The organism is uncultured Helicobacter sp. (assembly GCF_947367035.1).
In the GTDB taxonomy this organism is placed as follows: domain Bacteria; phylum Campylobacterota; class Campylobacteria; order Campylobacterales; family Helicobacteraceae; genus Helicobacter_D.
Map to the genome: position 1 here is coordinate 1 of NZ_CANBCA010000008.1, position 55,794 is coordinate 55,794.

The following is a 55,794-nucleotide window of genomic DNA, read 5'->3' on the forward strand; positions in this document are numbered from 1 at the left end:
AATCAAAGAATCAAAGAATCAAAGAATCAAAGAATCAAAGAATCAAAGAATCAAAGAATCAAACTAAAATCATAGCATAAACTTGTTAAGTTTAATGCTGTAATCGTTAAAAACTTTACAATGGAATCTAAAAGGCAATTTATGAGTCTTGCAAGCTATAATCTTGCGTTTTAAAAAATAAAACATATAAAATTGTGGAATCTTATTTTGTGTAGAATTTTGCTACAATAAAGCCAAATCTTTAAAAGGAGAGACTATGCAGTATATTGATGATTCTTTGAAAGGAAAACGCATTTTAATCACTGGTGGCGCGGGATTTATCGGCTCAAACCTTGCACTTTATTTTCAAAAGCACCATAAAGACGCAGAAGTTGTTGTGTTTGATAGCTTTAGGAGTGAGACAAAGTTTAGTAATGGCAACTTCAAATCTCTAGGACATTTTAAGAATCTGCTAGATTTCAAAGGCGAAGTGATAGTAGGAGATATTACAAGTAAAGAGGACTTGGCAAGATTGGAGGAACGCAAGTTTGACTATATCTTTCATCAAGCCGCAATTTCTGATACCACAGCAAGAAATCAAGAGGCGGTTTTGCGTGCAAATGTGAATGCCTATAAGGATTTGCTGGATTTGTGTGTGCGTAGTAACGCAAGTATGATTTATGCTTCAAGTGCGGGTGTCTATGGCAATAGCGCAGCACCCAATAGTATTGGTAGCGGAGAGATTCCAGAGAATGTTTATGGGTTTTCTAAATTGATGATGGATAATCTTACCTTGAAATATTTAAAGAACTTCCCACTTTTAAATATTGTAGGCTTGAGGTATTTTAATGTCTATGGTGAAAATGAGGCTTATAAGGGCAAAACTGCTTCAATGATTTTGCAATTAGGCTTGCAGGCTTTGAAGTTTAAAAAAGTGCGTTTGTTTAAAATGGGAGAACAAAAACGCGATTTTGTGTATATTCAAGATGTGATTGCTGCAAACGTTAAAGCAATTAATGCCAAAAAAAGTGGAATCTATAATGTTGGAAGTGGTAAGGCTAGGAGCTATAATGAGATTGTAGATTGTCTTAAAATGAATCTCGGGGAATTTGAAGTAGAGTATATAGACAATCCTTATGAGTTTTTTCAAACACACACAGAGGCTAATATCGTTTTAACTAAAAAATTTTTAGATTATGAGCCGAGATTCTCGCTAGAAGTGGGAATAAAAAACTATCTAAACCAGATTAAAAAGATTCATAGCAAAAACTTATGGGACGAAATTTTAGGAAATAATGCGTGAAACCAAATATTCTAGTCGTGGGTGATTTGATTTTAGACCATTATATTTGGGGAAATTGTGAACGTATTTCTCCTGAAGCACCCGTGCAAGTGATTGAGGTAAAAAAGGAATCCTTAAATCTAGGGGGTGCTTGTAATGTTGCTAATAATCTTATAAGCTTAGAATCTAATGTATGGGTTTGTGGAATGGTAGGCTGTGATGAAGCAGGAAAGACTTTGCGTAAGGAATTAGAAAGCAGAGGCATTCAAACAGAGGGGATTTTTACAAATCTTTCGCGCCCTACGACACAAAAATCGCGTCTCATTGCAGCACACCAACAAGTCGTGCGGATTGATAGAGAGGATAAAAGCCCTATTTCTCGAGAGGGTGAGGAGTTTATTTTAAATTTCGCTCAACATTTGATTGTAGAATCCAAGCTTCAATGTCTTGTGCTAAGTGATTATCAAAAGGGCGTATTAAGTGAGAGTTTAACACAAAGCTTGATTGCATTAGCGAAGTCGCACTATTTGAAGATTCTAATAGACCCAAAGGGAAAAAATTACTCCAAATACAAAGGTGCAACTTTGCTTACACCTAATAAAAAAGAAGCAATGCAAGCCACAGGGATTTACATTAATAATGAGGATTCTTTGCGGGATTGTATCGTGGCTTTGCAAAAGATGTGTGAGTTAGAAATTTCGCTGATAACTTTAAGTGAAGATGGAATCGCATTTATTAAAAAAGATTCTATACGAGAGAGAAACACACAAATAGAGCAAGTGCCAACGATTGCGCGAGAAGTCTTTGATGTAACAGGGGCTGGGGACACGGTGATTGCCTCTTTAGCCTATATGTTAGCCTTAGGTAGGTCAATCTCGCAAAGTGTGTATTTCGCTAATGCAGCGGCTGCTGTGGTTGTGAGTAAAGTGGGTTCTGCAACGGCAAGTAAGCAAGAGATTCTTACCTATCTTAAACGTAACAATCTTTTGGATTCTGCTTTAGCAAATACAGAGTTTTTGAAAATTTTTGATGAGACAATACCTCACTTAAATCATTTAAACAAACAAATCAATAAGATTCTTAAGCAACAAAAACCCAATTCATATTGGGATAAATGGATAAAGGGAGAGGATTTTAACGTATTTTTGGATTCTATTTATCAATTAAAAAGGGAAAATTTTAAAGTCGTTTTTACTAATGGTTGTTTTGATATTTTGCATTTAGGGCATATTGATTATTTGCACAAGGCACGGAATCTCGGGGATTTATTAATTGTTGGTTTAAATAGTGATGATTCTATTAGGAGATTGAAAGGCGCTTCACGCCCGATTAATAACCAAAAAGATAGAATTGCAATGCTTTGTGCTTTGGAATGTGTAGATTTTGTTGTAATTTTTAACGAGGATACACCACGCGAATTGATTGCCAAGATTCGTCCAAATCTATTAGTCAAAGGTGCAGATTATAAAGATAAGGAAGTGGTAGGACGAGAGTTTAGCGAAGAAGTGCAGTTAATAGAGTTTCTAGAGGGCAAAAGCACAAGCCAATTAATCCAAAGAATAAAGGAATCTTAAATGAAACAAATAATTTTAAACGAAATTGCTGCGCATTTAGAAAGTGCGCAAAAAATGGAATCCCTAGCGCAAGTGTTACAAGAAGCGGCACAAATGGCAATAGAAACATTAAAAAGCGGTGGAAAGATTCTGCTATGTGGTAATGGTGGAAGCGCCGCAGATAGCCAACATATTGCCGCAGAATTAACCGGGAGATACAAAAAGGAGCGTAGAGGATTCTCTGCAATCGCACTGACAACCGATACAAGTGCTTTAAGTGCAATTGGCAATGATTATGGCTATGATTTTGTATTTTCTAGGCAAGTAGAGGCTTTAGCGAGAAAGGGTGATTTACTACTTGGAATCTCTACAAGTGGAAATAGCAAAAATGTCTTAAATGCGTTGAAAGTTGCGCATCAGTTAGGCTGCAAGACATTAGGGTTTAGTGGAGGGAGTGGAGGAGAAATGCGCACACTCTGTGATGTGTTGCTTCTCTCTCCAAGCGAGGATACTCCACGCATTCAAGAAATGCACATTTTAATGGGACATATTCTTTGTGATTTGATTGAAAGAGGAGTGGAGTAATTGCAAGAGTTTTTTGAAAAAACAATTGTTGCTTGTGCAGGTGGGGATTCTAGTTTAGATTCTGAGCTTTTTGAGCAGCTTCAAAACGAGGGGATTCTAGCAAATTTTGCAGATTTAACTGCTAATGAGCGAGGGATTTATTTCCGTTTTTCTAACAATAAAATTTGCAAAATAATGCTCTATCAAGCCAAGATTCAAGAGACAACTTTCAGAAGTAAAGGCGACCCTTCTGTGCATTTATGTGGGTGTGAGGAGGCTTTAAAGAATCTAAAGAATCCCGATTTCATCGCTACGATTTCACTTGATTTACGCTTTTTTCTAGGGATTTATTCGCACAAGGTGCAGACAAAATTTTTTAATGATAAGCCTTTAAGGCTTTGCCCCTATTGCGCAAAAGTTTTGGCAAAAAGTTTTAAAAATGATTTACGTACATTTCTTTTATCAGGATAAAAGAGTTCAATCAAAGCCAACACTTTAGATTTCAAGATTTACTTTATTCCCTCCTCATCAATTAGATGATAACCGAGTGATTCTAGGCTTAATACATTATCCTCTATGATTTTTGGTTCAATGATGAATAAAATCTCTTCGGTATTTTGCACTTCTTGCGAGTAAGAAAAAAGCAGGTTTAACAAAGGTATATCCCCAAGTAATGGCACTTTGTTTTGTTGGTTAATTGTGTTTTGGGATATTAATCCTCCTAAAATGATTTTTTGATTATTTTTGACTTTGACAATAGAGCTTAATTGATTGGTTGTAAGGTTGGGCGGAGTGTCAAAGGCATTGCTTGGAATCTCGCTTTTATTGTCTTTTGTTTTGGTGATGGAGGGGTTGATTTTCAGCATAATCTCTTCACCAAATACAAGCGGGGTAATATCTAAAAGCACCCCAGCAAAAATACTAGGATATTCATTATCTGTATTGGTTAGGGTTGTTTGAGCATTGGTATTTTGATAAATATTGCTCTTTTTGTAACGCAAAATATCTCCTACGCTAATCATTGCAGGTTGATTGTTAAGCGTCAAAACTTTGGGATTAGAGATAGATTGCACTTCTCCATAAGTTTTTAAAAACTCTACAATGCGTGTAAGGCTTACGCCTTGTGAGAAAATGTTCAAGCCATATTGTAGCTTCCGCCCACCTTCCCCACCAATGAGGTTGATTCCACTTGTATTTCCAATTTCGCCATTGCCACCCAAACTCGCATTTTCTCCAAAAGATGGAATCACAAGATTTTGCAAATCATAAAGGCTTTCCCAATTAATTCCCAAAGTTTCTGTGTTTTTGTGCGTAACGCTTAGAATATGCACATCAATTAAGACTTGTTGTTGCAACCGCTCGTGTAAATTTTGGATATAAGATTCTACCTTTTGAAGTGATTTTCTATCGCCTTGCACACTGATTAATCCTGCGCCACGATTGATAATGACTCTCCCCTCTTCCGCTTTGGCATTAATGATGGTCAAAATTTCCGTTTCAATGGTTTCCCAGAAGTTGAATCCATCTTCGCTTTTAATATTAATGCCAGACTTGCTTAAATTTTCTTCTTGATTTTGCGTGTTGTAGTTGTTTTGTCGCTCTTCGTTGTTGATAGAAACAGAAGTATTGCTGATGCCTTGCCGATTTGTGCTTAAGTAGTTGATTTTAAAAGTTTTGGTTTCATTGATTTTCAGCCTTAGAATATCTTTTTCAAAAGAGTAATGAAGATTTGCTGCGTTAAAAAGGAGTTCAAAAATAAAGTCTAAATCCTTATTTTTAAAATTAATCATAGAGAGGCTTTGGTTGAGTCGGGATTCTATTTCAGCTTCATTCCAAACCACACTAAAATGACATTCACTAGAAAATTCGTTTAAAACCTCACTGATTTTGATAGGGTAGTTTTGCAAAGAGAGATTAAAAAGGCGATTTTGACACGCAAAAATCGGGAGAGAAAAGAGCAGAAGAATCAGATGGAATTGACAAAAAATTCGCATTTAGTTCCTTAATAAGTTGGATTTTAATAGGCAAATTTTATGGGGTGTTTGTGTAGAATCTTGTAAAAACACGCAATGATTTTGGATTTTAAGAATCGTCCAACTTGTGTTTTGCGCTTCAAAAATTGTCTGAACTTTATACCACTTGCCATTAAAATTTGCGCGGTCTTGCATTAAACCATAGAGATTCAGGCTTTCATTTGGCATAGAGTTTTCGCCATAATAAAATGGGTCCGCATAAGCCACAAGCCAAAAGAAGTTAAAAAGCAAATATTTCATTCAAATTCCTTCGTCTTTTGATGTAGTAAAACTTCTAAATAAAATTCTAAATTCTGCTTAGTAGGATTGGGATAGAGAGAAAGAGAATGGATTTGTAAATGCGCTTGCGATTCCAAGTTTTCTAAAAAGCCAAAGAAATTTTCATATCGTCCTTTTGCACTTAAGTTGATTTGCTTGTTTTCTTGCGAGATAGTCAAGTCTTGTAGGCTTTTAGAATCAGCGATTTGTGTTAGCATATAAATGCTAGATTGCTTTTGTAAAAGATTTTTTTGTTTCTCTTGTAATGCGATTTTTTGCTTTAAGTCTTGAATGGAATCTTGTAGAGATTCCATATCATTAAGATTTTTAACGACTTTGGAGGTGCTTTGCAAGTCTAAAAGCTCTTGTCTTAAACGAATTTTTCTTTGGTTTTTTTCTTCTAAAGATAGCTTTGTGTGCTCAAAACTTAGGCTAAAAATAGATATAAATCCTAACAAAAAGCAAAAAATAAACAGCAAAATTAATTCACGATTAGAACGCGCGTTCAAATAAGATTCTATTCTTTTTAGCACTTGGTTAAGGGAATCTTTCATCGTGGAATCCTCATTGCTATTTGTATCCAATAAAAATCTTGATATTTTTCTAAACTCTGCACATTTCCCCAATGTGATTTTTCTAATTCCTCTAAAACTTGTAAAGTATTTTTGCCTCTAAAGAGCAAGGAGAGCAAGTTGTTTTCCATTCCAAAATAAGCAATTTTGACATTTTGTTCTTGTAAAATCGGGTCAATCGCGTTAAAAAATGGCACAAGATAAGTTGCATTTGGCATCGCATTTTTAAGAAATTGAGAATTTTTTTCATATAACATTTGGAGGGAATCTCGCTGCTCTTGCAAAAGTAATGCTTGCTTTTGGGATTCTGTGAAACTTTGGTTTTGGTCATTGATTTTAATGTGTTGCTCGTGGATTTGAGATTGCAAGTTTGCAATTTCTCGGCTAGATAGTAGGTTTAAAATCAAAAATACAAGCCAAATCCCAATGCCCATTAAAACACCCAGCACACTAAACTTTAAAGCTTTGCCAATCTTTTGCTGCATTAGGGGAAGTGTTTTTTCTAAGGGGTTAAAATTTAAAGAATCCAAAAGTTCTATTTCGTTGATTTTATAAGAAAGTCTTTGTGCGTTAAATTGAGACTGCAAGTGTTGGATTTCTTGAGTTGCACTGCTTTCATCTAATACCCAAAAAGTCAATAGAAAGTTTTTGTCTTTTTGTCTGAAGTCTTTAATTTTTTCTTGTGCTACTTGGAAGTCTTTTATGGGTTGTAAGAAAGCTATTTCTCCTCTCTCATAATAAATAAGTGTCCATTGCGCGTAGGAATCTAGCACCAAAAATGCTTGCGATTCCCTGTCATCTCGTAAAAATTGCGCACACAAAAAGCAAGGGTGGCTAAGGTAAAGATTCGCATCGCTCACATACTTTTTCAGCGAATCTTTATTGAGTAGCAAGCAATGATAAGTGGTAGAATCTTGAGTATGAGAAAAGCGTAAAAAATATTCACAAGTATGCGGAAGATTTAGCAAAGAGCAAATTTTGTCTTCTAAAAAATCTTCCAAAATCTCTGGGGATTCTTGAAGTTTTTGGTTTTCTTTTTCATTCAAAATCAATGTATAAAATATAATTTCTTTGTTTTTAAAGCTCTCCAAACCCCAAACCTTTAAAATTATGTGTCAAACTTCGGATAATAGCTTAAAAAAGTTTAAAGTATTCGGTTTTTAAAGTAGAAGTTTCTACAAAATAGAGTAGAAAGATTAAATGTTACAATTTGTATCTGTTTGAGAGGGAATCTCTTGTTTGGCTTACATTAGAGTTTTGTTTGCTTAACCCTTATTTAACTCTAATTTGCTTTTGATTATAATGTAGCATTTACAACAGGAGCTATAATGGCAATTTCATTTAATTTTTATGCAACTTTGCTTAGTATGATTTTTGTCTTACTATTGGGTCGCTTTGTTATCAGTAAGATTAAGTTTTTACAAGATTATAATATCCCTGAACCTGTGGTAGGTGGAATCATTGCTGCCCTATTGATTTTTTGTTTTTATCGTTATGGAGGGGTAGAATTAAAGTTTGATAGTTCTCTAAAAGACCCTTTGATGTTGGCATTTTATGCAAGTATTGGATTGAGTGCGGATTTTGCCTCTTTTAAGAAGGGAGGAAAGATTCTTTTTATTTTTTTAATCTTTGTTTCTGCCTTGCTGTTTTTGCAAAATATCGCAGGATTAATTGCAGCACAAACAATGGGCGTAAATCCTGTGATTGGTTTGCTAGGCGGTTCTATCACAATGAGCGGAGGACACGGCACAGGTGCGGCGTGGGCAGATATTTTTAAGGCGTCTCCTTATAACTTTGAAGCTGCTTTAGAGGTTGCAATGGCTTGTGCGACTTTTGGATTAATTGCGGGGGGGGTTATCGGAGGTCCTGTTGCGCACTATCTCGTGAAAAGATACAATTTACAGCTTCCAAGCAAAAACCACGAAGAGGTTTTACCCAAAGGATTTGAAAAGCCGGAAAAAGAACGTTTGATTACCGCGGGTTCTTTTGTAGAGTCCTTAGCATTGATTGCAGTTTCTTTACTTGTTGGAACGCTTGTTTCAACTTATTTTAAAGGTTCATCTTTCACGCTTCCTACTTTTGTATGGTGTCTGTTTGTAGGAGCAGTTTTGCGCAATGTCCTCTCATTGACAAAGGTGCATCAAGTATTTGATAGGGAAGTTTCTGTGTTAGGAAATGTTAGTCTCTCACTTTTCTTGGCTTACGCGTTAATGACAATTAACCTTTATCAGTTGGTTTCTTTGGCGCTTCCTATGTTGGTAATTCTTACAATTCAAGTTGTATTAATGGTATTTTTTGCTGTTTTTGTGACCTTTAGATTCTGCGGACGTGATTATGATGCAGCAGTTTTAGCTGCAGGGCATTGCGGATTTGGACTTGGTGCTACTCCTACGGCTATGGCAAATATGCAAACGGTTACTCAACATTATGGACCAAGTCATATGGCGTTTATTGTCGTGCCTTTAGTGGGAGCATTTTTCATTGACCTTGTGAATGCGTTTGTGATTAGCGGAGTGTTAAAGCTACCATTTTTCTAATGAAGTGTGAGTAGAGGCATTGCTTGGCACTTCTGAAAGATTATCATAGTTATGAAGATTTGCGCCTTTTTGCAAAGTTAAAAACAATCAAGAGAAAAATATTAACATTCTCGTTTTCTTTTGGTTGAGGAGTTGCAAGGTGCTTTTGGAGAAAAGGTTGATTCTACAATGCTAGACGAAGAGAGTATTTTGAATCTTTTTCACGATTTGATTTAACAAGATGAAAACCTATGGAATTCCTATCGTATTCACAATGACAGGGCGGTTGTGCAAAGATTCTAAAGTTTTGTATAATTGTGTGAAAATTTATTAAAGGATAGCGAATGTCCAAGAAGCAAATAATGCAAAAATCCTTAACACATTTAGGCAATGCAACAAAATATGTTTTTATCTACGATAAGAATCTTTTGGAGACTTTTTTAAACCAACACCAAGAGAATGATTATTTTGTCAAGTTGAATTGCCCAGAATTTACAAGTCTTTGTCCTATTACAGGACAGCCAGATTTTGCGACCATTTATATTTCTTATATACCGGATAAAAAAATGGTAGAATCTAAATCACTCAAGCTTTATCTTTTTAGCTTTCGCAATCACGGCGGATTCCACGAGGATTGCGTTAATATCATTTTAAAGGATTTGGTGCAGTTAATGCAGCCACGTTACCTTGAAGTATGGGGTAAATTTCTACCTCGTGGCGGGATTAGCATTGATCCTTATGCAAACTATGGAATCCCAAATACAAAATATCAAGAAATGGCGGAATATCGCCTCAAAAACCACGATTTGATTGTAGAAAAGATAGATAATCGTTAAAGACAAGGATAAAAGTGTAATTAAGATTCCATTTTCTTTACAAGATTATTATATAATACTGCTTATTTTAAAACAAGGAGTATTAATGCAAAAATTAATTTTCAGTATTACTATTATCGCTAGTTGTGCGAGTTTCTCCCTAGCGGGATTTGATGAAAATTTCAAAAAGAGTGTGAGAGAATTTGCAGAGGTTGAGGTAGAGATTCAGTTTAAAAAACCGCTAAAAAGTTTCACAAATCAATATTTTGTGATTGGACGCACGCAAGGGGGAGATATTTTTCCTGCGATGGTTAGCCAAGATGGAAATTACTTTGTTGCATTAAGCAAAATGATGAATTTAAATAAAGAAGACTCTAGTATGATTATGGAGGAACTTTATAAGGCAGGAGAGGAGAAAGAAAAAAAAGATTCAAAAGCCCTTAATGCGCTTTTTGCAAGCTTTTCTCCTAACGATTTTATTTATCTCAAAGGAGAGGGTGAGGGTTTGCCAACAAAAATCGTTGTAACAGACCCAGATTGTCCTTATTGCCGCAAGCAATTAGAGACCATAGAGGAGGAATTAAAACAAGCGAATTTGAAGTTGATTTTTGCCCCTGTGCATCAAAAAGAAGCTTTTATTAAAGCACAATTAGCGATGAATCAAACGGCAAAGTTAAAGGTAGAGGATACGAAAGGTAAAATTAAAATTTTACGTTCTTTTTACCAAGAGGTAAAGTTAAGCAAGAATGAAATGGCAACGAATATTACCCAAGTGCGCAAAAATACGGATAAGATTTTTAGCAGTAATCTTATAAAAGGCGTTCCCTTTATCTTTGAACAAAAATAATCTTATTCAAATGGTAATTGATGCAAGCAAGCTTAGAAATTAGTTACGATTCTACAAGTGCGGTTGTTTTGCTCGGTGGGGTTTGGGATAAAGACCTCTCTAGGCACATACTTAGGCGCTTAGAGAGCGTTTGGGATTCCATTGCTAAAGCAAGGAGAGAATCACAAAGTGTCGCTGTTTGCATTCGGCTAAAGGATTCTTTTGATTTGGACTTTTGTGGCGGAGAGATTTTGCTTAGGTGGCTAGAGGATTTGAAACATCAAACAAAAATCAAGCTTGAGGATTCGCAAAATGCACTATTGATTTCACAGAAATCTAAACGAATTTTGACGATTCTGCAAGACAAAAAAGCACCCGATAAAACAGCTATTACACGAGAGTTCATTCAATGGCATTTGGATACTTTTAAGATTTTAAAAAATTGGAGCAATAATGCACTAATGACTTTTGGATTCTTGGGTGAGATGATTTATAATTTCTTAATTGGGCTAATCAACCCCACAAATATCCGCCTAAAGGCTTTGTTGTTTCAAGTGCAAGAAGCTTTAATTAAAGCGATTCCAATTGTTTCTTTAGCCTGTTTTCTCATTGGAATCGTGGTTGCTTATCAAGGAAGTCTCCAGCTAGAACAATTTGGGGCAAGCATATTAATCGTTGAAATGAGTTCCATGCTAACTTTGCGCGAAATGGCACCGATTATTACGGCAATCATTATCGCAGGACGAAGCGCGTCCGCATTTAGTGCAGAGATTGGAATGATGCGCGCAACTCAAGAAATTGACGCAATGAATGTAATGGGATTTAATCCTATTAATTTTCTAGTTCTACCGCGAGTAATTGCACTTTGTGCCGTGCTACCTCTTGTAGTTTTCATCGCTGATATTTTTGGACTTATTGGCGCAATGTTTGTTTCGCAAATGCAATTAGGAATCAGTAGTGAGCAGTTTATTGAAAGATTTTTACAAATGGTAGAAATGCGACATTTTTGGATAGGTTTTCTTAAAGCACCCTTTTTTGGATTAATTATCGCATTAATTGGTTGCTATCACGGGTTTATTGTCGCAAAAGATACGCGAAGCATTGGAATCCATACGACAAAAAGTGTGGTGGAATCTATCTTTTGCGTGATTGCATTTGACGCATTGTGCTCTGTCCTCTTTACGCAAATAGGTTGGTAAATGGAATCCCAAAACATTATAGAAGTGCGCAATTTGACAACAACTTATGGCAAACGAATCATTCACGATAAAATCTCTTTTAATATAGGTAAAAAAGAAATTTTTGCTTTGCTTGGCGGGAGTGGAAGTGGGAAAAGCACTTTGCTAAACACGATGATTTTTTTAAAGCAACCTACTAGTGGAGAAGTGCGAATACTAGGGCAAGACATTTGGAAATTAAACACAAAAGATGCCTTGAAAATGAAGTTAAATATGGGAGTGTTGTTTCAGTTTGGCGCACTCTTTAGTTCGTTAAGTGTGCTAGAAAATCTCACGATTCCTTTGAGAGAATGGACAAATTTTAGCTCTTATGATATAGAATCCCTTGCATATATTTGGCTTACGCGTGTGGGGCTAAAGGCAGAGGTGGCGAAGCTTTATCCCAATGAGCTAAGTGGTGGAATGGTTAAGCGCGTAGGTTTAGCGCGTGCTTTAGCCCTTAGCCCAAAAATCTTGTTTTTAGACGAACCTACAAGTGGTTTAGATCCTAAAAGCGCAAGGCATTTTGATGCTTTGATTGTGGAATTAAGAGATTTGCTAGAAATTAGTGTTGTAATGGTAACGCACGATATGGAGTCTGTTAAGGGTGCAGTAGATAGAATGGTAATTTTAAAAAATCAAGAGATATTATTTGAGGGTAGTGTGCAGACTTTAGCACAACAGACGGAATCGCTAGATTTGTTTTTGTATCAGATTTAAGGAGTTATATGGAAGCGCGATTAAATTATGTCTTGCTTGGCTTATTTTTTGTTGTTTCGTTGATAAGTCTAGCAGGATTTGTCTTTTGGCTAGGTAAATACGATAGAAATTTAGAGGATTATCGGGAATATTATCTTTATAATAAGAATTTACCCAAAGGAGTGCGGATTGAAACTCCCGTCAGATATTTGGGACTTCCTGTGGGTTTTGTAAAGGGCTATAAGCTAAATATGGGTGCAGAAGATGTAGAAATTACTCTTTGGATTAAAAAAGATATTATTTTAAGAGAGGGCGCAAAGATTTTCGTAGATTCGCAAGGGCTAACAGGAGGCGTTTTTCTCTCTCTTGTGCAAGGCAAGGGCGAATTTTATACTAAAGGAGTCAGAGCGACTTTAAGCTTGGAGGAGAATTGGTTAGAGAAAGTTGGAAATAAAGCAGAAAATGTTTTTGACCGCTTGGAGATGAGTTTAAATCGTTTAAATCATCTTTTAAGCGATAAAAATTTAGATAATATGGAGCGGACTTTAGAGGGTTTAGCAAATCTACCTCCTAGAATAGAGAGTGTGCTAACCTCTGCTCAAAAAGAGATTGAGGGAATTGGAGAAAGTAGAGAGGCGATTCATCGTGATATTCTGAAAGGAGATTATAACTTACGCACCCTTTTAACGCCACTTTTGTTTGATTTAGAACGAAATTCTAAAACATTGGAACAGATTTTACAAAAAACAGGAGATTCTGTGGAGGATTTTTCTAATGCGCCAAGCGAGTTTTTGTTTGGTAAAAGACAGCGGACTTTAGGACCGCGTGAATGAGATAAAAGGAAAGAAATGCAAATAAGAATTTTTAAAGTTTTTTTTATTTCTATATTGTTATTGGTGTTTAGCGGTTGTTTGAGTAAAGAGTTACCAAGGATTCAACATTATGAGTTGAGTTTGGATATAGAAGTTTGGAAACAAGAGAATAAGAGGATTCCCAAATCACCTCTCATTTATCAAGGCACAGAAGCGAGCCTCAAAATTGCTAATAGAAAAATCGCCTACAAAACGAATGCAAACACATTTGACTATTTTGTCAAAAATGAGTGGATAGAACCTCTGCCTCTAATGATAGATTCTTTAGTCTTAAAAGTAGCAGAATATGCGGATATTTCATTACTAAAATCTGCGAATGCAAGAACTTCAAACTTCAAACTTCAAATCCTAGATTTTTATTATGATACAAAGCGTGAAGTCGTGGTGCTAAACCTCCTCCTTGCGCAACAAGATTCTAATCATTTGCTTACAAAGGAAACAAAAGTGCAAAAAGGAGGCTTTGATGAAATTATAAAAGCGATGAATCAGACAATAAATTCTGCACTTTTAGATTCGTTTGCATTGTTAAATTAGGGATATGAATGTTAAGTTTAGAAAAGCGAGATTCTACTTTAAAGTCCAAGATACCTTATATTCTTTGCTTAGAAGATTTTGCTTTGGAAGTCATTATAGGGATTTTGCCAAATGAGCGTAAAGATAAGCAAAAAATCCTAGTGAATGCAGAGTTTCTTTGTATGGGGAATCTCAAATTTGCCTTAACACAAACTAACGCATTAAAAAATATAGAATCGCAAGATTTTTTGGATTATCGGATTTTAAAAGAATTTATCAAAGATGCTTTTGAATGCGAGTTTGGATTATTAGAAGAGGCGCAAAGTTATTTTTATCAGCAGATTCCTTTGCGCTTTCCGCAAATCAAGGAATTTTGGATTAAAATTACGAAATTAGAAATCTTTAATGATTGTAAAGTTTCAATAAAAATTAATTATCAAAATTAAATAAAGGATTATGAAATGGAATTAAAAATTAACGATAATGCCCCGCTTTTTAGTCTGCCTAATCAAGACAATGCAGAGATTGCTTTACAGGATTTTCAAGGGAGTTGGGTTGTGGTATATTTCTATCCCAAAGATAAAACACCCGGCTGCACAATGGAGGCGTGTGATTTTCGCGACAGGTTAGAATCTTTTAATGCTTCCAATGCTATCGTGCTTGGAATCAGCCCAGATAGTGTAAAAACACATCAAAGTTTTATTGCAAAAGAATCTTTAAATTTTACCTTGCTTAGTGATGTTCAAAAATCTGTGCTTAAGAGTTATGGAGCTTGGGGGTTAAAAAAACTCTATGGTAAAGAATATGAGGGAGTGATTCGCTCCACTTTTTTGATTGATCCGTGGGGCAAAATCGCTTATATATGGAAAAATGTCAAAGTTAAAGGGCATATTGCCGAAGTTTTGGCTAAACTAGAAGAGTTGCAAGATTGAAAGAGATTAAAAATATTTTCACTATATCTTAATTGATTTTTTGTTGCAATAACTTTTAGAATCTTTAAACTGCAAAAGCTGCAAAAGATTCGTGATTGGAGGCAAGGATAGCACACAAGCCACTATTATGGCAATTTAATATGTAAAAAAGTCAATTAGCACTCGTGAGACATAATAGTGATATGGGTAAGCACGGCGATACTGGCAGGAGTGAGTTTGATGTGCTAGATTCTATTAAGTGTAGAGATTTAGACGCGGAAGTATTGGGTCTAGCACTTGGATTCGTATTTTGCGTGAGGGAAGTTATCTAGAGTTAGAGAATTTTTACACCACTGCGGACTATTGTCATTGTAATTTTAGTGTGCTTCCAAGTTTAGATTCTAACACTTATGAGGTATTTTCTCAAATGTTGTTATCCCAAAATAATAAGCTAGACAATCCTATTATTGCTAAAATGATGCAGATGGAGGGACTTAATCGTTGGATTAGAGTAGGAGAAAGAATTAAGTGGTTGAAGTGCTTTATGCTACATAAAAGAGCAAAATTTGTTAGCAATCTATATCTTAGATTCTAATGCAACATTATGGATTGCTTCGGTTTTAAAGAATCTTTTAGGCAAAAATTTAAGACATTGTTTCTCTTATGGAATCTTAAAGCCCAAAATCATAAAATACGCTTTTAATTTTTAAGGATAAACCAATGTCTAAAGCTGTGATGATTGTATCTGCAGTTATTTTTACTGCGCTTATTGTCGCTTCAAACTATCTTGTGCAATTTCCACTTAATGACTTTTTTACCTTTGGCGCATTGACTTATCCTTTTACTTTCTTGCTTGCAGATATTTTAGCTGAAAAATATAGCAAGAAAGAAGTGTTAAAAGTCGTTCGTATTGGCATTATTTGTGCCTTTATTCCTTCTTTGTTTCTAAGTGAATTTAGAATCGCACTTGCAAGCATTAGCGCGTTTTTTGTTTCTCAACAACTAGATGTTTATGCGTTTTATTGGATTAAATCCAAGTTTCCTAAAGTTTGGTGGCTTAGAAGTGCAGGTAGCACAGCATTTTCTCAAGCCTTAGATACGATGATATTTTTTCACATTGCGTTTTTATTTATCCTGCCTTGGAATGCGATTTTAATGTTGATATTAGGGGATTATTTGATGAAATTTATTTTTGCTTTTGCCAATACACCTTTATTTTATCTTTTTGGGATTAAAATGCAGAGATTTTTAGGAGTTTTCGCGCGATGAAAAAGCAGAAAGTCGTGTTTTTTGATAGGGACGGCGTAGTCAATCTTGAGGATTCGCCTTATGGTTACAAAATAGAGGAATTTTATTTTGCCCCGCATTTTATGGAGCTATTTTTAGGGCTTAAAAGACAAGATGCACTTTGTTTTGTGGTTACAAATCAATCGGGGATTGGTCGTGGAATCTTCACGCAAAAAGACTTTGAAAATTTAAGTGCATTTATGCAAAACTGCATTCACTCCTGCCTTACGATTCCTTTGCGAGTAGATGGTTTTATGCCCAAAAACATTGGTTTTGATGGCGTTTATTTTTGTCCGCATACTAAAGAGGAGCAATGTGATTGTCGCAAACCGAAATCTACTATGTTAGAATCTGCTATTAAAGAATTTGGTTTGAATTTGCAAGAATGCGATTCTTATATTTTGGGAGATAAGGAAACTGATATGCAAGCGGGGTTGAAAGTGGGCGTGCAAACACGTATTTTAATAGGTGTAGAGGACGCTCCAAGCGCGACGCATAGGGTTGAAAATTTAAAAGAAGCAGGGAAAATTTTGCTCTAATATATTTTGCTTAGCGTTCTTGTAGGATTTTACTTGTGGAATCGTGGCAATCTCCAATTCCTTTTTTGGCAAGTTGAAATCTTTTTTGCAAGTTTAGGATTCTAAGAGGCAGGGTAAGCAATCTCCCTTTGCCCTTGTTGTAGGCTTTGATTGCCTCTTTGCCTATTTCTATGGCAAGGTTGTAGTCGCCTTGCGGAATCTCTCGTGAAGATTGATTGCTATCCAATCTTTTTATCGTCCAATAGCTTAAAATAGGAATTAAGAAATAAAGCCCAAGACGCGCAAATTTTAATAAAAGGAATCCCAAAGCTGCTTGAAAAGTCTTTGCTTGACTGGCGGATTTCTTAAGTTGCATAAGTTCGTCTGTGAAAATAAGGTGTCTTTTGCGCAATATCCCACCAAGTTTTGCCTAGAAATTTACCCTTAGTATCCACATAGATTTTATCGTCTTTCCAAGGTTTGTGGTCTAAGTAGTAATGCACGATTTTGGGATTCTTTAAGGCATTGTTTAGTTGGTTGCGTGTGTAGGAGATATTGAATCTCCCTCCCTCCTCTTTGGTTTTTGCATTGACAAAATAATAGACTAAAACATTCCAACATAAAGGCAGAATCTTGACTTTGTCCTTTAAAATATAATTTAAAATGCTTTGGTCGTGTTCCTTGAAATGATAGGAATCCATAGAGTGCAAGATTTGCGATTCTATCTCTTGCGCGCGCCATTTTTGCACATCTATGAGGAGCAAGCCAGAGTTAAAGTATCCTCGGGAGAGATTCAAAGGTGGGTGGGGATTCGCCTTTGGCATTAAAAGACGATTTGCTTTGTAATCTAGCACTACACCACAGACTTTATCCTCTAAATCAATAGCAAAAATCTCGCGCAAATCCCCTAGAACAATTATATCCACATCTAAATAAAGCACTTTTTGCGCGCTAAAATCTAAAAACCTTGCAAAGAGAAGCCGATAAAAGCAAAGATAATTTTCATTGAGTTTTGGGAGATTGTTTTCTCTGAACTCCGCGTCATCACACAAATGAATCGTGATTTCTAAAGGGTAGATTATAGAGAGTTTGGATTGAAGTTTGAGGAGTTTTTCTTGTGTGGATTTTGAGAAAAAATCACTTAAAATATGGAAGTGGTAAGGCTTGTTTTGCCCCCCCCCCCATTAATTGATTCGTATTTTGGATAATGCTTGTAATAAGAACAGCGGTAAAAGGCACATAGTCTTCTGTGGCGGTTAAAAGGATTGGATAATTTTGCATTATTTAAACTCCCAATTTTGCGCTTTTTGCAAAATTTTTTCTGCCCCTTGTCGTAAGAACTCTTGCGCCATTTGCATACCTACACGCTCACAATCTCCAAGAGTTTTTACCTGCACTTTTAGGCATTCACGCAAAATCTTTGTGCCATCAGGCAAGCCCAAAATGGAGCGCACTTTTAAGATTCCATTTTCTAAGGCTGCATTCACTCCAATAGGCACTTGACAGCCCCCATTCAATGTGCGCACAAATGCGCGCTCGCAGGTTGTTTCAAAGGCGGCTTTGGAATCGTTTAAAAATTGCAAGAGCGATTCTGCTTCGCTTCCCTTTTTACATTCTACACCCAATGCGGCTTGTCCCATAGCCGGAATCATAAAATCTAGCGGGAGAATGTATGGCACTTCTTTGTGGATTCCAAGCCGATTTACTCCCGCTTGCGCAAGGATAATTGCGTCAAAATCTCCCTCTTGAAGCTTTTTCAGTCTTGTTTGCACATTTCCGCGCAAACTTTGAGTTTCTAAATCCGCCCTTAAGGCACTAAGTTGCATTACACGCCGAAGCGAAGTTGTCCCTACACGCGCGCCAAATGGGAGTGCATCAATGCTAGGATATTTGAAGCTTAGAAAGCTATCCCGCACATCTTCTCGCTTCGTGATTGCTGCTAGACCCAAGCCTTCTACAAAATCTACCGGCACATCTTTTAAGCTATGCACCGCCAAATCAATTTCGCCTTTTAGGAGAAATTCTTCTAATTCTTTGGTAAAAAGCCCTTTGCCACCGATTTTAGCTAAAGGTACATCTAGGATTTTATCTCCTTTGGTTTTGACGATTTTTATTTCTACTTTTATCTCTTTGTATTGTGCTTCTAGGCGGTCTTTGATATGATTTGCTTGCCAAAGTGCTAACACACTTCCACGTGTCCCAATAATGAGTTGTCGCATTATTTCTCCTTACTTTTCTATGACTTCTACATCAATGATTTCACTATTTTGAGGCTTGTTGCTTGTATCAAAGGGTGTAGGATTAGAAGAGGATTTTTTTATAAAGGGTTTGATGGCTAGGAATCCAAGCGCACTAAACTGCATTAAGATTCCTAAAATATCGGTGAATCCAAAGGGCAAAATTAATAGAATTGCTCCAAGGATTCTAAAGATATTAGAACCTACAAAGGCTTCATAGCTAATCTCTCGCTCTCTAAGACGCTCAAGCGCATCGCCTAGAAAAAAGCGGTAATTTACTAGAATAAAAAATCCTAAAAGTGCGCTTATAATAATCTCTAGCACAAAACCTAAAACACCAATGAAATCAATTATTTTATAAGTAATAAAAACTTCCAAAAACAAATAAATCAAGCCTAAAATTAATCGCATTGGAAAGCCTCAAGAAGTTTGGAAATGAGTGCGTCAAAGTCTTGAATATTTAAGCAAACTTTTTCTAAATTCTCGCGTTTTATGAGTTCTATCTCACCTTTTTCTAATCCTTTGCCTACTACGATTCCAAAGGGCAATCCTATCAATTCAAAATCGGCTATTTTTGCTCCATATCGCTCGGCTCTGTCATCTAATAGGCATTCAATGCCTACATTTTGCAAGGTTTCATAGAGTTTGAAACTCATTTGCATTTGGGATTCCTCTTTGATATTAGAAACGATGATATGAACGCAAAAAGGCGCACTAGCTCGTGTCCAAATCATTCCACGCTCATCGTGATGTTGCTCTATGATTGCACTTAAAAGCCGTGAGATTCCGATTCCATAACAACCCATAATAAAGGGCTTTGCCTTGCCCTCCTCATCTAAAAATGTCGCTTCCATTGCACTGGAATATTTCGTGCCAAGTTGGAAAATATGTCCCGCTTCAATCCCTTTTGTAAAGTAGAGTTTGCCTTTTCTGCAAACAGGGCAGAAATCCCCCTCTTTGACTTCTACCAAATCCTTAAACTCCAATCCCTCAAAAGTGCTTAAATCTACGCCGACAAAGTGATAATTCGTTTCATTTGCTCCACAGATGAGATTGTTGGCGTTTTCTAGTTCTTTATCAAAATAGATATAAGGGCTAGAAGTGAGATTACGTAAGGCAAAAGGTCCGATGAATCCTTGCGCAAGCCCTGCGCTTTTTAAGTCTTTTTCGCTTGCTTCTACAAGTTCGTTTGCACCTGCAATGGCGTTTAGGGCTTTGGTTTCGTTTAAATTATCACTTCCACGCAAGAAAAAATACACCAATGCACTTTTTCCGCCATCAAAGAGTGCTTTTTTTACCACTGTCTTGAGCATCCAAAAAGGTTCTACCTTGAAAAACTTGCTTAAAGATTCTATGGTTTGCACCTTTGGAGTGTGGAATTTGGCAAACGAAGCGACAGGAGCTTCTGTGTTTGGAAGTTTTTTAACGCGCGTGGCTGCTTCTATGTTTGCCCCATATTGACAACTATCACACACACAAATCGTGTCCTCTCCGCTCTTTGCAAGCACCATAAATTCTTTACTTCCACTCCCACCAATCGCTCCGCTGTCCGCAAGGACGGCGCGGAAGTCCAAGCCTAAACGCGTAAAGATTCTACTATAAGTGGTTTCCATAAGGTCAAATTCGTGTTTTAAATCCTCATAGCTTGAATGGAAGCTATAACCATCTTTCATAATAAATTCTCGTGCGCGCATAAGCCCAAAGCGCGGACGAATCTCATCGCGGAATTTGAGGTTGATTTGGTAGAGGTGAATTGGAAGTTGTTTGTAGCTTTTAATATTTGCCTTGACTAGCTCTGTAACCACCTCTTCGTGTGTTGGTCCTAACACAAAGTCATTGTCTTTTCTATCTTTGAAGCGCAACAGCTCTTTCCCATATCTTTCCAATCGTCCGCTTTTTTGCCATAGAGTTGAAGGAGTAACAAAGCCAAGTGAGACTTCATTTGCTCCTGCATTGTCCATTTCTTCTTTGACAATTTGGCGCACTTTGTCCAAAACGCGTTTGCCAAGTGGTAAAAAGTTATAGATTCCACTACCAATTTGTTGGATAAATCCACCACGCATCAAATATTCGTGGCTTTTTAAAACAATATCTTTAGGAGTTTCTTTAAAAGTAGGGAGAAATAATTTTGAAAATTGCATAATTTTCCTTTGATTAAGGTAGAGTTTTATCTTGTGCGTATTCGCATTTGTAGGATTCTAGCATTTTATCTTGTGTTTCTTGTTCAAATAAGAATCGCAGGGATTCCACTACGCTATCGCCCTTGGGTGTGTTAGCAATGGTTTTTAGATTAATCGTTAAATCGTGTAAAAAGGCATTAAAGGCGTTGTGTAAAGTCTTTTCAATGTTTTTTTCATAATCCTTTGGTAAATAACCTTTTGTGATTCCTTTGCTTAATTCTTTTAGTGCAACGTCTTTAGCAAGGGCGCGGATTGTTTTGATAAGTGGTTCTACATTCAGGCTTTGTTGCCAGCTAAAAAACTCTTGTGTAGAGCGTCCCACGATTCCATAGGCTATTTTTGCTTGTTCTTCACGCAAGGCTAAATTTTTGCGCACAATATCTTCTAAGTCATCTACGGCGTAAATTTGGATTTCATTAAATTTTTCCATAATTTCACATTCAATATCTCTTGGCACAGCCAAATCAAACCAATAGCGATTCCAATCTCTCGCTTCTATCATATCGCAAGTGATAATCGTATGGGGTGCGCCTGTGGCACTAAAGATGAGGGGAATTCCATTGATATGGAGGCTAAGGTCTTTGAAGCTCTCTGCACGAATCTTAGCGCTTGGGTGCGAAGAGAGAATCTCATCACAAATTTTTTGGGCATTTTGGATTTCACGATTAATGATTAAAACTTCGCAATTTGCATTAATTAAATGCTTTGCACAAAGGCTACTCATCTCTCCTGCTCCGATGACAAGTGCAAAGCAGTCTTTTAAATCCCCTAGAATTTCTTTTGCTTTAGCCACAGCAGTGCTTGCTACGGAAACAGAATTTTGTGAAATACTTGTAGAGTTACGCACACTTGCTGCACAACGAAAGGCAAAATGAATTGCACGGGAAAGATATAAGCCGCAACAGCCTAATTCATAAGAAAACTTAAAGGCACTCTTTAATTGACCTGAAATCTGTGTTTCTCCTACGACTAAACTATCTAGTGAGCTTGCCACACTAAAGAGATGATGAATCGCACTTAAGTTTTCATAGCTATCCGCACGAGTTTGTAGCTCATTGATTGGGACTTTGGAGTAGTTGCTTAGTTTATCTAGTAAAAATTCTTCCGCCTTTTCTGAATTTTGGACATTTAGTATAAATTCAATGCGGTTACAAGTAGAAAGAATGACCGCTTCGTCTATGAATTTGTTGCCAACTAAATCTTGCAAAAACTCTTTGGTTGCAGGATTCTTTATATCCAAGCTTAAGGATTCGCGCATAGTAATATCAGTATTTTTATGCGAATAGCTTAAAATGTAGTAATCCATTGGTTTCCTTAAAAGTCGCGTTCAATCATTTCGCGCATAATTTGTATAAGTTTATCACAAGATTGATTAGCAATCGCTTCAATACCTTTGTTGCCCAAGTGTTTTGCCAAAGTAATGCTTTTAGTAATTGCGCCTTTTGCTTGCAATTTTTCTAAAATCCAATCTTGTTCTTGTGTTTGCAAGTCTTGCTTAAACGCATTTTTTAAACGCATTTTGTCGCTATCGTTTAATTCATTATATAAATAAATATAGGGTAGGGTAGTTTTGCCCTCTTCAAAGTCGCTTAAAGTAGGCTTTCCCAAAGTTTTGGAATCAGAAATAATGTCTAGCACATCATCAATGATTTGAAATGCCATTCCAAGATTGCGACCATAGAGTCGGAATCCTTGCGCTTCCTCTATGCTTTTTCCTGCCAGAAATGCCGCAGAGTATGCTGTGGCTTCAATTAAAATAGCTGTTTTGTGTTCTATCATTTTGAGATATTTAGTCTCATCAGGATTAAAGCTTTTTGCTAATTCTACATCTTCTATTTCACCGATTGCAAGGGTTGTTACTGCATTGGCTACAATGCGTGGAATCATCGGATATTTTTCTTGCAAAGTGGTAAGCTCACAAAAGGCTTTGGAATAAAAAATGTCGCCTAGCATAATAGAGTTTTTATCACCAAAAAGCGCATTAATAGAGGGTTTAGAGCGCCTTGTAAGTGCATTGTCAATTACATCATCGTGTAAGAGCGAAGCCGTTTGAATCATCTCAATAATGGCACAAAGCAAAATACACTCTTCGCTTTCACCTGCAATGTGAAGTGCAAGTTTAGAGCGGAGCATTTTACCTTGTTGCAAATGCGCACTCAAGCTTAACACAAGCGGGGATTCTAACTCTTTTAAAAAATCTTGGATTCTTGTTTCAATGTGCGCTAAAGCCTCCATTTGGCACTTTCCTTTCATTAATGATATTAAAATCTCTATTTCCTTGAAACAGATAATATTTCAAAGTTGCAATTTTTTTGGTGCGGTGATAATCCTTGAAGCATAACATAAAAAAGGGTTCTTCGCTATAGTATTTTTGCTCTGGTTTGAGCAGAGGGATTTTATAGCATCTGCGTTGATAGTCTTGGTAAAGAATAAATTGATGAGGGAACGAATCGTAATTTAGATGCATTACCAAGCCCTCATTCTTTAACAATGTCCAACGAAAAAACAATGTTTTAACCGATTCTCTTGCTTGTAGGGTTAAAAGATAAAATTCATCTTTGTTTAGTTCAAGGAACTTTTCTGCTTTCCATACTGGTGGGGCAAATAAGTTTGAGATACCTAGAATTGCGCTTAAGAATGCAGATAAACTAAAGCATAAAAACATTTTCATTTAAGATTCCATTTGGGCATTTAGTGTAATACCGCATTATGTCTATTCATTTTGCGTTAAGATATTTCCCATAGATTCAATAGCAATGTTTTGTGTCCGATGATGAATCTCTTCTGTTGATTCCTCGCTACGGGTTAAATAAGCCAATTCTTCTTCCCACATTTCGCCCAAACGCTTTTCAAGTAGAATCTCCATTGCTGCTTGTCGTTCTAGTAAGCGCGTAAGCTCTTGTGCGCTTAAACCTTGTGAGGCATTAAAGATAATTTCAATCCATTTTTCTTGTGGCAAACCTTCTAAAATATGTTCCATAGGTATTCCTTTATGATTTTAGTCTTGCAAGCACAGCATTTTGATGTGCATCTAGTCCCTCTATATGTGCTATGATTCCACACTCTTGTCCCATTTGCATAATTCCTTTTTTGGAAAAAGCAATAATGGAGCTTTTTTTCATAAAATGCTCTGTGGAGAGGGGTGAGAAAAACTTTGCACTTCCACCTGTTGGCAGGGTGTGATTAGGTCCTGCGATATAATCTCCAATGGGTTCAGGAGTGTTTTCACCAATAAAAATTGCTCCAGCGTGTTTAATTTCTGATAGAATCTCTAAAGGATTTTGAACGAGCAATTCTAAATGTTCGGGTGCAATTTGATTCATCAAGGCAATGCCTTCTTGAATGTTTTGCACCACGATGATTGCTCCGCGCTTATTGATAGATTTTGTCGTGATTTCTTTGCGTGGCAAAGTAGCTAAAAATTCTTCAATCTTTTGTGCGACTCGCTTTGCTAAACTTTCACTTGTGGTAATAAGAATGGAACTTGCCATTTCATCGTGTTCTGCTTGAGAGAGCAAATCCCAAGCAAGATAATCCGCCCTTGTTGCTTCGCCATCATTTAAGATTCCAATCTCACTAGGTCCTGCAATCATATCAATATTTACTTCTCCAAACACAAGTTTTTTAGCGGTGGCGACATAAATATTTCCCGGTCCTGTAATCACATCTACCTTTTTAATATGATTTTCCACACCAAAGGCAAGTGCGCCAATGGCACTTGCACCACCGATTTTATAGGCTTCTTTAATGCCACAAAGGTGCATAGCTGCAAGTAATAAAGGATTGGGTTCATTGTGTGGAGTGGGTGTGCAAACCACGATTTCTTGCACTCCTGCAACAAGTGCCGGAATCGCATTCATTAAAAGTGAGCTAGGATAAGCTGCTTTGCCACCGGGAATATACAATCCCGCCCTATCCATAGGCGTAACTTTTTGTCCTAAAATATTGCCATTTTCTTCAAAGTCTAACCAAGTTTTGGGCTTTTGTTTGGAATGAAACGCATAAATGCGTTCAAAAGCTAGTTGTAAGGAATCTTTTAAAGAAGTTTCTAGGGTTTCATAGGCATTTTGCATTTGTTCTTGTGTGATTTGTAAATCCGAAAAGCGAGTCGGATTCCAACTATCAAATTGTGCCACTTGCGCTATAATCGCATTTTGTCCTTGATTTTTAATTGCGTTTAATAGTTCTTTAACGCATTCTACAACGCTTTGTATATCCATAGCACCGCGTTTTAGTATTTTTTCAAATTGAATATTAAAATCCAAATCCTTGCTGTTAAACAAAGCAATCATTTTTGAAAACTCCTTGCAATTTTTAAGAGTTTGGCATTTTAGCTTTTATATATTTAATTTTATTTTAATTGCGTCTTATGCTTGCTTAAAGGTTCTTTTTTGCTTGTTTTTTCTTTAGATTGATGTAAAGAAGTCGCTTTAGGCTAAATTTGTATAAAAGTTTGTTAAAATTAGTAATCAATTTTTAAAGGCATAGAATGCAAGATTCCAAATTGCGAACGATTTTAAAAGAATCCAAAGTTATTGCAGTGCTTGGGCTTTCTCCAGAGCAAACTAAACCAAGTCATAAAGTCGCACGATTTCTACAAGAAAAAGGCTATAAGATTCTACCTATTTATCCTAAAGGAGGTGAGATTTTAGGTGAGTGTGCTTATACTAGCATTAAAGAAGTCTTTGAAGCACAAAATAAAGTAGGGTTGCAAATAGATATTTTGAATGTTTTTCGCAAAAGTGAAGCTTTGCTAGAGGTTGCGCGTGAAGTGTTGGAGTTGGCAAATCCTCCTAAGTGTGTTTGGGTACAATTAGGATTGCAAAATGCGCAGGCGCGTAAAATGCTAGAGAATACAAAGATAATGTATGTTGAAAATTTATGTATCAAACTTGAATATGAAAGGTTATTTGTATGATTCCACTTGCTAAAATTATGGACGCTAAGGCACGATTAGAGGGAATTGTGCAACATACGAAGTTAGCCTTTGCTCCTAAGCTTAGCCAAATTTGTGGAGCAAAAGTGTATGTCAAGCAAGAAAACTTACAAAATACAGGCTCTTTTAAGTTGCGCGGTGCTTTTAATAAAATTTCTTCGTTAAGCAAGGAAGAGCGTGCCTGTGGTGTGATTGCTTCAAGTGCAGGGAATCACGCACAAGGGGTTGCGTATAGCGCAAAACATTATGGAATCAAGGGCGTGATTGTAATGCCAGAGGCGACGCCTTTGCTCAAAGTAATGGGAGTAAAAGAGCTTGGCGCAGAGGCGATTTTAAAAGGTAACAATTATGATGAGGCTTATGCTTATGCGTTGGAATACGCAAAAAAACATCATTTGCAATTTATTCACCCTTTTGCTGACGAAGAAGTGATTGCAGGACAAGGCACGGTGGCATTAGAAATGATTGAGGCACAAAGTCATCTCACAAGTATTGTCGTGCCCATTGGAGGTGGAGGGTTAATTGCTGGAATTGCAGCGGCTTATAAGCAAATGTTACCAAGTGTGCGCATTGTTGGAGTTGTCGCAGAGGGTGCGCCCGGAATGTATTATTCTTATCACAAAAAAGAAATCCAAAGCACGGATTCTGTGCGCACAATTGCTGATGGAATCGCCGTGCGTGATGTGAATACTAAGAATTTTGAATATATTTTGGAATCCGTAGATGAAGTTGTAATGGTAGATGATGAAGAAATTGCAAATGCGGTGCTTTATTTACTAGAAAACCAAAAGTTGGTTGTAGAAGGCGCAGGGGCTAGTGTAGTTGCAGCCGTATTACATCATAAGTTTGCTCTGCAAAAGGACGAATCTCTGGGGCTTGTGTTAAGCGGAGGGAATATTGATGTAACAATGCTTGGAAACATCATTGAGCGTGGGCTTGTGCGCTCACATCGCAAAATGCAAATTTCTGTAACCTTGATAGACAAGCCCGGAAGTTTGCAAAAATTAAGTGATTTACTTTCAACTCTTGGTGCAAACATTGTCAAGATTGACTTTGATAGGACTTCTACTTCTCTTGCTTTTGGTGATGCAAACATTGTCATTATGCTTGAAACAAAAGGCAAAGAACACCAAGAATCCATAAGGGCGCAATTAAAAAGTCAAGACTATGTTTTTGTAGAAATTTAAGGAATCTTGCAATCAAAATGGAACAAACGCGCAACTATTTTTGGCTTTTTGCTTTGTTTTGCTTAAGCTGTTGCGCACTTTTGTGGCTATCTAGCACGCTTAGTATCAGCTATGATGAGGCACAGGATTTTTTTAATCCACACGATTTTGGGGGATTTGTTAGCTACTTTAGTGTGCGTCTTTTTGGGCAGAATGATTGGGGTTTGCGCCTACCTTTTTTGTTATTGCATCTTTGGAATGCTTTATTAATGTTTTATTTTGCAAAAGGTTTTTTAAAGCGTCCTAGTGATGCGTTATTTTGTGCATTATTATTTCTCTTGCTTCCGGGGACAAACGCAGCTGCACTTTTGGTTTCTAATAGCGGAATCATTATTTTTTTGACGCTTGTTTTGTGTGTTTGGGTGCAAAAGAACGGAACGATTCCTTATGTGCTACTTTTTGTAATGGCATTTGTGGATAAAAGTTTTGCGTTGGTATTTGTTGCATTAATTTTTTATGGAATTGAACGTAAAGAAACTCCTTTGATTTTCTCTTCTCTTGGTTTATTTGCATTAAATATGTATTTTTTTGGATTAGGGATTGGCGGACACCCAAGCGGATATTTTTTGGATAGTAACGGGCATTTGCTCCTTATTTTTTCTCCTCTTTTGTTTTTGTATTTTTTATATACAATTTATCGTTACTTTAATCAAAATAAAAGACCCTTAGTTTGGTATATTGCTAGCACTGCTTTGGGGTTTATTTGGCTACTTTCTTTACGCCAACGCGTGCAGACAGAATCTTTTGCCCCCTTGCTCATTGTCGCAATCCCTTTAATGGCAAACCTTTATTTTTCTGGATTGCGTGTGCGTTTGCCACAATTTCGTGTGCGCTATACGATTCCATTTTTAGTAGCTTTTTTGGTTTTGCTTGTTTTGAATGGAATGTTATTTTTATCTAAACCGCTTTTTGTGTTTTTTCCTAATGCAAAGGAACATTTCGCTTCTCGGCATTTTGTCGCAAAAGAACTTGCACAAGAGCTGAAATCTCAAGGAATCAAAAGTGTGAAAACAGAAAATAAAATGCAGAAACGTTTGGAGTTTTATGGAATTGCCAAAGGTGGATTAATGCTTTCAGAAAATCCTAAGCAAAATGCTTTAAGAATCCCTATTCGTTACTATGATAAAGTCATCACAACTTTTTATGTCTATTAAATGCCTTAAAAAAGCCTTTAGCATATTAGAGGTTTTGCTTGTGATTGGAATATTGGGTGCATTGTTGGCGTTGGGTTATGCTTGGTTTCCAGATTCTAAATTATCTCTAGCACAAAATCAAATTATTGCACATCTCAATTACACGCGATTTTTAAGTTTAAGTAGTGTGAAACAAATCACACAAAGTGCATTTTGTCAAAGCGATAATTGTGTAGCAGAAAGGGAGCGATGGACAGAATCTTTTTGGAGATTGCAATTCTCTAAACTTCAAGATATTGGTTATGCGTATTATATTTATAGTGATTCTGCACGTTCTGCTAGCACAAAGCATTTTGATGACCGCCCTAGAGATGCGCAAGAAATTGCACGCGACCCTTTAGATGGTAAATATCTAAATAGCTATAATTATGATAATTCTAAGTTTGCTAACGCTTTAAGAGCAGGGGATTTGGCAATTACTAAACGTTATGGAATCGTATCTGTTTCTATGAGTGGGGGTTGTGGAGAGAGTGAGGGCGGAAGAATCTTATTTAATGAGTTAGGATTCTTACGTTGCAAAAGACCTTATGAGCAAGTGATTGTTCCTAATGGAATGGTGCGTTTAGAACTGCAAGGTAGCAGTGGGAAAAGTGTTGGAATTTGTGTTTTAGAAAGTGGAATCGTTAAAAAATGCTGAAAATTTTTTCAAATTGTGTTACAATTTAAATTATTTTTTAAGGCACATAGCTTGAAAGCCATTGATAAGCAAAATCTAGCAAAAAAGCATTTTGGACAAAACTTTTTACAAGACGAGAGTGTGCTAGAGGCGATTATCCAATCCATTCCCAAGATGAACCAAGAAATAGAACGAATAGAAATTGGGGCTGGCTTAGGTGATCTAACAAATAAGCTATTAAGCTTAGGTCATATCACTGCTTATGAGGTTGATGAGGATTTGATTCCTCATTTAAAAAAACGTTTTCAAGTGGCACTAGATTGTGGGCAATTGTGCCTTGAGGCAAGCGATGTGCTAGAAAGTTGGAGGGGAATTAGTTTGCGAGAAAAATCTTATTTTCTCATTTCTAATTTGCCTTACTATATCGCGACTTTACTAGTGCTAAAAGCTATCAAGGACCCGCTATCTAAAGGTTGTGTCGTGATGACACAAAAAGAAGTTGCGCAGAAATTTTGCGCACAATGTGGAGAAAGTGATTTTAGCGCATTAAGCATACTAACACAAAGTGTGGGAGAGGCAACGTTGCTTTTTGATGTGCCACCTAGCGCCTTTGTGCCACCACCTAAAGTTACTTCTTCGGTGTTTTTGCTTCAAAAGGTAGCAAATCCGCCAAGTTTTAAGGATTTAGAACATTTAGAATCTCTCTTAAAAGTCGCCTTTAGTGCGCCTAGAAAAACGATTCTAAATAATCTAAGCAAAAACTATCCAAAACAAGTGATTATAGATGCTTTAGAATCCTTAGCAATCGCCCCTAGTAAACGACCTCACGAGATTGATACGCCAAATTATCACCGACTTTTGAAAATTTTATAAAAGGCGGAAGTTATGGAAGACAATAAAACAAATGAAAATCCAAATCGGATAGAAAATACAAAAAGAAATCAAGAAAATCATCAAACAAACAGGAGAGAAAAAGGAGAAGCTAGAGAGAATCGTGAGCCAAATAAACACCGATTTAGAGCTAGAAAAACAGAGGAGACAGGTGAGATAGAAAAGCCAAGAAACTCAAGAGTGCAGAATCGCAATCGCTATAATCCACGTTTTAAGAAGCAAGAGAATGGACAAAATAATTCAAATGGTGAAGCAAGAGAAAATCACACAAGACATAATAAAAACTATGGTAACAAAGAAATCAATGAGTCTAATTTGGAGTTACGCAAAGCAGTAGAACTCAATGCAAAAATCCACGAAAGCGCCCTTACATTACACTCTCAAGTTGAGGTGAATCCAAATGGCAAAGTGCGTATTACTCCTTTGGGTGGTTTAGGAGAGATTGGTGGCAATATGACTGTGATTGAAACGCAAAATTCTGCAATCCTCATTGATGCAGGAATGAGCTTTCCAGACGATAGTCTGCACGGAGTGGATATTTTAGTGCCGGATTTTAGCTATCTTGAGGTGATTAAAGACAAGATTGTAGGGATTATCATTACCCACGCGCACGAAGACCATATCGGCGCAATGCCCTATCTTTTTAAAAAATACCAATTCCCAATTTATGGCACATCTTTGCCTTTAGGGTTAATTGGCTCTAAGTTTGATGAACACGGATTAAAAAGATTTCGCTCTTTATTTCGCGCAGTAGAGAAACGCAAGCCCATTCAAATAGGGGAATTTGAGATTGAATGGATACATATCACACATTCTATCGTAGATTCTAGCGCATTGGCAATTAAAACAGAAGCGGGATTGATTTTTCACACAGGGGATTTTAAGATTGATCATACGCCTATTGATGGTTTTCCAACAGACTTAAACAGAATCGCATATTATGGTGAGCAAGGAGTGCTGCTACTGCTTAGTGATTCTACTAATTCACATAAAAATGGTTATACTCCAAGTGAGGCGAGTGTGGGACCTGCGTTTGATTTGCTTTTCTCTCGCGCAAAAGGACGCGTGATTATGAGTACCTTTAGCTCTAATATCCATCGTGTTTATCAAGCAATTAATCACGGGCTTAAATATGGCAGAAAAGTTGCTGTTATTGGGCGTTCAATGGAAAAAAATTTGGAGATTGCAAGGACTTTGGGTTATATTGATTTACCACAGAATATTTTCATAGAAGCACACGAAGTAGCAAAGTATGCCGATGAAGAAGTGTTGATTGTAACCACAGGTTCGCAAGGTGAGACAATGAGTGCTTTGTATAGAATGGCAACTGATGAACATCGCCACGTTAAAATCAAACCAAGTGATACAATTATCTTGTCTGCTAAAGCAATTCCGGGCAATGAAGGTTCAGTGTCTAATATCTTAAATTTCTTAAATAAAGCAGGCGCTAAAGTCTATTATCAAGACTTTAGTGAGATTCACACAAGCGGACACGCAGCACAAGAGGAGCAAAAGCTTATGTTGCGTCTTGTGAAGCCGAAATTCTTTTTGCCTGTGCATGGGGAATATAATCACATCTTAAAGCACAAAGAAACGGCTATTAGTTGCGGGGTAGATGAACGCAACATTTACTTAATGGAAGATGGAGACCAAATAGAGGTTGCACATAATTATTTGCGTAAAGTGCGAAGTGTTAAAACAGGAAAAACTTATATTGACAATCAAATCAATTCTACGATTGCCAATGATGTGATTTTGGATAGGCAAAATTTAGCAGAAAATGGAATTCTTATCGTGTATTTAGAGCTAAATAAAGCCAAAAATTCACTTATTTCCAAACCGCGCATTCAAAGTATGGGGATTATTGCAAATAAGGATACAATGGCATTCAATAAAGAGATTGAAGAGTTTTGCAATCTTTTTGTAAAAAATTGTAAAAAAGAATTATATAATAGTCAAAAGGGTATGGAGAATGAAATCAGGAATGCGTTGAGAAAAATAATGTTTAAAAAACTTAAAAAGTATCCAACGATTTTACCTATCGTGAATTTAAGATAGTGAATTATAAAAAGGTTTAGAATTTAGGAAAATAAATCTAAGCCTTTTTAGAAATAAATTTATTATTCTTCTAAAACACAAATTTGCCTTTGTTTAATTGCAAGTAAAGTGCGAAGAGCTACTATGCAGACCAATATGCTACTTAATACAATGCCTAAGATTCCAAAAAATGCGTAAAATAAAGAGCCTCCCAAAGCATAAAGTTCCAATGCACAAAGTGTAAAAGCTGTGGTTGGAAAGGTAAAAGCCCACCAAGAAAGTGCAAATTTTAGTTGTCTAAAGACTTTTAAAAGACTTATCATTAAAAACATAAAGAATAAGGCAACACTAAAACTTGCACTTGCGATTCCATATAAAGTAGAAATATCCGTGAATTTTTCAAACAGAACCAATATATCTAATGCAAAAATGCTAGGAGGGGCAATAAAAATGAACAAAGTGGGTAAGAATTTTTGTGGTAAGTTTTCTCCAAAAACTAAGCGGATAAGAAGTGTTGCATTAAGTAGAATCCAAAAAAAGCTTCCCATTCCAAAATAAAAGATCAAAATCTCAAAGGGAATCCACCCGCTTTCGTTTTGTAAATTAAGATTTGCTCCTGCAAGTGGCACGATGAGGTTGCCAACAATAGGGATAAACCAAGCAGGATTCGCCATTTTTTGTTGCATTTCATTAATAAACCAAAATCGCACGACATAAAGGCTAAAGATTAGTTGTAAAAATGCCCCGATATAAAATAGAGCAAATGCAAACCATAGAGGAATCCAAGTTAGGCGTAAAAGTAACATCAAGATAATTAAAAGAGACACGGAAATAGCAGCAAAGAAATTAATGCGCACAGGGTGTTTTAGTTCTTTTAAAAATGCAGGATAATATAAAAGTATCTTTGCTAAATAAAGTAGAGTAATTCCACAAAAAAGTATAACGCTAAGAATGCTCAACACATTAGAAAACCATAGTAGGTTTGTTTCTAGTTCAAAAGTTTTTAGTGTTTTGCTTACTACAAGTGCAAGTCCTCCCAAACCCATAATGGCTGCAAAAAACATAATAGGAAAATGTAAAAGCCAATTTTCCTTATCTGTCGTTATGTCGGGTTTTTGCGATGTTTCTTGATTTGGAGTTGTCATTTTGAGCCTTATTAAATGAATGAGAAAGTATATTCTAAAAGCAACAAGGAATAATGTGATAAAGTTACAGAATCTTTGAAGAATTTTGCTCTAATGAATGTAAATAGAGGGTTGCATAAAAAGTTTTGCATTAACCATTTGAAAGTTAATGCAAACTAATTTTTAGTAGAGGTCAAAATATTTTTGAATTTCTTTTGGATTGTTTGTTTTTGTCAAAGCTAACATCAAAAGAACTCTGGCTTTTTGTGGATTAAGATTGTTTGCACTAATGAATCCTTGTTGAACTTCTTCCTCACTAAGTGGCACTAATCCAGAACCCACGCGTGAGCTTTTTGCTACTACAAGCTTTTTTTGTGCTAAAAGTTCAATGAGATAGCTTTTTTGATTTTGATGAATGCTTCCTGCGCCACTTCCTGCAACAACTAATCCTTTTGTTCCAGCATTTAAAAATGCTTCTACCGCTACTTTTGAGCCATCATTAGAATAAGTATAAATAATATCTACTCTAGGCAATTCTTTCAAACCTTTAACATTAAAAGGGGAATCTTTTGTGTGAGGTTTGATGCTAAGAGAATTAAAAAATACCTTTCCATCTACAATATAACCGATTTCTCCACTATTTAGCGCTTTAAAGGTTTCTACATTTAAAGTATGAGTTTTGCTCACTTCGCGCGCACTATAAATTTTATCATTAATAGCTACCATTACGCCTTTGTTTCTAGCATTTTTGTCTCCAGCAAGACTCACAGCATTATAGAGATTTTTGGGTCCATCTGCACTAATAGCAGTTGCAGGTCTCATTGCTCCTGTTAAAACAACGGGTTTATTGCTTTTAACCACAAGATTCAAAAAGTAGGCGGTCTCTTCCATCGTGTCTGTCCCGTGCGTAATAACGATTCCATCTACATTTGAATTTGATAAAAGAGAATTAACTTTGTTTGCAAGTGTTAGCCAAACTTGGTCGGTCATATTAGAACTATCAATGTTTGCAACTTGTTCGCCACTGATATTTGCAATATTTTTTAATTCTGGCACGGCATTAATTAACACTTCAATTCCTAAGCTCCCAGCTTTATAGCCTGTGGTTGCAAGGTCGCTTTTTGCTTCTCCAGCAATCGTGCCACCTGTTGCTAAAATGACAATATTTGGTTTGGCGAATGCCATCATACTTGCTCCTAGCATAAGCAAAACTCCAAAAAACAACTTTCTCATTTTTACTCCTTTTTAGAATTAAAAATTCTTGAGAATTATATCAAAATTATTTTATTATTTGGTTCTAATCTTAAAAGTATTGCAAAAGTGCATCAGTTGGTTTTCATTGGATTTTCAAAATCTTTAGAGAATCCAAAAGGCGAAGTAGAAGTCATTACAAATAAACTGGGAAAGGAAATTGCTAAAGTGCTTCGCTTTGGTGCGGAATGTTCCAATACTTTGCACGAAAAATATTAATATTTACGATTTAAGAGCAATTTTACATTACTCTTAATTTGGCGATTTCATCTCGTAATCGCGCCGCTTCTTCAAATTCTAGTTTTTTGGCTGCTTCGTGCATTTGATGGCTTAGTTCTTTGACAAGTTTTTCACGCTCTGTTTTGGGCATTTTCTCTTTTTTAGCTTTTTCATAAAGGATTCCTAAATCTTGGTTTTTTAAATCTTCATCAAGTTTTCTTGAAACACTATGTGGCGTGATGTTATGCGCTTTGTTATAGGATTCTTGCTTGTTTCTGCGATAATCTGTAATCTCCATAGCTTTTTGCATTGAGGGGGTAATTTTGTTGGCAAAAAGCAACACACGTCCATTAACATTTCTAGCCGCACGTCCCATTGTCTGAATCAAACTTGTCTCACTTCGTAAAAATCCCTCTTTATCTGCGTCTAAAATTGCTACTAAAGAAACTTCTGGCAAATCTAATCCTTCGCGAAGTAAATTGATTCCGACTAAAATATCAAACTCTCCTGCCCTTAAAGCACGGATAATTTGGTTGCGTTCAATTGCATCAATATCGCTGTGCATATAGCGCACCTTTAATCCTAAATCATTGTAATATTTTGTTAGCTCTTCCGCCATTTTTTTGGTAAGTGCAGTTACAAGCACACGCTCGCCTTTGGCAATCACTTCTCTTGCTCTATCATAGAGAATTTCTACTTGTCTATCTACCTCTAGCACTTCATAAATAGGGTCTAATAATCCCGTGGGTCTAATCAGTTGTTCTGCTATGTGTGCGCCACTTAAATTGAGCTCTTTTTGTGCAGGGGTTGCAGAAACAAACAAAAAATGTGGGGCTTTATGGATAAATTCCTCGTATTTTAAAGGACGATTGTCTAGTGCGCTAGGTAAGCGGAATCCATATTCTACTAGCACTTCTTTGCGGCTTCTATCTCCCGCATACATTCCGCCAAATTGAGGCAAACTCACGTGGCTTTCATCTACAATGAGCAAATAAGGTTTGTTTTTTTGCTCAAAATAATCTAATAGAGAATAAGGTGTTTCTCCGGGCTGTTTGCCTGTTAAGTGTCTCGCATAGTTTTCAATGCCTTTGCAAATTCCAGTAGCACTCATCATCTCTAAATCAAACTCTGTCCGAGATTTTAAACGTTCATATTCTACCATTTTACCGAGTGATTTGAATAAGGTTAGTCGGCTTGCAAGCTCTTCTTCAATGCTTTTAATAGCATTCTTAAGCCTTTCTTCTCCTACGATAAACGGATTGGCTGCGTAAAGGACGAAAGAATTTAGTTTTTTTAGTAATTTTTTATCCACAGAATCCAAAAGGCTAATAGATTCTAACTCATCACCAAAAAACTCTAAACGCAAAATTTCTTCCTCACTATAAGCGGGATATATGTCTATCACTTCGCCATTGACGCGAAAATCTCCCCTATCAAAGAAATTGTCATTTCGCTTATATCCCATTTCAACGAGACGCAGTAAAAGGGATTTTTGATGATATTGTTTGTCTTGTTCAAACTTTTCAATCATTTCTAAATATTCTCGTGGATTTCCTAAGCCATAGTTTGCAGAAACAGAAGCGACTACAATGCTATCATCATAGGCTAAAAGGGAAGTCGTAGCAGAAAGACGCAGACGCTCTAATTCTTCATTAATGCTAGAATCTTTTTCAATGAACAAATCTTGACGTGGAATATAAGCTTCTGGTTGATAATAATCAAAATGAGAGATAAAATATTCTACGTGATTTTTAGGAAAGAAACCTTTAAATTCGCTATAAAGTTGCGCTGCTAGAGTTTTATTGTGCGTCATAATCAAGGCAGGAATTTGTAGGGATTCTATAATGTGAGCCATAGAAAAGGTTTTGCCACTACCTGTTACACCAATGAGTGTTTGATATTGACTGCCTTTGCGTATCAATTCGCTTAGAATTTTAATTGCTTCTGGTTGGTCGCCAGAGGGTTTAAAAGGAGAGTGTAGTTTGAACATATTTAAGCCTAAAGCAAAATTAAAAGTGGAATTTTCGCATAAGATTCCTTAGAAATCTTGCGTTTTTGAATGAATTTGCTTAAAATAATGCTAAAATTAAAAGCTTAATATTTTTAATTTGATAGAGGAAATGATTGATGGAAGAAGCAAAAAATCTCTCAAGCAAACTCTTAGAAAGCATTGATATGCTAATAGATGAATTGCAAAAACAACGCGATGAAAATCAATCTTTGCGTCAGCAAATCGTGCTATTAAAAGCCGAGAATGAAGCCAAAAATAGTGAAATTAGTTCGCTTTATGATGAAATTGGCACAAAAGAACGTGAATTAGAAAACGTGCTTAGTAAAATTCAAAATGTTCTTGGTCGCTAATGAGTGATATTTTTCGCGTCTGCATTATGGGACGCTACTATGATATTCCAACAAGTGAGATTTCGACGGCGACATTAGAAAGTTTAAAGTCTTTAGCAGATGAGTCTAACAATATCAATCCTCGCGACCTCTTGCGCACATTTTTAGAATATTCTGAAATTAACAATGTGCTAAAAACTACAATTTTAGAAGCTAATTTAAAAATGAACTCCAATCCCATAGAGTTTAACAATCCCCAAGAAATAAAAGAGGCGAAAGAAAATATAGAATCTCCAAGCAATAATGGAGAATACACGCAACTATCGCGATGCAATGATGTTTCAACTCAAGTGAAATCCAATTAATTTTGTATCATTCTCCCCCATTTTATTATCAAATTGCTGTTTTAAAACACAAAGCGCCATTATTGACTTATCAGAGTGAGCAAGTCTTAAATATTGGTGAATTAGTAGAGATTCCACTCAAGGCAAAGTGTGTGCAAGGTGTGGTGTTAAAAGAGTGTGAAGCGCCGAAGTTTGTTTGTGAAAAATCTGTGCTTTTAGGATTTCAATTTTCTTCCTTACAATCTCAAATTGCAAAATTTATTGCAAGTTATTATTGCACTTCTTATTCGCTTAGTTTTGGTCTTTTTACCCCTTTTGCCAAAGGATTTGTAAAAGAATTTCAAAAACTACATTTTACACTCAATCCTTTGAATATCCAACAACAACAAGCCTTAGATTTTATCAACGCAAGGCAAGATTCTTTACTCTTTGGTGATACAGGAAGTGGGAAAACGGAAATTTATATTCATTTACTAAGCCAAACTTTAAACAAGGGCAAAAACGCGCTTTTTTTGATGCCAGAAATTTCCTTAACTCCACAAATGGAAAAACGTTTAAAAGCAGTCTTTGGTGAATGTCTTGCGTTTTGGCATTCTAAGGTTACAAGTAAAGCTAAACAACAAATTTTACAAGATTTAAAAGAAGGAAAAGTGAGAATCCTAGCAGGAGCGCGCTCCGCTTTCTTTTTGCCTCTTGCGAGTTTAGATTTAATCATTATTGATGAAGAACACGATGACGCATATAAATCAAATTCTGCTCCCCGCTATCACACGCGTGATGTTGCTTTGTATCTTGCAAAAAAGGCAAAAATAAAAATCGTGCTAGGTAGCGCAACTCCTCTAGCAACGACTTATTTGCGTGCTAAAAAGCAAAATGCAATTTTTCGCTTAAAAGGCACATACTTTCAGACACAAAAAAGCTATCTTTTTTGCTCCAGTAATGATATATTGGATTCTAGTGCGTTGAATGAATTGAGGCAAAACTATAATGAGCGCAAACAAGCCATTGTCTTTTTGCCTACACGCGCAAACTTTAAACATTTACTTTGTTCTCAATGTGGTTCTAGTATAGAATGCCCAAATTGCAGTGTATCCTTAAGTCTGCATAAAAAAGATTCAAGTTTAAAGTGCCATTATTGCCATTTTGCCCAAGCAATTCCAAATTATTGCCCTCAATGTGGGGGTGTGTTGCAAAGTTTGCGTATGGGGACACAAGAGTTTGCAGGATATTTGAAAGAATCTTTGCCCACAAGTCATATTGTTTGTTTTGACCGTGATTCCATTACCACACAACGCAAACTTAAAAGCATATTAGAAGAATTTAATCGGCAAAAAATTGATATTTTGGTCGGCACACAAATGCTCTCCAAAGGACACGATTATCATAATGTGAATTTAAGCGTAATTTTAGGTTTGGATTATCTTTTAAAAGGGAGTGATTATAAAGCAAGAGAAAAGACATTATCCTTGATGTTTCAACTCTCTGGCAGAAGTGGGCGCAAAGAAAATGGTAGAGTGTTTGTGCAAACTCTACACCAAGAATTTTTTACGAAGTTTTTAGGAGATTATGGGGAGTTTTTGGAAGAAGAATTAGCAATGCGGAAGCATTTGTATCCCCCATTTGTGCGCTTAGCTTTAGTGCATTTTGCGCATAAAAATGAGGAGAAAGCACAAGAGTTATTACAAGAGGCTTTAAAGATTGTAAAGATACAAATCAATACGGAATCTCTAGTCGTAGAAATTGTTGGGAGTGGAATCGCTCCGATTCCACGAATCGCAAACAAATGGCGTTATATGATAATGTTGCGTTCTAAAAGCTCAAAAAGCCTGCATTTGGCATTGCTTCCCTTACGTTCTTTTGCGTGTGAAATAGATATAGACCCAATAGAGTTTCTATGAATCTCTCCTTGGTTTTGGTAATAACAGCATAGGGATTTATCCTTACAAGCAGTCATCTGACTTCGTATTAATCCATAACTTTAACTTTCTTAGTGAATGAAATGATAAAATCTTTGTTGTCAATCATTTTCTTTTCTCTCTAAACTCTCTCTTTAATCTAGGTATCTCTTGAAAAAGGAATCTTAAAAATCCTCCTTTAACCCAATTCTTATTTGCTTGTATCAAAGCAACTCCAAGTTTATAAGTAAAACATTCTTTTTGTAGCTAAAATAAGTGAATACCCTTGTGTGCAGGAATTTGCACGGGATTGGAAAGTTATTTTGTGGAATAATTTAGGAGAAAGAGGAATTTTTCTCTTTGGTAAATGTATTGAAAGTCATTTGTTTCTCTTTGACTATGGAGTGTGGTTTGTTCTTTTGTCCAGTTTCCAGTTGGGTCATCACGCAACCAAAATTTATGCTTTTTGATGCATTGTGCAGGATTCCCTACGTAAATAGTGTTGGATTCTTTGATTCCACTTATAATGCTTTTAGCACCAATAATGCTTCCGCTTGGGATAAATATGCCTTTTAGTATCGCACTTTCTTGTCCGCACCAAATGTGGTCCCGATGTAAATGCTTTTACTAAAATTTACGCCATTGAAAGTAGAATTATCGCCAATATAGCACACTCCATTGGTGGCAACTTCTATTTTTCCATTTACGCGAGCGTTTTTTCCTATGAAGACTAAGCCATTATCTCTATGAAATATAATTTGAGTATTTTCCCCGCGAAATAAAGAATATTGTTAGAACCTAAAAATTATATTTTGTGATTCCTTTGTTGGTTTAAGTTTCCATAAATTATATTTCGTTTTTCTTGAATAGTTTTTTGTATTTTTTAACCTGAAAATAAAATCCTATTTTTACTCTTTTTATAATTAAGAAGTCCCAAACTTACCTTGTTGTGTTTTAAAGCGAGAAAAGATAGATTTTTGTAAAATTTAAGAGGTTTCAGATGACGCAACGCAATCTTGCAGGTAAGCTAGATATTAATGTGAAGACTTTAAGAAAATGGAAAAAAGATCGCCCAAAGGTTTATAGGCTTTTGATGATTGGATTAAAAGCTGAAAGTATGATTGCAAATTGCAAAGAAAATGCCCGTGCATTAGAGCAGTTAATCCAGTATGAAGAGAGGATAGAATCAGAGATAGAGTATCCTAGAGATTCCAAAGGAATAAATACTCCAACTTGACAAAAAATTGACAAATTATTAAAAAAACTTCATAAACCCCTTTTATAATTTAACTTACAATTTTATTTTAAAGGAGTTATTTATGAAAAAGTTAGGTTTAGCGTGTGCTTTTAGTGTATTGGTTGGAGCAAATGCTCTTTTGGCTGCTGATGTAGTGATTCAACAAAATGAGTTGCCACAAAATTCACAAAAATTCATTCAAACTTATTTTGCGAATGAGAAAGTGGGCTTAGTAGAAAAAAGCTTTAATGATTATGAAGTGAAATTCCTCAATGATTCTAAAGTAGAATTTGCAAAAGACGGAGATTGGAGAGAAGTTAAATCTTATGCGCCAATTAGCAATACAGGCTTTATTCCTCAAGGTGTGCTTAATGGTATTAAAGCAAAATATGCGACTGCAAAAGTTATGGAAATTTCTAAAAGCTACAATGGCTATGAAGTCAAATTAGATAACCATAAAGAATTAATTATGGATAAAGAAGGGAAAGTGCTAAGCGAAAAATATTAAGATTCTATTATCAATAGAATGTGCAATTGCGCACCACGAAACTTGCAGTTTTGCAAGTATGTGGGCTTATACTTCACAATATCCTAGAAGCTTGGCAGAATCGCACCTTGATAATGGTCTAGGATAAATTGCCTCACTGCCTCACTCTGAAGAGATTGGATAAGTTTTGTAATTCTTTCATCATTTTCTTTACCACTTTTAACTACCACGATATTAACATAAGGAGAATCTTTGCTCTCAAGTGCAATCGCATCATTAAGCGGGTTTAATCCAGCAAGTAAAGCGAAGTTAGTATTAATGACTGATGCGCTGACATCTCCAAGTGCGCGCGCAAGTTGTGGTGCGTCCATTTCTTTAAATTTCAAGTTTTTAGGATTTTCTATTATGTCTTGGACGCTTGGGAGTTCTGCACCTTCTTTAATTTTGATGAGTTGATTAGCTTCCAGGATTCTAAGTGCGCGTGCGCCATTGCTAGGATCATTAGGCAAAGAAATCATATCACCCTCTTTTAATTCCTCTAAACTTTTAATGCTTTTAGAATATACGCCCATTGGCTCTAAGTGGATTCCAGCAACACTGATAAGTTTTGTGTTATGCTCTTTATTAAAAGAATCCAAATAGGGCTTGTGTTGGAAAAAGTTTGCGTCTAATGAGCCATCGTCTAAAGATTTGTTTGGAGTAACATAATCGGTAAATTCTTTTATCTCCAATTCAATTCCCTCTTTCGCTAAAGTCTCTTTCACCTGCTCTAGCATTACCGCGTGAGGTTCTGGAGTTGCACCGACAATTAACTTTTGTGTTGTTTTGTTTTCTGTATTTTGTGCATTACTTTGGGATTCTACTTTGGAATCACAACCACTAAAAACTACGGCAAGAGCTATTGCACCAAGTGCAAGTTTGTTAAAAATCATTTTTTTAAGCATTGTTGTCCTTTTAAAATTAATGTTTTAATTTTTTATACAGAAAATCCCCAAAACTTTGAATTATCTGCACTAGAAAAATTAAAATCAAAACAGTGTATAACATAATATCGCTTTGGAATCTATAATATCCATATTTAATTGCAATATCGCCTAATCCACCTCCACCCACAGCTCCAGCCATCGCGCTAAATCCAACAACTAGGATAAGAGCAAGTGTGATTCCAGAGACAATGCTTGGCAGGGCCTCTACAAACATAATCCGAAAGATAATTTGTAAATTACTTGCACCAAAGCTAAGAGCAGCTTCAATCACTCCTTTATCCACTTCTTTAAGCGCATTTTCTATGATACGCACGATAAAGGGTGCTGCGCCAATGCTAAGTGGCACGATTGCTGCACTCGCACCGATACTTTTACCTACAATAAATTGTGTCAAGGGAAACAGAACCACCATTAAAATTAAAAAAGGAAAAGAACGCAAAGTATTTGTAATGCTATCAAGCGTGCGGAAGATAATTGCATTGGGGCTTAAGCCATTTGGCGCACAAAGGGTAAGCAAAATGCTTGGCACAATCGCCAAAAGTGTCGCAATCGTTGTTGCAGTTACACTCATATAAAGCGTATCTAAGGTCGCCTCTAAAAGCAGAGAAATGATTTTGCTATTCATTTTGCCCCCCTTGAATAATCTCCCATTGTGCGCCTCGTGCATTCAAGTAATTGCAGACTTTTTCTTTAGCGCTTTTATCAATATTAATCACCAAAATGCCTAGCGCGATTCCATTAAAAGACTCCAAATTTCCCCATACGATATTAAAATCCATTTGTAATTCTCGCGCCATTTGCGTAATAATAGGATTTTGTGCTAGATTTTTAGGAAAATAAATGCGGATATTCAGCCCTTTATTTGGTAAAATCTCATTTTCTCCTAAAAATTCGCGCATTTTTGGGTCAGGCGAGAGGAATAAATCTTCAATTTTTCCACTTTTTAACACCGCTCCACTTTCCATAAACGCAGCTTCTGCACAAAGCCGCTTGACTACTTCCATTTCGTGTGTTACAAGCACAATCGTTACGCCTAGTTCTTGATTGATTTGCGCAAGCAAGTCTAAAATAGCACCCGTGATACTCGGGTCTAGTGCGCTTGTGGCTTCATCACTTAGGAGTAACATAGGATTCATCACTAATGCCCTTGCAATCGCAACGCGTTGCTTTTGCCCTCCGCTAAGTTCGTTTGGATATGCCTTTGCTTTGTCTTGCAAACCAACTAATTCTAAAAGATTCTTAATTTTTGCTGGTTGGATTGTCGCTTTGGCACATTGGAGGGGTAAGATAATGTTTTCATAAACATTTTTGCGCTGAAGGAGTGAGAAATGTTGAAAAATCATTCCAACTTTTTGTCTGAAGGTGCGCAATTCTTTGCCCTTTAGTTTAGAAATTTCTAATCCATCAATTTGCACACTGCCTTTATTAATCGGTTCTAGTCCATTAAAGGTGCGAAGCAAAGTGCTTTTGCCCGCTCCACTATGCCCTACAAGTCCGAAGATTGAGCCTCTTTTAATCTTGAGATTAATGTTTTGAAGCACCTTTAAATCGCCATAACTTTTGCAGAGGTTTTGCACTTGAATTAAATCCATTTTGCCCCTTAATGTTTAACCACTTCATCTTTTTGTATTCAAAATCTGATAAAATTGCGAAATTATAGTAAAAAAAGCTAAAAGGGTTTTTATGCTGCGAAGTTTTGTAAGATTATGGTTGTTAATGTTAGTGTTTTGTGGAATTTTAAGCGCACAACCTTGGGTAATGTTTAGCGATATGGACGACACTTATCTATACGACCAAGCAAGCGGGCAGGTGTATATTCGGATAAAAAAGGGTGGCAAAAATTATGAGGATACTTTTGTCAAAATGGGTGTGCAGGATTCTATCCATTCCAAACCCACTTCAAAAGCCCAAAAGACTGCACAAAAAGATTCCAAATCCACAGAATCCAAACAAGAAAATGACGCACAAAAAGAACAGCAAGAGTTGATCAAAAAAGCCCAAGAGTTACAAAGAAGCATACAAGGAAGCATTTTAGGCGGGGAATAGAGTTAAGCCAAAAAGTATTCGTAATCTTTTGCGAAAACTTCCAAAATAGCTTTTGCGACTTTTTGGGATTCCATTATGCCAATCTCGCCTCCGCCAAACTTTAAAACCCTTAAAATCCCTAAATCTAGGAAAAAATGCGCAACTTTCTTGTAATTTAGCTCACTTTTGCTATCCAAATGTCGGACTTTGTAAATAACACTTTTGTGCGTTATTTTGCCCTTTTCATCAATGAGGATTCCGCTAAAGGTTTTGTCAAAGCGGTAAGGGACATTGGCTAGGGATTCCAAATAATGTATAAATGTATAGCCGACATATTTATTACCAAAGGTTAAAATTTTGCCCTTATGTGCTAATAATCTATCAAAAATGCTATTTTTGCCTAAAACTTCCTTACAATCGTGCATTTCTTCGCTTAAATCTCCAATGATTACGCAAGAAAAAATCGGACAAGAGGTGCGCTTGCCACCAAGCTGCAATAAAGAATTCCCAAGATTGCCTACTTTTGACTTGGAATGCACGATATCAAAAGGCTCATTTTGACAAAAACTATAAGTAAAAGACGGAATGATGATATTACCGCTTTTGCCGCAGGATTCTATAAAAGCTTGGCAAATAGCTTGATTAAAAGCTTCTCTTGGAAGCAAAGGAATCCCAAACCTAAAAAATTCTGTATGCACCAAAAGAGTGTCTCCCTCCTTAATGCCAAGATCCCTAAGCATTTCTTGTAAATCCTGCGTGGTGTAAATCTTTTCTTTAAATCTTAGCCAATCCATTAGATTTTTACTCCCTTTTTGCGCAAAAGATTCTTGATAGATTCCAAATTGACATAATCTTGTATCTCAATTTCCTCATCAAAAATTGAGATATGATAAGATTGTTCCAAAGCCCCAATCAATGATATTAATGCAAAAGAATCCAAAAAACCTTCTCCAATGAAATCTTGACTTCTCAAGTCTATGTCCGCAACAATTTCTTGTAAAATCGTCTCTAAATTATTCATTACATTCTCCTAAAGTAAAGTCAAATCCAAGCGCATTTTTTGGATTTGGGGTGTAGTCTAAAATCGCATATTTCTCGCCCTCTAAAAGAATCTTTGGCTTGGGTAAAGATTGGCTTTTGCCACAATCCATACTGCGCAAAAATGCGCTTTTTTTCTCAAAATTCCAATGCAAATCTAAGATTCCATTGTTTGGCAAATCCCTTGCGCTGTGCAATGTAGAATTGTTGCTGCCTTCTTGTGCTTTTAAGGATAGATTCCACTGCATTAGAGAATCGCAAATCTCCACAAGGGCATTAAAGCCTAACTGGATCTGTTCTTGCGTGAGTTTCAAGTAAGTGTAGGTAGAATCTAGCGGAATGGATTTTTGAATGATAATGTCTCCACAATCAATTCCACTAGACACACAATGCCAAGTGATTCCACTTGCAGAATCCTGCTCAAAAATACTCCACATTTGTGCATTTAAGCCACGATGTAGAGGTAAAAGAGAGTTGTGATAATTGATGATTTTTAAGGCTTTATTTCGCAAAAGTTTTGGTGGAAAAAGATAATAATTGTGCGCACTAATGATAAGGGTAGGGGTTTGAAATGTTTTAAGATAATCCTCTAAGGTGGTTTTGTCGCAGAAGTTTGTATAGGGGATTTTTGAAGTTTTGCACCAAGCGCTAAAGAGTGAAAAATGCGATTCCAAATAAGAGGCGCAAAGGAGTTTGGGATAAGAATCTGCACACATCTCCTTTAGTTTCTTTGCGATATTGAGTGCTAGAGTGCCTGTGCCTAGAATTAAGATTTGTTCAAATACAACCCCTCTCACGCTGCAACCCTTTCAATATAGGGGGTTGCAAAGAATCTTATGGCTTTTTGCCCCCCCCCCAATTATTTGCTCTGCATTATTAATCCAGTGATAATGTGTCTTAGGGGGCGTTTCTAGCAAGAGAAAAGGCTCTTGTCTCAAGCGGTTTTGGACGAAGTAAAAAAACTCCTTTGCTCTAAAGGTGTAGATTCCGCTTCCCCCAAGTGGAAAGAATCGCAAAATATTTGCGCACAAAAGATCTTGTTGGATTCTATGGTAGCTTACCTTTAGCTTCTCACTTTGGGGCAAACAAAAGTGATAAAATTCCCCTTGCAATCTCTGCCCATTATGTGTAATGACTTCTCCTAAAAAGGGCTTAAAAAATCTGTATTTCACCCCAAACATTGCCTCTACATATACCATAAAAGTGCAAACGCGCAAATCAATGCCAAGAAAAAGCATTAAAGCATTTTCTAAAAATAGGCGATGAAAGACGCTTGTTTGCAAAAAAGGATTTGTTTCCAATGCCGTAGGTTGCAAGATTTTTTCTGCATTTCTGCCAAATCCACAGAAATTAAACATCGGGTGTGTGCTTCTAAGCGGAGCGATTTTTCTAAACTCCTCGTTTAGGATTCCGATTTTACTTTGTTGGAACCGCAAATCCTCTAAATGGCTTTCGGGGAAGTCGTAGTTAAAAGTGGGAACGATGAGGTTGTGCGTGGAAGTGAGTTCTAAGAGAGAGTGAAGCCAAACTTGCGGAATCCTCGCAATCTCATATCCTTGCAAGATTCCAAAGTTTTGCAACGCACTATGGATTAAAAGCGTTTGGTTGTCTTTGAGATTCAAGCCTTGTAAAATTGCTTGGATTTGCGCTAAGGTGTAGGCTTTCATAAAAAATCCCCATAGCGTTTTGAGATTGCCTTGTATTCTTGGGTAATGGCGTCTTTAAACTCCGCATTATCCCACGCCTTGTTGCTTAGTAAGCTCCATTCTAGCCGTTTTAGGAATCCCGCCTTTTCTTGTGGATTTAATGTATCTATACAGGCGTAATTTAGGTGCTTTTGCAGGGTTTTTGTCAAGATTTCTAATGCCCTAAAAGTAAAAATATAAAGTGGGGATTCTAAAAGCGTTTTTAGGCTTTGGGTTAATTGCGCTTTTATCTCCGCGTTCTTTTCACGCACGAGGGTGCAACAATGCGATTCCTTTTTGCTAAAGAACAAATCCATTAAGGAAGCAGGGTAGAATCCTAAAATTTCACCCTCTAGGCTTACAAGAGGAAAATAAGGATAAATCCTGCAAATAAGCGGACGCATCGCGTGGGGCTGACACAAGCCACCACATTCACAATACAAAAAGTAAAGGACAAGTTGTTTGCCATTTTTGAGCGTATAAACCTCCCTTTTTTCTTGCGTAATGTTTTGGATTCCGCCCTTACTTTTGTAGTGCAGATATTCCTCCTCTAAAAGTGGCAAGACAACGTGGTTTTTACTTAGAATCTTAAAAGACTTGCCTAAAAAATTACTACAACAATACGAATCGCAAGTCTTATAGCAGTCTTTAAAAACGATAAATTCGGAATTATAGAGTTTGTCATAATCTAGCATTTTATGTCTCCAAAATCTTTTCTATACTTTCTACAAGTCCACCCAAAGTTACAAAGTCCTCTAAGTCCAATGCGCTTAAATCTAGCTCCGCTCCTGTGCGATGCTCTAGGAAGTTTAACAACTCCAAAAACCCCATAGAATCTATCACTTCAAAGGTATTTTTACTTTGCAAATCCCCCTCAAACGTGATTCCTTTCTCTTGCAAAAACTCTAAAATCTCTTGTTCTATCATTGTCCTACCTTTGTAATCAATTTTGCGCTTAAGAATTTTTCTATCCATTCTTGCATTATGAGTAAGTCAATATTGCAAATTTCAGCGATTTCTAGCAAGTCCTTTTTACCATCACAATACATTAAAAGATTGCGCATATCCTTGATTTGATTAATGGAATCTTTAGTGCTAAGTGTGGGATAAAGCCCCCTTTTACCAAGTTGAGGTTCGCAAAGAATCGTGTTTTGGTAGATTCCATTGAGTTCCAAAGCACGCAAGATTCTCCAAACATACTGCAAACTATCTGCAAAACTCTGCGCACTGACTAGGCTTAAATCATCCAAAGAGGTGTGGTATTCCGGATATGCGCCAAACTTCGTGCGCATTAGGGTTGCAAAGGGTAAATCCACATTGGGCGCACAATATTGTCTCTCATCACTTCCTCTATCTAGGTAGCTGTATTCCTTAAAGCCCTTATAATAATGCGTTAAAACGTGCTTTGCCGCTCTATCGGCTAGATTGTTGCCCTCCCTAGAGTGCAGCACGGAATAGCTCCTAGAATCTCCTATGCAAGTCAGCACGAATCCCGCGATACAAGAGGCTTGTAAATGCTCTAAATGGCGACTTAGATAATAAATACTTCCAATCGTTTCGGGTAGAAATAAAATGCGAATGGAGTAGGGATTCTCCCTTTGGCTTAAAATTTTACCTAGTGCGCAAGCAAGCGCGATTCCGCTTAGTTCGTTATTTACCATTTGCGGGTGGCAAATATAGGTGCTAAAGACAATCTCTTGTTTGCTTTTGCCTTGAATGTAAAGTTCAGCATAGCTTAAGTTTCCGCTCTCTAAGTGACTATCAATGTGGATTTGAAACTTTTTTTGCGAATCTTTGTATTTTTCTTTCAAGGCGCAAAACTCCTCAAAAGAGAGGCAAAATCCCCACCGCTCTTTATAATAACTTGTGATATAAGGAATTGCACTGGGTTGATTCTCCAAAGAATACAAATGGGATTCTAGCTCCTTAAATGTAAGCGCACATTGGCAGGGAATGGAATATCCCATTAGGTGTAAATTGTTTTCCTTGAAGTCGCAGATTTTCTCTCCACTTGGTGTGAGAATGTAGGCATCTTTGACATTCCATTCCTTTGGAATCTCCCAATCAAATGCCTTTGTCCTGCTTGGCACTTCATAAATTTTAAGATTTGGGAGCAATTCTTGCAAGATTTTTAAAGTTTCTCGGTTTCCATTTCCGCTAAGAGAGCGCGGAATCTTAAATAATTTTTTGGTTAAAGCTAGCATTTCCTCACCATAGCTTAGAAAATCCATCGCGTCTTTGTTATGGGGTTTGGTTTGGGGAGGCTCGTTTGATTTTACGGGATTTTGCGATTCTAGGTTTTGGATTGCCCATTGCTTAATAGCCTTTCTATCCACTTTACCATTAGAGTTTAATGGGAATTTTTCTAATGCAAGAATCTTGCTTGGTAGCATATAAAAGGGAAGTTTGGTGCGCAAGGCTTCTAAAATTTGTTTAGAATCTATTGCGGAAGTTTCACATATGCCATAAAGCGAGCTTAAGCCGTCCTTTTCTAATAGAATTGCGCGAGATTGTGTGCCACTTGCTTGATAGAGTGCATTATCAATTTCTAAAAGTTCTACACGGAATCCCTGCACCTTGACTTGCTCGTCTATGCGTCCGCAAAAGCAATAGGCGTTTAAAGTATCATCAAACTTGCCTAAATCTCCTGTTTTATACCAGCACACCTCATTTTCAACGATGAATTTTTCTCGTGTTTTGTCTGCGTCCTTGTAGTATCCTAGTGAAACTTGGTCACCTCCGAGCCAAATTTCCCCAACTTCTCCTTGCGGAATCTCTAGCCCTTTTTCGTCTCTTAGGCTTATGTGTAAGCCTTTATAGGGTAAGCCAAGCGGTAGAATCTCGCAAAAGTGCGTAGGGATTCCGCATTTACCGATTCCACCCTCTGCAATCAAGCGATATTGTGTGAAGCTAATCGTCGCCTCTGTGGGACCATAGAGATTATCTAAAAGTGCATTGGGCGCAACCTTAGCAAACTCCAAAGCAGCGGCAAGAGGTAGTGCCTCTCCGCAAAAGAGAGCGGCTCTTAGCATTGGAAGCGCATTGGGTTTAAGCGCTTTAAACTTTTGCAAATAGGCTAGGAGTGAGGGCACGACAAAGAGAATATGAATCTTTTTAGAAGCAATGAAAGGAATAGGATTGAAAAGGACTTTGTGCGGAATCACAACCAAAGTCGCTCCACAAAGCAAAGTGCAAAAAATATCGTGCATACTCAAATCAAAGGTTATATCAAAAAATTGCGAGATTCTATCCTGCGGCGCGAAATGGTAGAGGGATTGGATTCTTTGGCAATAGTTTGTGAGGTTTGCGCGTGAGACTAAAACACCCTTTGGAATCCCGGTGCTACCGCTTGTAAAGAGCAAATAAGCAGGGGCTAAATCCTGCACTAAATCTTGTTGCTTACTTTGTGTTTCTTGTTGTAGGTTCGGAATCGTAATCCATTCGTGGTTAGGAAACTCGTCTTGCAAGGATTCTTCAAAACTAAAGATGAGGAGGCTTGGCAGAGAATCGGCGATTTTTCTAAAGGATTCTATGCAACTTGGGGCTAATATCATTGGCGCACCACTTGCGCGTTCTATGATATTTTTAAGTCTTTCTTTGGGAAATTTTGGATTTAAGGGAATAAAGGTGATATTGCCAAGAGTGCAGGCAATAATGCTGATATAAACTTCTAGCTCACGATACCCAAAGATAAAGAGGCTATTTCGCCCCCCCCCCCCCATTTTTAGCCTTTAAAAACGCAATGAGATTGAAGCTTTGGCTTTGGAGGTTTGCATAGGTAAGTGAGCGGTTCTCCACTTCTATGGCGATATTGTCCGCATAGGTTTCAAAGGCATTTAAAAGATTATTTCTTAACTCCATTGGGATTCCTTAGCATTCTTGTGAGGCAAGATATTCCTCATAGCTTCCGCGAAAATCTACCACTTCGTTGTTTTCTTTAAATTCTATAATTCGATTCGCATACGCGTCAATCAATTCTCTATCGTGACTTATGCAAATCACATTTCCGCTGTATTTATATAATGCCTCGCCTAGCGCAATAATCGCCTCCAAATCCAAATGGTTGGTGGGTTCGTCCAATACGAGGAAGTTCCCGCCCTCTAGCATTAACTTGCTAAGCATTATGCGGTGTTTCTCACCTCCGCTAAGTGCGCCGACATTTTTTTCTTGTTCCCCTCCATTAAAGAGCATTCGCCCAAGTGCATTGCGAATCTCTCCCGCTTCTTTTTTCTTATCAAAGTTTCTTAGCCATTCATAGAGTGTTTCCTCTCCTTGAATTACCTCTGTCGTGTTTTGTGGAAAATAACCTCGTTCAATCGTAGCACCCCATTGAATCGTGCCATTTTGTGGTTTAAGGTGTTCGTAAATTAGCTCACAAAAAGTCGTTTTTCCAATTCCATTGCGTCCAATGAGTGCGATTTTGTCTCCGGGTAGAATCGTAAGGTTAAGATTTTTTAAAATACACAAATCCCCATAACTAAAGGAGAGATTTTCAATGTTTAAGGCTTCATTTCCAATTGTGCGATTAGGCTTAAAAACAATACTAGGGTCTCTGCGGCTAGAGACTTCCAAGCCTTTTATGTCCAACTTTTCTAGTTGCTTTTGTCTGCTTGTTGCTTGTTTTGCCTTAGAAGCATTCGCAGAGAATCGCACGATGAAAGATTCTAATTCCTCTTTTTCTTTTAGTTTTTTGGTGCGCTCCATCTCTTGCTGTTTGGCAATCAGTGTAGAGGCAATATACCAATCATCATAGTTGCCGCTAAACTCACGCACACTTTTGAAGTCCAAATCCAAAATATGCGTGCAAACGCTGTTTAAAAAATGTCTATCGTGTGAGATAACGACAAGCGTTCCCTCGTGTCGTTTTAGTTGCTCCTCTAAGTAAGCAATCGCCTTTAAGTCAAGATTGTTTGTCGGCTCATCTAAAAATAAAATGTCCGGTTTGGGAAACAAAACTTGTGCCAAAAGCACTTTAAACTTATCCCCGCCTGTGAGCGTTTTCATTAGCTCCTCGTGTTGTTTTGCTGGGAATCCCAAATCCTCCAAAATCTTTTCTATTTGCACATCGTATTCATAAGTTGGGTCTTCCTCTGCGCAAATCATCTCTAACTCACCTAAACGCTCATTGACTGCATCGCTAAAATCCCCTGCATTGTAGAGCGATTCCTTTTCTTTTATTGCGTCATAAAGTCGCTTGTTGCCAAAAAGCACACAATCTTTAATGCTAAATTCTTCAAACGCAAATTGATTTTGTCCCAAAACCCCAAGTCTTGTATTGGGGTTAAAAGCAATGTCGCCGCTTGTGCGTTCAATCTCGCCACTAAGGATTTTTAAAAAGGTAGATTTTCCCGCACCATTTGCGCCGATTAGTCCATATCGCTTGCCTTTATCCAGCTTCAGATTGACATTTTCAAAAAGTTTTTTCGTAGCATATTGCATACTAAGTCCGGTAATTTGAACCATACACCTATTTCCTAAAATAAAATTTTGAAATTTTAATTGAATCTTGCTTAAGGAATAGAATCTTAATATTGGCATACTTTTTGCTTAAGATTCTACATATCTTATTTTAAGGAGTTAAAATAACAAGAAAATTTTTAAGTTTTGCATTGGCAAGTGTTTTAGGTTGTGGAATCGCATTTGGTGCAGATAGCAACTATACCACAGAGGGCAAAGAGAAAGTTACACGCAATGGACTAACGCTTTATGTAGAGGCAAACTCTCCACTAAAGGAAAGAATCCTTAGTGGGAAATTTGATAAATCACTAGAGCGAATGAAAAAAGCGTATGAAGCAAATAAAAACAATGAAGCCACAAAGGCAGCAGCCCCACCTGTAAGTGCCGTGTATATCATAGGAGTGTGTTCATCTCAAATGAAAGAGCAAACAGGCTATGATTGTGAAGAGATTTCTAGTGATACTCAAACAGAAACTATTATCAATCACGGGGGCAATCCATTTGAAGTTATTACGGGCGTAGTAGGCTATGGAGGCAGAAGCACAGATAGCGCAACTTTCGCAGGAAATCAAGCGACAATGATAGATTGTCAAGGTGCAGTAAATAATAGCAATGTCGTTTATGGTTGGTTAGAAATTTGGGATATTTCAAAGCCTAGCAATTCTAGTGGTGAATTTGTTTATACTGCTCGTTCCATTAATGTTGGTCCCACAATGAGTGCAAGTATTTATATCAAATAAGGAGATTTTATGCAAATCACGCAAAATTATCAGGATTTATCCCTATATAGGAATCCCTCTAATCAAGCCCCGCAATCCAAAGAGCAGACGAAAACCTTTGGTGAATATCTCGGTATGGTAGTGCCAACAGAGGAAAAGTTAGAGCAACTAAAACAAGGAAATCAAATCAAGCAAGAGGATTCCACGCCCACGCTTGATAGAGGGACTCGCGCCCTTGCCCTTGCGGCAAAATTTGCCAACGACATAGAAAAGGCGATGAAAGCACAAGGAATCAGTGATGTTTCTAAGCTAGATAAGGCGATTTTAAACCAAGTGCGAAGGGAGAGTAGCCTAGAATCTAACCCCGAAAAAATCCAAGATTTGCTTGATGAGACAATCTTTGCGTTGCAAAGCAATAGAGTGCAAAGCGGGAATTTGAGCAATGGAGCATTTGAAAGTCAAGCGCAATTTGAAGCGCGAAAGGCAAAGACGATAGATATTTTAAGCGAGATTCTGCAAGGAATTAAGGCTTAAGATTCTCTCTCCTAATGGGGCAGGGTTCTACTTGCGAAGCGTCCCCCTTCCCCCTTAAACCCCCAACCCCTAGCACGCTTCCTCCTCTTCATTGCGAGGAGTGTAACGACGAAGCAATCCATAATCTTAGTAATCAAAAATATTCAATGGCGAGATAAAAAATATGGATTGCCACGAAAATTTTTCAAATTTTCTCGCAATGACGAGGTGGGTGGGGGCAAATGGAATCCCGCAAGAATAAATCTCACGCAATGACACAATGTCAAGTCTTGCAAGGACACGCAAAGGCGCGTTAAACCCTCACTGCGATTCCTTGTGCCTTTAGATACTGCTTCAAATCCATAATGTGGATTTCTTGATAATGAAAAATAGACGCGGCAAGCGCGGCGTCTGCGCCATTTAAAAAGGCTTGCAAAATGTGCTCTTTGCTTCCTGCTCCACCACTTGCAATAAGCGGAATCCCAACACTTTGCGAAATCAAACGTAACTGCTCCAAATCATAACCTGCCTTTGTGCCATCGTAATCCATACTTGTAAGCAGAATCTCACCTGCTCCGCGCTCATAGGATTGCTTTGCCCATTGTTCCAAATCCACTCCTGTGTTGTTGCGTCCTCCGTGCGTATAAACTTCCCAACCAATCCCATTTACGCGCCTTTTGGCGTCAATGGCTATAACAATACATTGAGAACCAAATCGCTTCGCACCTTGCGTAATTAAATCGGGATTCTTAAGTGCCGAGGAGTTAAGGCTGACCTTATCGCAGCCCGCATTCAGCAAATCATAAATATGTTCCAAACTTGAAATCCCGCCCCCAACCGTTAGCGGGATAAAGACTTCTTTGGCGACATTGCGCACCATTTCAAGGGTTGTATTCCTTGCTTCAAGGGTAGCCGTAATATCCAAAAAGGTAATCTCGTCTGCACCCTCGTCGTTGTAGCGTCTGGCAACCTCCACAGGATTCCCCGCATCTTGAAGCCCTACGAAATTTACGCCCTTAACCACGCGTCCGTTTTTAATATCTAAACACGGAATGATTCTCTTTGCCAATGTGTCTTTGCTCATTTTATTTCCTTTTGTTTGCAAAATCTTAGCAAATTTTCTTTTAAGTCTAAGTTTTGGCTATAATTGCGGCTTGATTTAAACTTATTAAGGATTATTATGCAAAAGTCGCGCGTGTTTTCTGGGATTCAACCCACAGGCAATATTCATCTAGGAAACTATTTGGGTGCGGTGAAAAATTGGGTAGAGCGTCAGGATTTGTATGAAAATATTTTTTGCGTGGTCAATTCTCATGCAATTACAATTCCGCAAACCCCAAGTATTTTGCGCGAGAAAACTTATGATTTATGCGCTATGCTCCTTGCTTGTGGGATTAACCCGCAAAAATCCACACTTTTTATTCAATCGCGAATCCAAGAACACACTTCTTTGGCGTGGTTATTAACTTGCATAACTCCAATGGGGGATTTAAGTCGTATGACACAATTTAAAGATAAAAGTGCGAAAAATCCTAAAAATATTTTTGCCGGACTTTTGAATTATCCCAATTTGATGAGCGCGGATATTTTGCTCTATCAAAGTAATCTTGTCCCTGTGGGAGAAGACCAAAAGCAACATATTGAGTTAGCCCGCGATACGGCAATGCGGTTTAATCGTGATTTTGGAGAAACTTTTGTTGTGCCAGAGCCGATGATTTTAAAAGAGGGCGCACGCATTATGGGCTTAGATGACCCGACTAAAAAGATGAGCAAAAGCTCAAGTGATAAGCCCAATCACTCCATTGCTCTTATAGATACACCAGAAGTAATAGTAAAGAAGTTTAAAAAGGCAACCACTGATAGTGAGGGAATCATCGCATTTGATAAGAATCGTGCAGGGGTTTATAATCTGCTAAATATTTATCAGTGTTTTACCAAACAAAAAGCAGAGGAGATTGAAGCAGAGTTTGCAGGGCAAGGTTATGGCAAACTGAAAGAAAAGGTAGCAGAAGTCGTGATTGAGGGATTGCGCCCGATTCGTCAAGCCTACGAAAAGCTAAGCAGCGAAAAGGATTATTTACACAAAATCTTGCAAGAAGGAGAAGCACGCGCACGCGAGATTGCTGCTACAACCTACAAGGAAGCGAAAGAAAAAATGGGTTTGATTTAAGAGTTACGAAACTCTTTGTAGTCTATTGGAATCAAACAATCTTTTACTTCTAAAATTTGTGAGTAAATTTTGTGGTCATAGCCGATTTTAAAAAGAGCGTTGATTGCTTCTAGCTGCTTTTCGCTTAGGCTTATAGAATCCCCATTAGCGTAGAGGTTGAGGTAAGTTTCTAGTTGTTTGGAATCTACACGAATCAGATTCCGCTCTTGGAGCATTGAAGAGAGGAGAGGTTTATTTTCTAGAGCAACTTTCACGGCTTTGGTTAGTAATTCCTCACACATAATTGCAACATTAAGTGGAATGGAACGGCGTAAGCACATTCCTCCTAGTGGCAAAGGTAAGTTGGCATTGCCATTTAATGTATGCCAAATCTCCCAAATCTCTCGTTCAACTTCTAGTCTTTCATTAAAAGTTAAAATAGATTCGTGAATTAGCACGCCTGCATCTACTTCGCCTTGAAGCACAGCATTTTCAATTTCAAGAAAGTTTTTATAAACAATTCTTGCTTCAGGATAGGCGATTTTAAAGAGCATTGCATTGGTTGTATGTGTGCCACTTAAAGCAACTCTGAAG

Annotated in this window: 66 protein-coding genes (1 of these 66 only partly in view); 34 read left to right on the forward strand and 32 right to left on the reverse strand. The window is 37.1% G+C overall.

All coding sequences use genetic code 11. From position 1 onward, the window contains the following. Nucleotides 1-256 precede the first annotated feature (256 nt). Genes rfaD through Q0Y61_RS03835 form a run of 4 tightly spaced genes read left to right on the forward strand, consistent with a single transcriptional unit; the run spans nt 257 to nt 3,849 of the window. Entirely contained in the window at nt 257-1,282 is a 1,026-nt protein-coding gene (gene rfaD / locus Q0Y61_RS03820; protein WP_297811623.1) for an ADP-glyceromanno-heptose 6-epimerase, read from the forward strand. Beyond that, nucleotides 1,279-2,835, forward strand: a complete 1,557-nt coding sequence (rfaE1, locus tag Q0Y61_RS03825) for a D-glycero-beta-D-manno-heptose-7-phosphate kinase (RefSeq protein ID WP_297811626.1) — start codon at nt 1,279-1,281, stop codon at nt 2,833-2,835. Before rfaD ends, rfaE1 begins: the two co-directional genes overlap by 4 nt. Continuing rightward, nucleotides 2,836-3,399 (forward strand): D-sedoheptulose 7-phosphate isomerase, encoded by a 564-nt coding sequence (gene gmhA / locus Q0Y61_RS03830; protein ID WP_297811629.1) that lies wholly within the window; start codon nt 2,836-2,838, stop codon nt 3,397-3,399. After that, a complete protein-coding gene (locus Q0Y61_RS03835; RefSeq protein ID WP_297811632.1) occupies nt 3,400-3,849 on the forward strand; it encodes a hypothetical protein in 450 nt (149 codons plus the stop codon). Nucleotides 3,850-3,887: 38 nt separating this feature from the next. Here Q0Y61_RS03835 and Q0Y61_RS03840 read toward each other — a convergent pair whose 3' ends face one another. The 4 genes from Q0Y61_RS03840 to Q0Y61_RS03855 are packed head-to-tail and all read right to left on the reverse strand — an operon-like array spanning nt 3,888 to nt 7,332. Then, nucleotides 3,888-5,372, reverse strand: coding sequence for a pilus (MSHA type) biogenesis protein MshL (locus Q0Y61_RS03840; protein WP_297811635.1), 1,485 nt, complete (start codon nt 5,370-5,372; stop codon nt 3,888-3,890). Continuing rightward, complete coding sequence (locus Q0Y61_RS03845) at nt 5,373-5,651, reverse strand: hypothetical protein (RefSeq protein ID WP_297811638.1); 279 nt, start codon at nt 5,649-5,651, stop codon at nt 5,373-5,375. It abuts the gene before it with no gap. After that, a complete protein-coding gene (locus Q0Y61_RS03850; RefSeq protein ID WP_297811641.1) occupies nt 5,648-6,223 on the reverse strand; it encodes a hypothetical protein in 576 nt (191 codons plus the stop codon). Before Q0Y61_RS03850 ends, Q0Y61_RS03845 begins: the two co-directional genes overlap by 4 nt. After that, nucleotides 6,220-7,332 (reverse strand): hypothetical protein, encoded by a 1,113-nt coding sequence (locus tag Q0Y61_RS03855; RefSeq protein WP_297811645.1) that lies wholly within the window; start codon nt 7,330-7,332, stop codon nt 6,220-6,222. Before Q0Y61_RS03855 ends, Q0Y61_RS03850 begins: the two co-directional genes overlap by 4 nt. 237 nt (nt 7,333-7,569) lie before the next feature. On the opposite strand from Q0Y61_RS03855, the gene gltS reads away from it, so the two are divergent. The 13 genes from gltS to Q0Y61_RS03920 all read left to right on the forward strand — a co-directional run bounded on the left by gltS (nt 7,570) and on the right by Q0Y61_RS03920 (nt 16,436). After that, complete coding sequence (gene gltS, locus Q0Y61_RS03860) at nt 7,570-8,778, forward strand: sodium/glutamate symporter (RefSeq protein WP_297811648.1); 1,209 nt, start codon at nt 7,570-7,572, stop codon at nt 8,776-8,778. 323 nt (nt 8,779-9,101) lie between these two features. After that, on the forward strand, nt 9,102-9,593 hold the full coding sequence (gene queF, locus Q0Y61_RS03865; RefSeq protein ID WP_297811651.1) for a preQ(1) synthase: 492 nt from the start codon (nt 9,102-9,104) through the stop codon (nt 9,591-9,593). 85 nt (nt 9,594-9,678) lie between these two features. Next, nucleotides 9,679-10,419, forward strand: coding sequence for a thiol peroxidase (locus Q0Y61_RS03870; protein WP_297811654.1), 741 nt, complete (start codon nt 9,679-9,681; stop codon nt 10,417-10,419). A gap of 20 nt (nt 10,420-10,439) precedes the next feature. Beyond that, the gene (locus tag Q0Y61_RS03875; protein ID WP_297811657.1) at nt 10,440-11,597 is read left to right on the forward strand and encodes an ABC transporter permease; all 1,158 of its coding nucleotides are present in this window, start codon (nt 10,440-10,442) and stop codon (nt 11,595-11,597) included. After that, on the forward strand, nt 11,598-12,335 hold the full coding sequence (locus Q0Y61_RS03880; RefSeq protein WP_297811660.1) for an ATP-binding cassette domain-containing protein: 738 nt from the start codon (nt 11,598-11,600) through the stop codon (nt 12,333-12,335). Between the two features lie 8 nt (nt 12,336-12,343). Then, entirely contained in the window at nt 12,344-13,147 is an 804-nt protein-coding gene (locus Q0Y61_RS03885; RefSeq protein WP_297811663.1) for an MlaD family protein, read from the forward strand. Between the two features lie 15 nt (nt 13,148-13,162). After that, nucleotides 13,163-13,720, forward strand: a complete 558-nt coding sequence (locus Q0Y61_RS03890; RefSeq protein ID WP_297811666.1) for a hypothetical protein — start codon at nt 13,163-13,165, stop codon at nt 13,718-13,720. A gap of 8 nt (nt 13,721-13,728) precedes the next feature. Then, nucleotides 13,729-14,145 carry a dihydroneopterin aldolase gene (locus Q0Y61_RS03895; protein ID WP_297811669.1) on the forward strand — a complete coding sequence of 139 codons (417 nt, stop codon included), beginning with the start codon at nt 13,729-13,731 and terminating at the stop codon, nt 14,143-14,145. Nucleotides 14,146-14,160: 15 nt separating this feature from the next. Then, on the forward strand, nt 14,161-14,631 hold the full coding sequence (gene bcp, locus Q0Y61_RS03900) for a thioredoxin-dependent thiol peroxidase (RefSeq protein WP_297811672.1): 471 nt from the start codon (nt 14,161-14,163) through the stop codon (nt 14,629-14,631). A gap of 164 nt (nt 14,632-14,795) precedes the next feature. Continuing rightward, on the forward strand, nt 14,796-14,942 hold the full coding sequence (locus tag Q0Y61_RS03905) for a hypothetical protein (RefSeq protein ID WP_297811676.1): 147 nt from the start codon (nt 14,796-14,798) through the stop codon (nt 14,940-14,942). Between the two features lie 234 nt (nt 14,943-15,176). Beyond that, nucleotides 15,177-15,320, forward strand: coding sequence for a hypothetical protein (locus Q0Y61_RS03910; RefSeq protein WP_297811679.1), 144 nt, complete (start codon nt 15,177-15,179; stop codon nt 15,318-15,320). A 10-nt stretch (nt 15,321-15,330) separates the two neighbouring features. Beyond that, nucleotides 15,331-15,879, forward strand: a complete 549-nt coding sequence (locus Q0Y61_RS03915) for a queuosine precursor transporter (protein WP_297811682.1) — start codon at nt 15,331-15,333, stop codon at nt 15,877-15,879. After that, a complete protein-coding gene (locus Q0Y61_RS03920; protein ID WP_297811685.1) occupies nt 15,876-16,436 on the forward strand; it encodes an HAD-IIIA family hydrolase in 561 nt (186 codons plus the stop codon). The genes Q0Y61_RS03915 and Q0Y61_RS03920 overlap by 4 nt, the downstream gene beginning before the upstream one ends. A 10-nt stretch (nt 16,437-16,446) precedes the next feature. On the opposite strand, the gene Q0Y61_RS03925 is transcribed toward Q0Y61_RS03920, so the two are convergent. From Q0Y61_RS03925 to hisD, 11 genes are read right to left on the reverse strand one after another with little or no spacing between them, the layout of a single operon-like run. Further along, nucleotides 16,447-16,791, reverse strand: a complete 345-nt coding sequence (locus Q0Y61_RS03925; protein WP_297811689.1) for a hypothetical protein — start codon at nt 16,789-16,791, stop codon at nt 16,447-16,449. Next, nucleotides 16,781-17,563, reverse strand: coding sequence for a glycosyltransferase family 8 protein (locus tag Q0Y61_RS03930; protein ID WP_297811882.1), 783 nt, complete (start codon nt 17,561-17,563; stop codon nt 16,781-16,783). Before Q0Y61_RS03930 ends, Q0Y61_RS03925 begins: the two co-directional genes overlap by 11 nt. Continuing rightward, nucleotides 17,553-17,696, reverse strand: a complete 144-nt coding sequence (locus Q0Y61_RS03935; protein ID WP_297811692.1) for a hypothetical protein — start codon at nt 17,694-17,696, stop codon at nt 17,553-17,555. The genes Q0Y61_RS03930 and Q0Y61_RS03935 overlap by 11 nt, the downstream gene beginning before the upstream one ends. After that, nucleotides 17,696-18,634 carry a hydroxymethylbilane synthase gene (hemC, locus tag Q0Y61_RS03940; RefSeq protein WP_297811695.1) on the reverse strand — a complete coding sequence of 313 codons (939 nt, stop codon included), beginning with the start codon at nt 18,632-18,634 and terminating at the stop codon, nt 17,696-17,698. Before hemC ends, Q0Y61_RS03935 begins: the two co-directional genes overlap by 1 nt. A 9-nt stretch (nt 18,635-18,643) precedes the next feature. Continuing rightward, the gene (locus Q0Y61_RS03945) at nt 18,644-19,063 is read right to left on the reverse strand and encodes an FxsA family protein (protein WP_297811698.1); all 420 of its coding nucleotides are present in this window, start codon (nt 19,061-19,063) and stop codon (nt 18,644-18,646) included. After that, nucleotides 19,054-20,793, reverse strand: coding sequence for a proline--tRNA ligase (locus Q0Y61_RS03950; protein ID WP_297811702.1), 1,740 nt, complete (start codon nt 20,791-20,793; stop codon nt 19,054-19,056). Before Q0Y61_RS03950 ends, Q0Y61_RS03945 begins: the two co-directional genes overlap by 10 nt. A 13-nt stretch (nt 20,794-20,806) precedes the next feature. After that, the gene (gene hemA / locus Q0Y61_RS03955; protein WP_297811706.1) at nt 20,807-22,138 is read right to left on the reverse strand and encodes a glutamyl-tRNA reductase; all 1,332 of its coding nucleotides are present in this window, start codon (nt 22,136-22,138) and stop codon (nt 20,807-20,809) included. 8 nt (nt 22,139-22,146) lie between these two features. Further along, nucleotides 22,147-23,067, reverse strand: coding sequence for a polyprenyl synthetase family protein (locus Q0Y61_RS03960; RefSeq protein WP_297811709.1), 921 nt, complete (start codon nt 23,065-23,067; stop codon nt 22,147-22,149). After that, the gene (locus Q0Y61_RS03965) at nt 23,045-23,503 is read right to left on the reverse strand and encodes a hypothetical protein (protein WP_297811712.1); all 459 of its coding nucleotides are present in this window, start codon (nt 23,501-23,503) and stop codon (nt 23,045-23,047) included. Before Q0Y61_RS03965 ends, Q0Y61_RS03960 begins: the two co-directional genes overlap by 23 nt. A 42-nt stretch (nt 23,504-23,545) precedes the next feature. Next, nucleotides 23,546-23,812 (reverse strand): DUF2018 family protein, encoded by a 267-nt coding sequence (locus tag Q0Y61_RS03970; RefSeq protein WP_297811716.1) that lies wholly within the window; start codon nt 23,810-23,812, stop codon nt 23,546-23,548. 10 nt (nt 23,813-23,822) lie between these two features. Further along, nucleotides 23,823-25,124 carry a histidinol dehydrogenase gene (gene hisD / locus Q0Y61_RS03975; RefSeq protein ID WP_297811719.1) on the reverse strand — a complete coding sequence of 434 codons (1,302 nt, stop codon included), beginning with the start codon at nt 25,122-25,124 and terminating at the stop codon, nt 23,823-23,825. A gap of 197 nt (nt 25,125-25,321) precedes the next feature. On the opposite strand from hisD, the gene Q0Y61_RS03980 reads away from it, so the two are divergent. The 6 genes from Q0Y61_RS03980 to Q0Y61_RS04005 are packed head-to-tail and all read left to right on the forward strand — an operon-like array spanning nt 25,322 to nt 31,752. Beyond that, a complete protein-coding gene (locus Q0Y61_RS03980; protein ID WP_297811723.1) occupies nt 25,322-25,750 on the forward strand; it encodes a CoA-binding protein in 429 nt (142 codons plus the stop codon). After that, a complete protein-coding gene (gene ilvA / locus Q0Y61_RS03985) occupies nt 25,747-26,955 on the forward strand; it encodes a threonine ammonia-lyase (RefSeq protein ID WP_297811726.1) in 1,209 nt (402 codons plus the stop codon). The genes Q0Y61_RS03980 and ilvA overlap by 4 nt, the downstream gene beginning before the upstream one ends. Nucleotides 26,956-26,972: 17 nt before the next feature. After that, nucleotides 26,973-28,148, forward strand: a complete 1,176-nt coding sequence (locus tag Q0Y61_RS03990; RefSeq protein WP_297811728.1) for a hypothetical protein — start codon at nt 26,973-26,975, stop codon at nt 28,146-28,148. Nucleotides 28,149-28,188: 40 nt separating this feature from the next. Continuing rightward, nucleotides 28,189-28,824, forward strand: a complete 636-nt coding sequence (locus Q0Y61_RS03995) for a prepilin-type cleavage/methylation domain-containing protein (protein ID WP_297811732.1) — start codon at nt 28,189-28,191, stop codon at nt 28,822-28,824. A 51-nt stretch (nt 28,825-28,875) separates the two neighbouring features. Then, a complete protein-coding gene (gene rsmA / locus Q0Y61_RS04000; RefSeq protein WP_297811735.1) occupies nt 28,876-29,676 on the forward strand; it encodes a 16S rRNA (adenine(1518)-N(6)/adenine(1519)-N(6))-dimethyltransferase RsmA in 801 nt (266 codons plus the stop codon). A 12-nt stretch (nt 29,677-29,688) separates the two neighbouring features. Continuing rightward, nucleotides 29,689-31,752 carry a ribonuclease J gene (locus Q0Y61_RS04005; protein ID WP_297811738.1) on the forward strand — a complete coding sequence of 688 codons (2,064 nt, stop codon included), beginning with the start codon at nt 29,689-29,691 and terminating at the stop codon, nt 31,750-31,752. Nucleotides 31,753-31,814: 62 nt separating this feature from the next. Here the strand turns inward: Q0Y61_RS04005 and Q0Y61_RS04010 are convergent, their stop codons facing one another. Together Q0Y61_RS04010 and Q0Y61_RS04015 are read right to left on the reverse strand one after the other, a co-directional pair. Next, the gene (locus Q0Y61_RS04010) at nt 31,815-32,876 is read right to left on the reverse strand and encodes an SLAC1 anion channel family protein (RefSeq protein ID WP_297811743.1); all 1,062 of its coding nucleotides are present in this window, start codon (nt 32,874-32,876) and stop codon (nt 31,815-31,817) included. Between the two features lie 162 nt (nt 32,877-33,038). Next, the gene (locus Q0Y61_RS04015; RefSeq protein WP_297811746.1) at nt 33,039-34,088 is read right to left on the reverse strand and encodes a type II asparaginase; all 1,050 of its coding nucleotides are present in this window, start codon (nt 34,086-34,088) and stop codon (nt 33,039-33,041) included. 87 nt (nt 34,089-34,175) lie between these two features. Between Q0Y61_RS04015 and Q0Y61_RS04020 the strand changes: the two genes are divergently transcribed. Continuing rightward, the gene (locus Q0Y61_RS04020; RefSeq protein WP_297811750.1) at nt 34,176-34,325 is read left to right on the forward strand and encodes a hypothetical protein; all 150 of its coding nucleotides are present in this window, start codon (nt 34,176-34,178) and stop codon (nt 34,323-34,325) included. 22 nt (nt 34,326-34,347) lie between these two features. Here the strand turns inward: Q0Y61_RS04020 and uvrB are convergent, their stop codons facing one another. Beyond that, nucleotides 34,348-36,315 carry an excinuclease ABC subunit UvrB gene (gene uvrB / locus Q0Y61_RS04025; protein ID WP_297811753.1) on the reverse strand — a complete coding sequence of 656 codons (1,968 nt, stop codon included), beginning with the start codon at nt 36,313-36,315 and terminating at the stop codon, nt 34,348-34,350. Between the two features lie 137 nt (nt 36,316-36,452). Here uvrB and Q0Y61_RS04030 point away from each other — a divergent pair, with 137 nt between their 5' ends. From Q0Y61_RS04030 to Q0Y61_RS04055, 6 genes are all read left to right on the forward strand, one after another. Next, nucleotides 36,453-36,686 (forward strand): hypothetical protein, encoded by a 234-nt coding sequence (locus tag Q0Y61_RS04030; protein WP_297811756.1) that lies wholly within the window; start codon nt 36,453-36,455, stop codon nt 36,684-36,686. Beyond that, entirely contained in the window at nt 36,686-37,030 is a 345-nt protein-coding gene (locus tag Q0Y61_RS04035; RefSeq protein ID WP_297811759.1) for a hypothetical protein, read from the forward strand. Before Q0Y61_RS04030 ends, Q0Y61_RS04035 begins: the two co-directional genes overlap by 1 nt. Before the next feature lie 2 nt (nt 37,031-37,032). Next, nucleotides 37,033-38,907 (forward strand): primosomal protein N', encoded by a 1,875-nt coding sequence (locus Q0Y61_RS04040; protein WP_297811762.1) that lies wholly within the window; start codon nt 37,033-37,035, stop codon nt 38,905-38,907. 357 nt (nt 38,908-39,264) lie between these two features. After that, nucleotides 39,265-39,480, forward strand: a complete 216-nt coding sequence (locus Q0Y61_RS04045) for a hypothetical protein (RefSeq protein ID WP_297811765.1) — start codon at nt 39,265-39,267, stop codon at nt 39,478-39,480. Between the two features lie 424 nt (nt 39,481-39,904). Then, nucleotides 39,905-40,141 (forward strand): transcriptional regulator, encoded by a 237-nt coding sequence (locus Q0Y61_RS04050; RefSeq protein ID WP_297811768.1) that lies wholly within the window; start codon nt 39,905-39,907, stop codon nt 40,139-40,141. An 82-nt stretch (nt 40,142-40,223) separates the two neighbouring features. Then, nucleotides 40,224-40,649 carry a PepSY-like domain-containing protein gene (locus tag Q0Y61_RS04055; RefSeq protein WP_297811772.1) on the forward strand — a complete coding sequence of 142 codons (426 nt, stop codon included), beginning with the start codon at nt 40,224-40,226 and terminating at the stop codon, nt 40,647-40,649. An 83-nt stretch (nt 40,650-40,732) separates the two neighbouring features. Here Q0Y61_RS04055 and Q0Y61_RS04060 read toward each other — a convergent pair whose 3' ends face one another. The 3 genes from Q0Y61_RS04060 to Q0Y61_RS04070 are packed head-to-tail and all read right to left on the reverse strand — an operon-like array spanning nt 40,733 to nt 43,206. After that, nucleotides 40,733-41,572, reverse strand: coding sequence for a MetQ/NlpA family ABC transporter substrate-binding protein (locus Q0Y61_RS04060; protein ID WP_297811775.1), 840 nt, complete (start codon nt 41,570-41,572; stop codon nt 40,733-40,735). A gap of 16 nt (nt 41,573-41,588) precedes the next feature. Beyond that, nucleotides 41,589-42,239: a methionine ABC transporter permease gene (locus Q0Y61_RS04065; protein WP_297811778.1), complete on the reverse strand. Its 651-nt coding sequence runs from the start codon at nt 42,237-42,239 to the stop codon at nt 41,589-41,591. Further along, entirely contained in the window at nt 42,232-43,206 is a 975-nt protein-coding gene (locus Q0Y61_RS04070; protein WP_297811782.1) for a methionine ABC transporter ATP-binding protein, read from the reverse strand. Before Q0Y61_RS04070 ends, Q0Y61_RS04065 begins: the two co-directional genes overlap by 8 nt. Before the next feature lie 91 nt (nt 43,207-43,297). On the opposite strand from Q0Y61_RS04070, the gene Q0Y61_RS04075 reads away from it, so the two are divergent. Then, on the forward strand, nt 43,298-43,660 hold the full coding sequence (locus Q0Y61_RS04075; protein ID WP_297811785.1) for a hypothetical protein: 363 nt from the start codon (nt 43,298-43,300) through the stop codon (nt 43,658-43,660). 2 nt (nt 43,661-43,662) lie between these two features. On the opposite strand, the gene Q0Y61_RS04080 is transcribed toward Q0Y61_RS04075, so the two are convergent. From Q0Y61_RS04080 to Q0Y61_RS04120, 9 genes are read right to left on the reverse strand one after another with little or no spacing between them, the layout of a single operon-like run. Next, on the reverse strand, nt 43,663-44,433 hold the full coding sequence (locus Q0Y61_RS04080; protein WP_297811788.1) for an AAC(3) family N-acetyltransferase: 771 nt from the start codon (nt 44,431-44,433) through the stop codon (nt 43,663-43,665). Beyond that, nucleotides 44,433-44,660, reverse strand: coding sequence for a phosphopantetheine-binding protein (locus Q0Y61_RS04085; protein WP_297811791.1), 228 nt, complete (start codon nt 44,658-44,660; stop codon nt 44,433-44,435). Before Q0Y61_RS04085 ends, Q0Y61_RS04080 begins: the two co-directional genes overlap by 1 nt. Further along, nucleotides 44,653-45,474, reverse strand: a complete 822-nt coding sequence (locus Q0Y61_RS04090; RefSeq protein ID WP_297811793.1) for a formyltransferase family protein — start codon at nt 45,472-45,474, stop codon at nt 44,653-44,655. Before Q0Y61_RS04090 ends, Q0Y61_RS04085 begins: the two co-directional genes overlap by 8 nt. Nucleotides 45,475-45,486: 12 nt before the next feature. Beyond that, entirely contained in the window at nt 45,487-46,344 is an 858-nt protein-coding gene (locus Q0Y61_RS04095) for an AAC(3) family N-acetyltransferase (protein WP_297811796.1), read from the reverse strand. Then, nucleotides 46,341-47,057 carry a hypothetical protein gene (locus tag Q0Y61_RS04100; protein WP_297811799.1) on the reverse strand — a complete coding sequence of 239 codons (717 nt, stop codon included), beginning with the start codon at nt 47,055-47,057 and terminating at the stop codon, nt 46,341-46,343. The genes Q0Y61_RS04095 and Q0Y61_RS04100 overlap by 4 nt, the downstream gene beginning before the upstream one ends. A gap of 1 nt (nt 47,058) precedes the next feature. Continuing rightward, nucleotides 47,059-47,289, reverse strand: a complete 231-nt coding sequence (locus Q0Y61_RS04105) for a hypothetical protein (RefSeq protein ID WP_297811802.1) — start codon at nt 47,287-47,289, stop codon at nt 47,059-47,061. Beyond that, the gene (locus Q0Y61_RS04110; protein ID WP_297811805.1) at nt 47,286-50,084 is read right to left on the reverse strand and encodes a DUF4910 domain-containing protein; all 2,799 of its coding nucleotides are present in this window, start codon (nt 50,082-50,084) and stop codon (nt 47,286-47,288) included. Before Q0Y61_RS04110 ends, Q0Y61_RS04105 begins: the two co-directional genes overlap by 4 nt. Further along, on the reverse strand, nt 50,062-50,223 hold the full coding sequence (locus Q0Y61_RS04115) for a hypothetical protein (RefSeq protein ID WP_297811809.1): 162 nt from the start codon (nt 50,221-50,223) through the stop codon (nt 50,062-50,064). Before Q0Y61_RS04115 ends, Q0Y61_RS04110 begins: the two co-directional genes overlap by 23 nt. Before the next feature lie 9 nt (nt 50,224-50,232). After that, nucleotides 50,233-51,825, reverse strand: coding sequence for an ABC-F family ATP-binding cassette domain-containing protein (locus tag Q0Y61_RS04120; protein WP_297811812.1), 1,593 nt, complete (start codon nt 51,823-51,825; stop codon nt 50,233-50,235). A gap of 146 nt (nt 51,826-51,971) precedes the next feature. On the opposite strand from Q0Y61_RS04120, the gene Q0Y61_RS04125 reads away from it, so the two are divergent. Next, nucleotides 51,972-52,559, forward strand: a complete 588-nt coding sequence (locus tag Q0Y61_RS04125) for a DUF4879 domain-containing protein (RefSeq protein WP_297811815.1) — start codon at nt 51,972-51,974, stop codon at nt 52,557-52,559. Nucleotides 52,560-52,568: 9 nt separating this feature from the next. Beyond that, on the forward strand, nt 52,569-53,072 hold the full coding sequence (locus Q0Y61_RS04130; RefSeq protein ID WP_297811818.1) for a hypothetical protein: 504 nt from the start codon (nt 52,569-52,571) through the stop codon (nt 53,070-53,072). Between the two features lie 292 nt (nt 53,073-53,364). Here Q0Y61_RS04130 and hisF read toward each other — a convergent pair whose 3' ends face one another. Then, the gene (gene hisF / locus Q0Y61_RS04135; RefSeq protein ID WP_297811821.1) at nt 53,365-54,135 is read right to left on the reverse strand and encodes an imidazole glycerol phosphate synthase subunit HisF; all 771 of its coding nucleotides are present in this window, start codon (nt 54,133-54,135) and stop codon (nt 53,365-53,367) included. Nucleotides 54,136-54,231: 96 nt separating this feature from the next. On the opposite strand from hisF, the gene trpS reads away from it, so the two are divergent. Next, nucleotides 54,232-55,221, forward strand: coding sequence for a tryptophan--tRNA ligase (gene trpS / locus Q0Y61_RS04140; RefSeq protein WP_297811824.1), 990 nt, complete (start codon nt 54,232-54,234; stop codon nt 55,219-55,221). Here trpS and Q0Y61_RS04145 read toward each other — a convergent pair. Then, nucleotides 55,218-55,794: the 3' portion of an MqnA/MqnD/SBP family protein gene (locus Q0Y61_RS04145; protein WP_297811827.1), read on the reverse strand. It continues 290 nt past the right edge of the window; 577 of the gene's 867 nt are visible here — the last part of the coding sequence; its start codon lies beyond the right edge, outside the window; it ends in the stop codon at nt 55,218-55,220. The genes trpS and Q0Y61_RS04145 overlap by 4 nt on opposite strands.

Coding starts and splice junctions, on each gene's coding strand:
- rfaD (WP_297811623.1), top strand. CDS start 257: ATGCAGTATATTGATGATTCTTTGAAAGGAAAACGCATTTTAATCACT.
- gmhA (WP_297811629.1), top strand. CDS start 2,836: ATGAAACAAATAATTTTAAACGAAATTGCTGCGCATTTAGAAAGTGCG.
- Q0Y61_RS03840 (WP_297811635.1), bottom strand. CDS start 5,372: ATGCGAATTTTTTGTCAATTCCATCTGATTCTTCTGCTCTTTTCTCTC.
- Q0Y61_RS03845 (WP_297811638.1), bottom strand. CDS start 5,651: ATGAAATATTTGCTTTTTAACTTCTTTTGGCTTGTGGCTTATGCGGAC.
- Q0Y61_RS03850 (WP_297811641.1), bottom strand. CDS start 6,223: ATGAAAGATTCCCTTAACCAAGTGCTAAAAAGAATAGAATCTTATTTG.
- gltS (WP_297811648.1), top strand. CDS start 7,570: ATGGCAATTTCATTTAATTTTTATGCAACTTTGCTTAGTATGATTTTT.
- queF (WP_297811651.1), top strand. CDS start 9,102: ATGTCCAAGAAGCAAATAATGCAAAAATCCTTAACACATTTAGGCAAT.
- Q0Y61_RS03870 (WP_297811654.1), top strand. CDS start 9,679: ATGCAAAAATTAATTTTCAGTATTACTATTATCGCTAGTTGTGCGAGT.
- Q0Y61_RS03875 (WP_297811657.1), top strand. CDS start 10,440: ATGCAAGCAAGCTTAGAAATTAGTTACGATTCTACAAGTGCGGTTGTT.
- Q0Y61_RS03880 (WP_297811660.1), top strand. CDS start 11,598: ATGGAATCCCAAAACATTATAGAAGTGCGCAATTTGACAACAACTTAT.
- Q0Y61_RS03885 (WP_297811663.1), top strand. CDS start 12,344: ATGGAAGCGCGATTAAATTATGTCTTGCTTGGCTTATTTTTTGTTGTT.
- Q0Y61_RS03890 (WP_297811666.1), top strand. CDS start 13,163: ATGCAAATAAGAATTTTTAAAGTTTTTTTTATTTCTATATTGTTATTG.
- Q0Y61_RS03895 (WP_297811669.1), top strand. CDS start 13,729: ATGTTAAGTTTAGAAAAGCGAGATTCTACTTTAAAGTCCAAGATACCT.
- bcp (WP_297811672.1), top strand. CDS start 14,161: ATGGAATTAAAAATTAACGATAATGCCCCGCTTTTTAGTCTGCCTAAT.
- Q0Y61_RS03915 (WP_297811682.1), top strand. CDS start 15,331: ATGTCTAAAGCTGTGATGATTGTATCTGCAGTTATTTTTACTGCGCTT.
- Q0Y61_RS03920 (WP_297811685.1), top strand. CDS start 15,876: ATGAAAAAGCAGAAAGTCGTGTTTTTTGATAGGGACGGCGTAGTCAAT.
- Q0Y61_RS03925 (WP_297811689.1), bottom strand. CDS start 16,791: ATGCAACTTAAGAAATCCGCCAGTCAAGCAAAGACTTTTCAAGCAGCT.
- Q0Y61_RS03935 (WP_297811692.1), bottom strand. CDS start 17,696: ATGCAAAATTATCCAATCCTTTTAACCGCCACAGAAGACTATGTGCCT.
- hemC (WP_297811695.1), bottom strand. CDS start 18,634: ATGCGACAACTCATTATTGGGACACGTGGAAGTGTGTTAGCACTTTGG.
- Q0Y61_RS03945 (WP_297811698.1), bottom strand. CDS start 19,063: ATGCGATTAATTTTAGGCTTGATTTATTTGTTTTTGGAAGTTTTTATT.
- Q0Y61_RS03950 (WP_297811702.1), bottom strand. CDS start 20,793: ATGCAATTTTCAAAATTATTTCTCCCTACTTTTAAAGAAACTCCTAAA.
- hemA (WP_297811706.1), bottom strand. CDS start 22,138: ATGGATTACTACATTTTAAGCTATTCGCATAAAAATACTGATATTACT.
- Q0Y61_RS03960 (WP_297811709.1), bottom strand. CDS start 23,067: ATGGAGGCTTTAGCGCACATTGAAACAAGAATCCAAGATTTTTTAAAA.
- Q0Y61_RS03965 (WP_297811712.1), bottom strand. CDS start 23,503: ATGAAAATGTTTTTATGCTTTAGTTTATCTGCATTCTTAAGCGCAATT.
- Q0Y61_RS03970 (WP_297811716.1), bottom strand. CDS start 23,812: ATGGAACATATTTTAGAAGGTTTGCCACAAGAAAAATGGATTGAAATT.
- hisD (WP_297811719.1), bottom strand. CDS start 25,124: ATGATTGCTTTGTTTAACAGCAAGGATTTGGATTTTAATATTCAATTT.
- Q0Y61_RS03980 (WP_297811723.1), top strand. CDS start 25,322: ATGCAAGATTCCAAATTGCGAACGATTTTAAAAGAATCCAAAGTTATT.
- ilvA (WP_297811726.1), top strand. CDS start 25,747: ATGATTCCACTTGCTAAAATTATGGACGCTAAGGCACGATTAGAGGGA.
- Q0Y61_RS03990 (WP_297811728.1), top strand. CDS start 26,973: ATGGAACAAACGCGCAACTATTTTTGGCTTTTTGCTTTGTTTTGCTTA.
- Q0Y61_RS04005 (WP_297811738.1), top strand. CDS start 29,689: ATGGAAGACAATAAAACAAATGAAAATCCAAATCGGATAGAAAATACA.
- Q0Y61_RS04010 (WP_297811743.1), bottom strand. CDS start 32,876: ATGACAACTCCAAATCAAGAAACATCGCAAAAACCCGACATAACGACA.
- Q0Y61_RS04015 (WP_297811746.1), bottom strand. CDS start 34,088: ATGAGAAAGTTGTTTTTTGGAGTTTTGCTTATGCTAGGAGCAAGTATG.
- uvrB (WP_297811753.1), bottom strand. CDS start 36,315: ATGTTCAAACTACACTCTCCTTTTAAACCCTCTGGCGACCAACCAGAA.
- Q0Y61_RS04030 (WP_297811756.1), top strand. CDS start 36,453: ATGGAAGAAGCAAAAAATCTCTCAAGCAAACTCTTAGAAAGCATTGAT.
- Q0Y61_RS04035 (WP_297811759.1), top strand. CDS start 36,686: ATGAGTGATATTTTTCGCGTCTGCATTATGGGACGCTACTATGATATT.
- Q0Y61_RS04050 (WP_297811768.1), top strand. CDS start 39,905: ATGACGCAACGCAATCTTGCAGGTAAGCTAGATATTAATGTGAAGACT.
- Q0Y61_RS04055 (WP_297811772.1), top strand. CDS start 40,224: ATGAAAAAGTTAGGTTTAGCGTGTGCTTTTAGTGTATTGGTTGGAGCA.
- Q0Y61_RS04060 (WP_297811775.1), bottom strand. CDS start 41,572: ATGCTTAAAAAAATGATTTTTAACAAACTTGCACTTGGTGCAATAGCT.
- Q0Y61_RS04065 (WP_297811778.1), bottom strand. CDS start 42,239: ATGAATAGCAAAATCATTTCTCTGCTTTTAGAGGCGACCTTAGATACG.
- Q0Y61_RS04070 (WP_297811782.1), bottom strand. CDS start 43,206: ATGGATTTAATTCAAGTGCAAAACCTCTGCAAAAGTTATGGCGATTTA.
- Q0Y61_RS04075 (WP_297811785.1), top strand. CDS start 43,298: ATGCTGCGAAGTTTTGTAAGATTATGGTTGTTAATGTTAGTGTTTTGT.
- Q0Y61_RS04080 (WP_297811788.1), bottom strand. CDS start 44,433: ATGGATTGGCTAAGATTTAAAGAAAAGATTTACACCACGCAGGATTTA.
- Q0Y61_RS04085 (WP_297811791.1), bottom strand. CDS start 44,660: ATGAATAATTTAGAGACGATTTTACAAGAAATTGTTGCGGACATAGAC.
- Q0Y61_RS04095 (WP_297811796.1), bottom strand. CDS start 46,344: ATGAAAGCCTACACCTTAGCGCAAATCCAAGCAATTTTACAAGGCTTG.
- Q0Y61_RS04100 (WP_297811799.1), bottom strand. CDS start 47,057: ATGCTAGATTATGACAAACTCTATAATTCCGAATTTATCGTTTTTAAA.
- Q0Y61_RS04105 (WP_297811802.1), bottom strand. CDS start 47,289: ATGATAGAACAAGAGATTTTAGAGTTTTTGCAAGAGAAAGGAATCACG.
- Q0Y61_RS04110 (WP_297811805.1), bottom strand. CDS start 50,084: ATGGGGGGGGGGGGGCGAAATAGCCTCTTTATCTTTGGGTATCGTGAG.
- Q0Y61_RS04115 (WP_297811809.1), bottom strand. CDS start 50,223: ATGGAGTTAAGAAATAATCTTTTAAATGCCTTTGAAACCTATGCGGAC.
- Q0Y61_RS04120 (WP_297811812.1), bottom strand. CDS start 51,825: ATGGTTCAAATTACCGGACTTAGTATGCAATATGCTACGAAAAAACTT.
- Q0Y61_RS04130 (WP_297811818.1), top strand. CDS start 52,569: ATGCAAATCACGCAAAATTATCAGGATTTATCCCTATATAGGAATCCC.
- hisF (WP_297811821.1), bottom strand. CDS start 54,135: ATGAGCAAAGACACATTGGCAAAGAGAATCATTCCGTGTTTAGATATT.
- trpS (WP_297811824.1), top strand. CDS start 54,232: ATGCAAAAGTCGCGCGTGTTTTCTGGGATTCAACCCACAGGCAATATT.